The organism is Xanthobacter aminoxidans, from assembly GCF_023571765.1.
GTDB lineage: Bacteria > Pseudomonadota > Alphaproteobacteria > Rhizobiales > Xanthobacteraceae > Xanthobacter > Xanthobacter aminoxidans.
The window spans coordinates 56,742-112,796 of the sequence record NZ_JAMJXC010000002.1; the positions used below are offsets into that span (position 1 = coordinate 56,742).

Below are 56,055 nucleotides of genomic sequence, written 5' to 3' on the forward strand. Positions count from 1 at the left end.
GACTGCATTGCGCTGCATGACGCCCTGGCCGGAAGAGATGGGAGCACAACCACCGGCGCGCCGGCAAGCGCCAGCACCTTTTGTCGACTCCCGCTCGGGAAGAGGCTTCCTACCAAGGGCACGTTTCGTGCAGTGTACCACACTGCACCACGCTCGATACGGGCTTTTCCCGTGAGGCAGGAACACAGAAAAACAGCATCAAAAAAGGATCAACCCAATGTTTGGACTGTCTGCCCCGACCCTCCTTGCATCAATTATAGGCTGTATGCTGACTGTATTACCGGCGCATGCAGCGGATGTGATCCGTGTCCGGCTGGACTGGACGCCTTGGGGCAACCATGCCCCCTTCCACCTTGCCGCGAAGAAGGGCCTGTTCGCCGCCAATGGGCTCGACGTGGAGCTGGTGGATGGCAACGGCTCCGTGTCCACCGTGCAGATCGTCGGTAATGGCGAGTACGACGTGGGCCATGCCTCGCTCGCGCCCATGGCCATTGCACGCGCCAAGGGATTGCCGGTGAAGGCCATTGCCGGCTTCGTGCGTCAGAACGACATCGGCCTGCTCGTTCCGAAAGACAGCGGCATCAACGGTCCGGCCGACCTGAAGGGCAAGAAGCTCGCCTTCACCGCGGGCTCGCTGGAGGCACCCTTCATCGATCGCTTCCTGGCGGCGGGCGGCCTGAAGCGCTCGGACGTCGAGCTGATTGCGGTGGACGCATCCGCAAAGGGCGGCACCTACATGGCCGGGCGCTCGGACGGGGTCTTCTCCACCGTGCCGTTCATCCTACCGGTGGTGAACGCCCAGCGCCCATCCAACACAATCAACTTCACGACCTACGGTCTGACCTTCCCCAGCTTCGGCCTGTTCGCAACGGAGAAGAGCATCGCGGCCAAGACCGACGCGCTGCGCCGCTTCTCCAGCATCGTTGCCGGCATGTGGACCTACATCATGAACGGGCACGAGGACGAGGCCGTCGCGGCGATCATGGAAGCGCGACCGAACGCCAAGCTCAATCCGGCCATCCTGCGCCAGCAGATCGACGTGCTGAAGGGCTTCGTCTCCACCCCGGCCACCCAGGACAAGCCCATGGGCATCATGGCCGAGGCCGATTGGACGAAGGCGTTGGACGTGCTGGCGGAAGGCGGGCTGGTGCCTGCAGGTCAGGCTGCTCCGAGCTATTTCACCAACGACCTGATCGATACTTCCCTGTCCAGCCGTATCGCATCCGGGAAATAGGACGCATCTCCCGCGGCCGGTCGCCCGGCTGCGGGAAACCTCAGATGGAAAGCCCCGCTGCAGGACAGGCGGGCGGGGGCATCTCGGCCGCAAGGCCCGCAGCGGCCGAAAGCAGCGCCATGTCGGCGTTCCACCGTCCCACCAGTTGCACGGCGAGCGGACCGCCATTTTCCGCAAGCCCGATCGGAACGGCGAGCGCGGGGTGGCCGGAAAGGTCGAACAGGGACAGGGCCGAAGTCCATTCCGCCCGCAGCGGACCGACCGCCTCGCCGTCGATCACCAGCGGCTCGGAGAGGTCGAAGTCCGCAGCGACCAGCGGTGCGGAGAGGCAGGGGGTGAGGATGAAGTCGTACTGCGCGAACTTCGCCTGAACGCCCCGGAACAACTGGGCGCGGGCCACCTGCGCCCGCATCAGGTCGAGCGCACTGAAGCCCCGCGCGGCCTCGATTCCAGCCCGCAGCGCCGGCGACAGCCGCGCGAAATCCTCTGCGGAGGTCGAGGCGAAACGCAGCGCCCAGTTGGTCTGCTGCAGGGTGCTCCAGATCGGATCGGGCGCGACGAGGGCGTAGTCCTCCTCGACCACCACTGCGCCGAGCCGCTCCAGTGCGCGCGCAGCCGCCCGGGTCGCCGCCTCGACCTCGCGTGAGACGCGGGCGTTGCCCGTGCGCATCCACAGGAGCACGCGGGCACCCTCCAGACCTGCCGCAGCCGGCGCGAGCGAGGGTGCCCGCAGGCTCCAGGGGTCGGCTGGTAACGGGCCGGCGATCACGGGCAGCGTCGCCGCGATATCTGCCACGCTGCGGGCGATCAGCCCGAGATGGATGAAGCTGCCGAAGGCATCGGGCACCCGCTCGTGCGGCACGAGGCCGAGGGTGGGCTTGAAGCCATAGGTCCCCGTCGCGGCGGCAGGCAGGCGGCTAGAACAGCCGGCGTCGGTGGCGAGCGACACCGGTGTCACTCCCAGCGCGACGCTCGCTCCGGCACCGGAGGAGGACCCGCCGCAGGTGAGGTCCGGCGCGAAGGGATTGAGCGTCAGGCCCGTAGGGGGCGACGACCCGAGCGGCGAATGGGCGAATTCCGTCGTCGTCGTCTTGCCGATGATGATGGCGCCCGCCGCCCTGAGCCGCGCCACGGCAGCGATATCCGAAGCCGCTGGCTGAGCCTCGGCGAACAGAAGCGACCCCCAGCGTGTCGGCAGGCCGGCACAGTCCAGGATGTCCTTGACCGTGACGGGCACACCGGTGAGCGGCCCCGGCGTCTTTCCGGCGGCGATGCCGGCGTCAATGTCTGCCGCCGCAGGGCGGGCCCCCGCGCCATCGAGGGTGGCGAAGCAGTTGAAGCCGGCCTGTGCCGCCTCCGCACGTGCCAGCGCCCCTTCAACCGTTTCCATCACCCGCTGCGTACCGGCAGAATGGGCGGCAGCAAGGCGCGCGACCGCGCTCTCTCCCATGTGACGTTCCATGCTCACACCGGGATGCACAAGGCGTTGTCGATGAGCAGGCTGTCATAGATGCAGATGCGCGAGGCGAGCTTGAGTCCCCCCTCCTCCCGCACGAAGCGGTCGATATAGCGACCCACCTGATGGATGGTGGCGTCCGGCCGGTCGAACAGCACCTGGAACACCACATAGTTCGCGGTTGCGTCGATGCTGCCATCCACCGCCTCGGCGACCTTCAGATTGCCCACCATGTGCCGCAGATAGCGCGGCGCGAACATGGCGGTCTTCTCCAGCGCGAAGGCGCGGTCGCGAATCATGCCGCGGTTCTCGCAATAGATGAGGCCTACGGGGAGCTTCCGGTCGTAGTTCTCGCGGGAGATGATGTTGTAGAAGCCGTTGACGGTGAACATCTCGGCCCAGTCCGCGAGGCGCTGCTCGTCGAGGGCGGAGGCATAGGCCTCGTTGAAGGCCTCCACCTCTGCCTTCAGCAGCAGCGCATCGATGAGATCGTCACGGGAAGGCGCGTTGGCGCTTGAAGGATTCAGCATGTTCGCGCCTCCTCAGGCGATGCCCATGGCGTCGCGCCAGTGGCGGTACATGGCACGGATGGCCGCTTCCGAAATGAGCGTATCGGCGGTACCCGCCTCGGTGCCGGGATCGAGCTTCACCAGATGCTCGCCACCCGGCACGCCCAGCATGCCGTCCTGCACGAACTTGATGGCCTCGTTGTCCTCCAGCCCCAGGAAGCCGGCCGGCCCCATGAGGTTGCCCTGGCGCAGGCGATGGCGGGTCATCTCCTCGTCGTCACCCTCGAAGCCGAACATGGTCCATTTCATGATGAATTCGTTCGGACCGGTCGGCACGATGTGACGGATGCCTAGCGTGTTCATCTCCCGCTGCACGATGAGGTTCGGCCAGATGGTCGCCATGGTGACGGACCAGGGGCTGTCGAACTCGTCGATGAAGTCCATGAAGCGCGGCTCCTCAAGGGTCATGCCCTCCTTGTAGGCGCGCATTTCCTTCTTCTTGTCGGCGTCGATGTGGGTGGTGTCCGATTTGGCGGAAGCCATCACCCCGTGCCGGCCCGAAGGGTCCGCCAACATCAGCGACTTGTTGCCCGCGACCAGCAGGCCGAACGTGACCAGGAAGGTGTGCAGCAGGGTTGCGTGATAGGGGTCCTTGAGGTTCTCGTGATAGAGCTTCCAGTTGCCCGGCAGGCTATGGCGATAATGGCCGAGCAGCTTGGGCTTGCGGCCGTCAAAGGTGGCCTCGAACTCCCGCAGCACCTCAGGTCCGAGATACTCGGGGAAGCTCTCCATGCCGTCGGCATAGGAGGCGAAGACGACGCCGCGATGCGTGGTGACGTTGAGTTGCTTCAGGCCATGGTCGGCCGGCTTGAAGTCCTTCGGCATGCCGCCCTTGCCGTCCACCCCACGGCGGAAGGGCACGCCCACGAGGTTGCCCTTCAAATCGTAGGACCACTGGTGATAGGGGCAGACGAACTCCTTGGCATTGCCCGACAAATCCCGGCAGAACTCGGCCGCGCGATGGGCGCAGCGGTTCTCGAAGACGTGGATCGTGCCGTCTTCCGCGCGGGCCACCACCACGGGGGTCGGGCCGACATTGGAGCGGATGAAGTCGCCGGGATTCTCGATCTCGCATTCCAGCGCGACGAAATTCCAGGTGCGGCCGTGGAAGATGCGCTCAACCTCGCGCTGGTACACGGTTTCGTCGGTGTAGACCCAGTCGGGGATGATGGACAGGCCTTCCTGCGGCCACACATATTTCTTGGCGAACTGGACGTCGGGGCTCGCGCTCATGTCGTCCTCCTCGGGATCGATTGGCGTGGGATTGGTTTCTTGGGGTGCAAGAAGACGCGCGCCGTGGGCGGCAAGGTCGAAGGGGGTGTCGGATACCAGTTCCGCGCGGGCGGCGCGGATGGCGGCGGCATCGGAGAAGGCGATCACGGCCGTGACGCGGCCGTCGGCGAGGGTGCGGTAGACGGCGCCGGCCGCACCATCGGTGCCAGTCAAGGCCACTTCATTTCCAGTTCCGGGCACGCCCAGCATCTGGATGTTGAGGCCGAACTGGTCGGTCCAGAACCACGGCGCCTTCTCAGTGCGCGCGGCGGTGTCGCCGGCGATGCTGCGGCCGGCGGCGGCGCCTTGCTCCTCGGCATTCCGCCAGCTCTCCAGCCGGCCGCGCCGGCCGTCGAGGGGCACATGGTGGAGCGCGCAATCGCCCGCCGCCCAGATGCCGTCGACGCTGGTGCGCCCGAACGCATCCACCACGATCCCGCCCGCGACCTCGCAGCCGGCAAGGGCCGCAAGCGCGGTCTCCGGCACGAGGCCCACACCCACCAGCACGGTGTCGGCAAAGATCTCGCCAGTTGTCGTCGCGAGCGCCAGAGCCCCGTCCCGCGCAGTGATGGCTTCCACCGCAACATCGCGTCGGACCTCGACGCCATGGGCTTCGGCAAGCCGACGGAAGGCCGCGCCGAGGGCGGGCGGCAGGAGGCGCGACATCAGCTCGCCCTCGCGCTCCAGCAGCACGACCTTGAGGCCGCGCGCCCGGGCGGCAGAGGCGAGTTCCAATCCGATGAAGCCGCCGCCCACCACCGCGACCGTGCGCGCGGACGCCAGGGACGCCGCGATGGCCTCCGCATCCTCAAGGGTGCGCAGGTGGTGAACACCCGGCAGATCATCGCCGGGAATACCGAGGCGCCGGGCCGTTCCGCCAGTGGCGATGAGTAGGGCGCCATAGGGAATTTGCGCGTTATCCGAGAGGGTTGCGACCCGCGCCTCCGCATCGACAGCTGTGACGCGTACGCCCGGATGGAAGGTCACGCCCAGCGCCGCCACGTCGGCGGGCGGCAGGCGACAGGCGGACGCGCGATCGAAGGCGTCGCCAAGCGCTTCCTTGGAGAGCGGAGGCCGCTCATAGGGCAGATGCGGCTCGGCGCCGACGAGGTGGATGGGAGCCGAAAAACCGGCCGCCCGTGCTGCGCGGATGGCGGCGGCGGCGGCCTGTCCGGCCCCGGCGATGACCAGGGGCAGGGAGCTTCCGCCCGTGTTTTCAGCTACTTGAACCTCTTCCAGCGGTCCGGCATCAGAAGGGCTCTCGCTGGCGCTATCGAGGTCCACGAACACCGCGCCGCCCTCCACCTTGGCGGCATAGGTGGCGAGGTCCTGGGTGAGAGGGGCGCACAGGGCGCGGCCGGTGCGGATGTCGAAGACGCCCTGGTGGAGGGGGCATTCGATGGTGCCGTCCTCCACATAGCCGTCCTTCAGGAAGGCCAGCGCGTGGGTGCAGATACCATGGGTGGCGTGAACCTCATTTCCCATACGAAACAAGGCGATAGGGACACCATCCACCTCGACGCCGGTGACGCCGCCGTCGCGCAGCGCGTCGAGTTCCGCCACCTTTCTGAAACCCATCGCGTCCTCCCACCGTTTCCGGCGATTTTAATCAGTATACTTTGCATTTTCGGGCGACAAGACACCCGGCATTCGCACATTCCACATCAGTTCAGGTGGCGTTCCACCCAGGTTTTCACCCGTTCACACCACGTTGCCAGTACCACTTTGAAAATGCCGGTTGCCGAGAGTCCCGTCGCAGCGGTCGGCGCCTCCCCCTTCAGGGCGGCGGCGAGATTGGCCGCAAACACCCCCGTCAGGTGTGAGACGAGATTTTGCACGAGCGCCCCCCGTGAAAACTGGGCGAGGGGGCCGGAGATGCGGTAGCGCAGCGCGAGGTCGATGGCGCTGCCCGTGCCGGCCGGCTTCAGGGCGAAGGTGATCTCGCCATGGGCTCTTGAGCCGGAGCCACCGTCCCGGCCGGAGCCGTTGACGAGGCCGGTCCGGGCGGCGTCGTCGAAGGTCACGGTGGCGTCGCCGCCGAAGGCCGCCTTGATGGGGCCGAAGGTGACGACCATGCGGCCCTCCAGCCGCTCCCCGTCGAAGGCCGTGACCTCGGCACCGGGCAGGCAGCGGGCGATGAGGTGGATGTCCTTCAGCGCCGGCCAGACGACCTCCGGCGCGGCATCCACCGTGAGGCTCTGGCGGATCTCGCTGCCGCCCGCGCCCACCACCGCCGGCGCCGACGCGGCCTTCACAGCGGAAGCCGCAGCAGCCACCGGCGCGGGCGCGGCAGCAGCCGCGATGCCGGCCGCCTCCGCCTGTGCGCACGGCGCCTTTCCGGCCGAGACGGCGCAGACGGCGTTCACGATGCCCACATAGCCGGTGCAGCGGCAGAGGTTGCCGCTCAGTTCCTCACGCACCGTGCGCTCGGAACTCTCCCCCAGGCGGCTCACGATGTCGCGGGAGGAGATGAGCATGCCCGGCGTGCAGAAGCCGCACTGGAGCGCATGATGGACGGAGAAGGCCTCGCGCAGCTCGCCCATCAGCGCATCGCCATCGAAGCCCTCGATGGTGCGGATGTCCGCCCCGTCGCAGGCGGCGGCGGAGGCGATGCAGGAGCGCTGCGGCTTGCCGTCGATGAGCACGGTGCAGGCGCCGCACACCCCCTGCTCGCAGCCGAGATGCGTGCCGGTGAGGTTCAGTTCCTCGCGCAGGAAATCGGCGAGATGGGTGCGCGGCTCTACCTGTCGGGAGAGGCGCTGGCCGTTGACGGTGAGGGTGATGGCGTTCATGCGAGCCCCGCATCGCTGAAGGCGCGGTCCACGGCCACCTGATGGAGCGCGCGGAACGCCTCCGGATGGCCCGCCAGCGCGGCCTCGATTTCTTCGTGAGCGGCGGCGCGTGCCCCCGCCATGTCCCCGGCCTTCAGCCGCTCCCCAGCCCCGGCCAGAACCAGCGGCGGGGCCTCCACGGCGCCCGCCACCACGCGGGCAAGACCGCGTCCGGCATCCACCACCACGGCGCCGATGGCCTGGGCGAATTCGCCGGTCTTGCGGCACACCTTGTGGTAGCCCGTCTTCGCCCCGGCGGAGAGCACCGGCACGCGCACGGCGGTGATGATCTCGTCCGCCCCCAGCGTGGTCGTGTAGGCCGCCAGCATGAAGTCGGCCATGGCGCAGGCCCGGGTGCCGGAGCGGCCACGAATGAGCAGCGTCGCGTCCAGCACGGTCATGGTGCTGATCCAGTCCGCCGCCGGGTCCGCATGGGCGATGCTTCCGCCGATGGTGCCGCGATTGCGCACGGCGCGATAGGCGATGCCGTGGGCGACGCGGCGCATGAGACCGCCGGTGACATCCGGCACCACGCCGTCCTCGATCTCCGCATGGGTCCAGCCGGCGCCGATGTCGAGATGGGCCGCGCTGCCTTCCAGCGTGCGCAACTCGCCGACGCGCCGCAGGTCTACCAGAGCGGCGGGGCGGGCAAGGCGCAGGTTCAGCATCGGCCCCAGCGAGCAGCCGCCGGATACGGGCTTTGCGCCCTCCCCCGCCAGCACGGAAAGCACCTGATCGAGGGAGGTCGCGAGGGTCAGGTCGAAGGCTGCGGGCTTCATGCGGCGCTCCGTCCGTTATTGGCGCGACGCGCCTCGGAGAGGGCCGCGAGCACACGCTCCGGTGTCGCGGGAATCTCGCACAGGGTGGCGCCAATATCCTTCAGCGCATCATTGATGGCGTTCACGATGGCCCCCGCCGGGGCGATGGCGCCGCCCTCTCCTACTCCCTTGATGCCGTGGGCGGAAAAGGGCGAGAGCGTTTCCGTGTGGGCGATGCGCACCTTGGGCAGCTCGGTGGGGCCGGGCAGCAGATAATCCACGAGGGTGGAGGCGAGCGGCTGGCCCTCGGAATCGTAGGTGCTTTCCTCGAACAGCGCGGTGCCGACGCCCTGGGCAACGCCGCCATAGGCCTGCCCCTCGACGATCATGGGGTTCACCATGCGCCCGCAATCCTCCACCACCACATAGTCGAGGATTTCCGTCGCGCCGGTCTTCACGTCCACCGCCACGAGGGCGGCGTGGGTGGCGTAGGAGAAGAGGCCCGTGTCCACGTCCGGCTTGTAGCCTTCGGTCACTTCGAGGCCGCCCGTGTCCACGCCGTCGGGCAGCACCTCGGGGGTCCGATACCAGGCGCGGGCGATCTCGGCGAAGGAGATGGAGCCGGTCGGACCGTGGATGGCGCCGCCCTCGAACCGCACCTGATCGGCCGCGCATTGCATGAGATGGGCGGCCAGCGCCTTCACCTTTTCCGCCAGCTTCTGCGCCGCCTTGGACACGGCCCCGCCGGCCATCACCATGCCGCGCGAGGCATAGGCACCGGTCGAGAACGGCGTGGTGGCGGTGTCGCCCAGCGTGACGCGGATCTGCGCGATGGGCAGCGTGAGGATTTCGCTCGCCACCTGCGCCAGCGTCGTCTCCAGCCCCTGGCCGATGGTGTGGATGCCGGCCTTCACGTCGGCGCTGCCGTCCGGGTTGAGGCGGATGGTGGCCTGCTCGTAGCCGGGCACCAGAGGCGTGCCCCAGGAGGCAAACACCTTGGTGCCGTGGGCGGACTGCTCCGTATAGGTGGAGAAGCCGACGCCGATGCGCCGGCCGTCCATCTCGCCCATCTTCTGCCGGGCGCGGATGGCGTCGAAGCCGATCATCTCGCGGGCAGTGGCGAGCGAAGCGGGATAGTCGCCGCTGTCGTAGAATTTCTTGGTGATGTTGAGGTACGGCATGGCCGCGGCGGGCACGAGATTTTCCGCCCGCACGTCCACCGCCTCACGGCCTACGGCGGCAGCGACCGCATCGATGGTCAGCTCCATGGCGAAGCACACGCCCGGCCGCGCCACGCCGCGATAGGGCGCGAAGGGCGGCTTGTTGGTGGCCACCGAATAGGTCTTGCAGCGATAGTGGGGCCAGATGTACGGCCCCGGCAGATTGCCGCCGGCCTGCGCCGCCTCAAGGCACGCGGTGAAGGGCCAGACCGAATAGGCGCCCACATTCACCGCCACTTCCGCGTCGAGGGCAAGCAGCTTGCCGCGCGCGTCCGCATAGGCGGTGATGACATATTCATGCTCGCGGGCATTGGCGCCGGCGGTGAGATGCTCGCGCCGGTCCTCGATCCAGCGGAAGGGACGCTTCAGCGTCATCGCCAGCCACGCCACCAGCACTTCCTCGGGCTGGAGCAGGCACTTGTAGCCGAAGCCGCCGCCCACATCCGGCGGGGCGATGCGGATCTGCGCCTCCGGCAGGCCGAGCGTCTCGGCGAGGCCGGCGCGGATCATGTGCGGCACCTGGGTGGAGGTGTTCACCACCAGCGTGTCGTTCTGGAAATCCCACCACGCCACCAGCCCCTTGCCCTCCATGGGGTGCATGCACTGGCGGCCGGTGCGGAAGCGCTTCTCCACCTTCACAGCGGCGGTGCGGGCGACCTCCTCGATGCCGCCGGAATCGAAGCTGGTTTCGAGGAAGAGGTTGTCGCCCCACGCCTCGTGCAGCAGAGCGGCGCCGGGTGCGCGGCCGCTGTCGCAATCGACGATGGCAGGCAGCTCCTCATAGTCGAAGAGCGTGGCCTCGCAGAGGTCCTCCGCCTCCGCGCGGGTGGGCGCATAGGCCATGGCGACGATGTCGCCGACAAAGCGCACCTTGTCCCGCGCCAGCGGCGGGTGGGCGGAGAGCTTGTAGCCGGGGATGGTGGAGCGGGTGATGATGTCGGCGACATCAGCGCAATCCGCCGAGGTGAACACCTCCCCCTCATGCCCCTGCGGCTTGGTGACTGCGAGGATGCGCGCATGGGCCACCGGACTGCGCAGGAAGGCCACGTCGCTCATGCCGGGCATGCGGATGTCGCCGGCGAAGCGGCCGCGGCCCATCAGGTGGCGCGCATCCTCCTTGCGGCGGACACGGGCGCCGATGCCTTCGCCGCTGACGGCGGGATGGGCTTCGTGATCCCGAGTCTGTTGGTCGATCGACATGGCATCCCCTCAATCTTGGGCTGGCGGGGCGGCAGAGGCCGCCGCCCCGCATCGTTCAAATCGCGAGGCTTCCGCTCACGGCCACTTGGGCGCGGAGAAGCGGAAGGTGTCGAGGCGGAAGTCTGCCACGCGCATCCAGGAATTGGACTCGTTCAGGAAGGTCTTCCACGGCTCGTAGATCTTCTTGAAATCGGGGTTCGACGCGGCGAGTTCCGCGAAGGTCTCCAGCGTCGCCTTGTAGACGGCCTCCATCACCGGCTGCGGGAAGGCGCGCAGCTCGACGCCGGCGGCCAGCAGGCGACGCAGCGCCTCCGGGTTCTTGGTGTCGTAGTTCGCGAGCATCATCAGGTTCTGCTCGGTGGCGGCGGTCTCGAAGGCGGCCTTGAAGCCGGGCGGCAGCGCGTCCCAGGCGTCCTTGTTGGTCAGCGTGGTGATCTGGGCGCTGCCCTCCCACCAGCCGGGCGTGTAGTAATACTTCGCCACCTTGTTGAAGCCGAGCTTCTCGTCGTCATAAGGGCCGATCCACTCGGCGGCGTCGATGGTGCCGCGCTCCAGCGAGGGATAGATGTCGCCCGGCGCGATCTGCTGCGGCACCGCGCCGAGCTTGCTCAGGATGCGGCCGCCGAGGCCGGCGATGCGCATCTTCAGGCCCTGAAGATCCTCGACGGTTTTGATCTCCTTGCGATACCAGCCGCCCATCTGCACGCCGGTATTGCCACAGGGGAAGGAGACCATGTTCTCCTTGCCGAACAGCTCCTGGATCAGCGCCTTGCCGCCGCCGTAGTAATACCAGGCATTCTGCTGGCGGGCATTGGTGCCGAAGGCGATGCCGCCGTCGAAGGCATAGGCCGGATTCTTGCCGGTGAAGAAGGAGGTGAGGGTGTGGGAGCACTCCACCGTCTTGTTCTTGGTGGCGTCGAACACCTGCGTCGCGCCGACGATCTCGCCGCCGGCAAACGGCATCACCTCGAACTTGCCCTCGGTCAGCTCGCCGATGCGCTGGCACATGGCCACCGCCGAGCCGTAGATGGTGTCGAGGCTCTTCGGCCAGCTGGTCGCCATGCGCCACTTCACCGTGGGCTGGCTCTGGGCGATGGCCGGCGCGGCCACCAGGGTGGCGGCGGAGCCGGCGGCGATGTTCGTCAGGAAAGTCCGTCTTTTCATTGTCATTCCCCTTATTTTTGACTGGTCGGCGTCTGTCGGCAAACGGGGGTCAGAGCCCGGCGCCGGGCTTCGGCAAATCGTCGAGGCCGGGCATGGCGGGCAGACCGAGGCCGCTCGCGGGGGCATCGAGGCTGTCGAGCTGGCGCTGGGCGGCGGCGGGGTCGGAGGCGGGCGCCGAGGACTTGTAGTGCATCACCATTCCGGGGAAGGCGGCGATGAGGGCCACCATCACCATCTGGATCACCACGAAGGGAATGGCGCCCCAATAGATCTGCGCGGACGTCACAGGCTCCATGCGCTTGCCGGTGAGACGGTCGAGATAGGCCGTCTTCGGCGCCACCGAGCGCAGATAGAAGAGGGCGAAGCCGAAGGGCGGGTGCATGAAGGAGGTCTGCATGTTCACCCCCAGCATCACGCCCAGCCAGATGAGGTCGATGCCGAGCTTGTCCGCCGCCGGCGCCAGGAGCGGCACCACGATGAACGCCAGCTCGAAGAAATCGAGAAAGAAGGCGAGCAGGAAGATCAGCAGGTTGATGAACAGCAGGAAGCCGATCTGCCCGCCCGGCAGGCCGGTGAGCAGATGCTCCACCCACACATGCCCGTTGATGCCGTAGAAGGTCAGCGAGAACACCCGCGCGCCCACCACGATGAAGATGGCGAAGGCGGAGAGCTTGGCCGTCGTCTGCGTCGCCTGGGTCAGGATGGAGAGGGAGAAGCGCGCCGGGTTCTTCTCCAGCCGGCGCTTCAGCGCCGCGAGCACCATGGCGCCCACCGCGCCCATGGCGCCGCCCTCCGTGGGCGTCGCGACGCCGAGGAAGATGGTGCCGAGCACCAGGAAGATGAGCAGCAGCGGCGGCACCATCACGAAGGTGACGCGCTCCGCCATGCGCGAGACCAAAGGCATGCCCGTGAAGCGCTCCACGCCGCCGGCGATGAAGGCATAGAGCGCGCCGGCGGCGATGATGTCCGCCATGAGGCCGACCGTGGGATGCCCGCTCTCGCGCAGCAGCACATAGGCTCCGGCGAAGGCCGCCGTGAGGACGGCGGAGAGCACGAGCCGCCGCGCGCCGAGGAAGCGGTTAAGCAGCGCGGAGACGAGGGCCACCACCACCGCCGTGCAGATGGCGAGGATCGCGTAGTCCGCCCCCGCCTTGATGCCGGTGTCGCGCATCACCACCGTGGCGACGGCGGCGGAATAGGCGACCAGCACGCCGAGCTGCCACACCCCGCGCGCGCCGGACGGCTCGCAGCAGGTGAGCGCCTCCCGCGGCAGGCCGGGCGCTGATTTCGGCGACACGATCGTCACCACGAAGACGAACAACGCGTAGAGGCCGGAGAGGATGAGGCCGGGCAGGAAGGCGCCTTCGTACATGTCGCCCACGGAGCGGCCGAGCTGGTCGGCCATCACGATCAGGACCAGCGAAGGCGGGATGATCTGCGCCAGCGTGCCGGAGGCGGCGATGACGCCGGCGGCAAGGCGCCGGTCGTAGCCGTAGCGCAGCATGATGGGCAAGGAGATGAGGCCCATGGAGATGACCGAGGCGGCCACCACGCCGGTGGTCGCGGCGAGCAGCGCGCCGACGAAGATCACCGCATAGGCAAGGCCCCCGCGCACCGTGCCGAACAATTGGCCGATGGTCTCCAGCAGGTCTTCCGCCATGCCGGAGCGTTCCAGCACCAGCCCCATGAAGGTGAAGAAGGGGATGGCCAGCAGCACCTCGTTGGCCATGGTGCCGAACACCCGCTCCGGCAGCGCCTGAAGAAGCGGCCAGGACAAAGTAATCGCGTCCGGCGCGTAGGGCGAAAGCTCCACGGCGATGAAAAAGAACAGCAACCCGTTGGCGGCCAGCGCGAAGGCGACGGGATAGCCCAGCAGCATGAACACGACGAGGGTCGCGAACATGATGGGGGCGAGGTTGTGGGCGATGAACTCGATCATCGGGCGAGACCTTCAGCGAAGCGGGCGTCAGTGCGGGGCGACGAGCAAAGAGGCGCCCTCATGGCCGCATGCCCCCTTCCGAGATCCGCGGGTCCACCTTGGCGAGTTCATGGAGGATGCGCTCCGCCTCGGCCTCATGCAGGTCTGCCCCGGCGGCCTCGGCAAGGTCGCCGCGCATGATGGCGATGCGCTTGATGAGCTCGCTCACCCCTTGCAGCAGCAGCAGCGCGAAGCCCACGAGGATGAGCGCCTTGGCCGGCCACAGGATGAGCCCGCCCGCATTGGTGGAGGTCTCGCCGGACTTCAGCGAGTCGAACACGAACGGCACCGAGAGCCACACCATCAGCGTCGAAAACACCATCAGGAACAGGACGATGCAGGCGATCTCGATGATGTTGGTCACGCGCCGGCTCAGCCGGGAGGCCACGATGTCGATGCGGATGTGCTCGTTGAGCTGGAGCGTCCACGGCGCGCAGAGCATGAAGACCGCGCCGAACAGGTACCATTGCAGTTCCAGCCAGGCGTTGGACGACACGCCGAACATCTTGCGGACCACCGCATTGGCGGCCGAAACGAGGATGGCGACGAAGATGGCCCAGCAGGCCACGCGGCCAACGAAAACATTGAGCGCGTCGATGGAACGCGAGATCGACAATAGAGCTTTCATGCCTCTACTCCCGGGGCAGGGGGACGTGAGTGGCGCGTAACTTTAGAACTCGAAAAAGAACTATTCTAAACTAGGCGGCATCCGCCTGATATTTGGGGTGCGTGGACTCGAAGCAATCGAGGGCCATGCAGTTCTCGTAAATGCCCATCACCAGCGGATAGGGCGTCACGTCGCAATTGAAGCGCTGGGCGTTGAACACCTGCGGCACCAGGCAGATGTCCGCCATGCCGGGCGCATCCCCCAGCACGAACCTGCCGCCGAGGCCCCGCGTCGCAAGCGTCGCCTCGAGGCTCTGAAAGCCTTCGGCGATCCAGTGGGCATACCAGGCATTGCGCGCGGCCTCGTCATGGCCGAGGCGATCGAGATGCTTGAGCACCCGCACATTGTTCAGCGGGTGGATGTCGCAGCAGATGGCCTGGCTGAAGGCACGCACATAGGCCCGCTCGATGGGGTCCTTCGGCAAAAGCGCCGGCTCGGGCCGCGTCTCCTCCAGATATTCCATGATGGCGAGCGACTGGGTGAGCACCAGCGCGCCATCCACGAGGGCGGGGACAAGGCCTTGCGGATTGAGGCGCACGAAGGCATCAGCCTTGTGCTCCATCTTCGGCAGGCTGATGGCACGCGGCGTCGCGGAGAGCCCCTTGAAGGCCAGCGCGATGCGCACCCTGTAGGAGGCGGACGACCGGAAGAAACCGTAGAGTTCCATTTGCGCACTCTGGAAGTTTTGTTTTTTCTTCACACGCAAGGAACGGCGACGGCGCGAAGCCATCGCCGGAGATGGGCGGCGCAGAGCCGCCCGGAAACGTCAGCCGCCAGAAGCTGTCAGCCGGCAGCCTTGGCGAGGATCTCGTCGGGCGTCGAAGACACGACCTTGGCGTAGCGCGGCACGAACTTGCCGCCGACGATATGGCGGATGAAGGAGGGCTTGATCTCCTCGGCCAGGATCTTGCGGATCTTGGCGTGCTCCTCGATGTCCTTCCACTCGGCGATCAGATAGAAGCGCAGTGGATTTTCTTCATCGCGAAGCAGAACGCCGTCCTTCACCTGCGCCCACGACTTGTGCATGGGATTTCCATCCGAATAGTCGAAGTCCTCGAACTCGCGGATGAACTCCTCCTCCACGCCGGGATTGATGGTGAAGTCGTAGATGTGGAGGTAGTTGCCCTTGGTGGCGAGCGGCTCCTGAGCCATTCCTGTCTCCCTATCGTTCCCTGGAGACGACGCACCCGATCGCAACACGACCTGACGGCGCTTGCTCCTGTGGCGCCCGCCTGCGGCGGACTCCATTAATAGGAGTACACTGATTATTTCGGCCGTCAATGCGCCACGTCAGAATTCCTGCAAAATGGCGCTGATGTGAGCTTATTGCCGGGAAATCGCGCAGATTGCTGCCACTTTGGTGGTCGAAGGAAATCCATAAATGAGGTGATACTGATTAATTCCGCCCATTTCGATGGTGCAGCGCAGCGCGCAGCAAAGCCGCGCCGGGACGGCCGGATCTGCGCGCAGCACCTTCGCGGGGGCGGATGGAATGAGCGGCAGTGCGGCGTTGCGGAATGCCCCCGATGGCCGCGGCGGCCGCGCGCAGGGCCTCAGACGGCCTGCGCCGCCGGCTTCTCCTCGAGCGCGGGAAGCTCGATGGTGAAGACCGCGCCGCCCTCCCCGTTCTCGACGGAGAGCGCGCCGCCATGGTCGCGGATGATGCCGAAGCTCACGGACAGGCCGAGCCCCGTGCCCTTGCCGGGCGGCTTGGTGGTGAAGAAGGGCTGGAAGATGCGCTCCCGCACCTCGTCGGGGATGCCGCCGCCATTGTCTTCCACGCGGATGCGCAGCACGCGGCCCGTCTTGCCGGGCTCGGAACCGACGCTGAGCTGGATGAGGCCGGGGAAGTCCTCGCCGGTGCGGGTGCGACGCTCGACGATGGCGTCGCGGGCATTCTGGATCAGGTTGATGATGACCTGTTCCAGCTGGTCCTGCCGGCACAGCACCTGCGGGATGTCCGACCCCTGCGCGGTCCGGACCTCGACATTGTCGAGGCGCAGATGCGCCCCCACCACCTGCAGCGCGCCCTCCACCGCATCGAGCGGCCCGGAGGGCTGGAGGTGCTCGTCGCTCTTGCGGCCGAAGATGCGCATGTGGTCGATGATCCGGCTCATCCGCGTCGTCTGCTGCACGATGCGGTCGAGCTTGGAGACGAGGTGCTCGGGCGGCAGCCCCATCTTCATGCCGGTAAGCGCGTTGGACGCGGCAAGGCGGATGACGCCGAGGGGCTGGTTGATCTCGTGGGCAAGCCCGGTCGCCACCTCGCCCAGCGAGGCGAGCTTGGACATCTGGTAGAGCTTGTTCTCCTCCATCCGCCGCTGGGTCTGGTCGACCGCGACGACCACCACCTCCTGGCCACCGGAACCGCCCCTGTCCATGCCCTGCAGGGGTGCGACGACGATCTCCGCCTCCAGGTCGGTCCCGCCATCGGAGAGGTGCTCGGTGATGTGGCGGGGTTCCTTGATGTCGTCGACGAGGTTGCGGAAGCGTCGGCTGCCCAGATAGTTGTGCATGAGGCATCCGAGCGCGCCGTCGGGCGGCGAGCCGATCTCGGTGGCGCCGTCCGGCGTGACATGCATCACCGAGACACCGGGCACCCGGCTGATGGCATCGAGCACGTTGGCTTCGCGCAGGCGGGCGAGCGCCTGCACCTCCTGCGCCTCCAGCCGCTTCTGCAGGTTGAGGTAGCTGCCGCCCACCGCGACCATCACCAGGAGGGCAATGGACAGGCCGGCCGCCGTGCTCCAGATCGCCGCCTTGAAGTCCGCGGTCTGGCCGCGGACAAAATCGGTTGAATAGGCGACGGAGACGAGGATCGGATATTTGCCGGATCGCACGGTGTAGCCAACCCGCTCCACGCCGTCGATGGTGCTCGCCTGGTGATAGGTTCCGCCACCATTCTGCATGGCGGCGATGAAGGCTGCGGATTTGGAGATGTCGTCGCCGAAGCTGGTCTTGCTGGTGGCACGGGCGCGGGCGATGCCGTCGGTGCCCATCAGGGCAATCAGCTCGCCCTCCTCGGTGCGCAGCTGCTTGTAGAAGTCGATGAAGTCGCTGATGGCATAGGAGGCGACCACCACGCCGGCGAACTCACCTTGGGCGTCGCTCAGCGGCCGGGTGAGCTGGATGGTCCATTTCTTGGAGACGCGGCCGAGCACCGGCTTGCTGATGAAGAGCTGCCCCTTCGCCGGGTCCTTGCCCATGTGCACGCGGATATGCTCGCGATCGGAGAGATCCACCTTCTCCGGCCCGGGCGGCGCAAGGCTGGTCGCGACCATAATCCCGTTCTTATCCGTGACGGCGAGCTGGACCAGCGAGGCCGGGACGTTGAAATCCTTCAGCTGCTCGTAGATCTGGTAGGGTGAGGCGCTACTGTCGTGGCCGCTGGCGAAGTTCTGCAGCAGGGCGTCGATGGGCTCCACCGCCTGCTCGAAGCTGCGCATCAGCAGTGTCGCCATGCGGTGCGCCGAGATCTCCGCCTTCTCCATCTCGGCCTGGCTGTGCAGCTGGAACAGCACCAGCGCCGCGACGAGCGGAATGACGCCGACGAGGAAGACGAGCCCTCCCAGCATCAGCGTGACGCGGTTGAAGCCCCGGCCGTCCGGGCGCGAGGGGGCGTCAGGTGCGGGCATCGGCGACACCTCCAAGCTCGACCAGGGCCTCGCACAGGGCATCAAAGGCCAGCGGCTTCGGGAAGCAGCGCAGCACGCCGACCTCCCGGGCCCGCGCCATGTCGGCCTCGGCGGCATGGCCCGTCATCATCAGAAAGTGCAGATCACGGGTGGGGAATCGCCCGAGCATCGTTTCCACCAGGGCGACGCCGTCCATGTCCGGCATCCGCATGTCGGTGAGCACCACGCGGATATCGGGATCGCGGGCGAGCACGTCGAGAGCATCCACGCCGCGCCCCACGGAGCAGGTCGACAGGCCGCGAAAGCCAAGAGCCTCGACCAGTTCGTCGAGATATTCCGGTTCGTCATCGACAATGAGAACGTGATTCATCTGCCGTCGGACCTATTCGGACGGTATCAATTGGCGGCTATCGGTGCTGCGCCGCACTCCACGCTTGGCCTGACTTTTCGTCAAGGCCAACTCATTCCGTTTTGGAGCGAAATCCGGATCAGTTGCCGCCTTGCAATGTGACAACCGGAGTGAAATATAAAAGACAAGAGCGGAACGCCTTGGGCAATCTAAAAGATTCGGGCGCCGTGAAAAGAGGTGCTCCATGTCGGCGGAACGCGATCCGGTCAATCATCGTGCCGGACGCGCAAATCTTCGGCGGATCCTCATCCTCGACGATGACGACGCTTTCCGGGAAGACTTAGCAGAATACCTCACGTTCGCCGGACACCAAGTGGATCATACCTCCCAACCGGAGACTTTGACCCCGGCCCGCATGTGCCAGACCGACATTCTCCTGCTCGACTTGAACATGCCGGGAATCGACGGCGTGGACGTGCTGCGCAATCTCTGTCGCTGCGTGCTGAGCCCTCAAGTGGTCCTCATCAGCGGAAGTGACGTAGATGTGATTGCGGCCGCCGCGGAGGCCGGGCGCATGAGCAACATCCGCGTCCTTGGCACGCTGCACAAGCCGTTCGATCCCGAAGACCTGCTGGCTCTCATCGGTGGCGATGCGGCCCAGGAGTTCGATCGCGGCGCCCCCGGCGGCGCGCCGTCCGAGGCGCAGGTGATTGCCTCGGTGGAAGCTTCTCTCGCCGCCGACACCGTGCCTGTGAAGTTCCAGCCCAAGTGCCACCCGGACCACCGCACCTTCGCGGGAGCCGAGGCGCTGCTCGGCGACGCGTGGCCCGGCCTCGGCCGGATCTCGCCGTCTGCCGTGATCGCGGCCGCATCAGTCAATCCCGATCTGATGCGGCGGCTCACGCTTCGCGTGGTCGAGACCGCCGCGCGGGGGGCCGCGGCGTGGCAGGCGGCCGGCCTTCGCGGCCCCGTCAGCATCAACATGCCGCTCGACGTACTCACCGAGCGCCAAGCGTCCAATCTGCTCGCCACCACGGTCCGCAATGCCGGCCTCACCCCCGCGGACGTCATCCTGGAACTGACGGAAGACGCGCTTTACGGCTCCTCCAGCGATGCGCTGATGGCACTCGCCCAGATGCGCATGGCGGGATTTGGCATCGCCCTGGACGACGTGGGGCAGCGGCAGAGCGGCCTGCTCCAGCTGGCCCGCCTGCCCATCACCGAGCTGAAGGTCGACCGCGCGCTGATCGTGCAGTCCCGCGGCACCGAGAAGTCGCGCAGCATCCTTGAGGCGCTGATCCAGCTCGGCCATCGCCTCGGCCTCAAGGTGGTAGCCGAAGGCATTGAGACCGAAGAGGATTTGTCACGGGTCAAGGCGATGGGGGCCGATCTGGTCCAAGGTTTTCTGATATCGCGCAAACTTGCCCTTGCCGAACTGATTGCGATGTTCAAGGAATGGAACAAACCGGACGCCACAACCGGGGACGTCAAGGTCGAGGAAGCCAAACGCGAGGACGCCAAGCCAGATAATGCGCAATGACAGCCCCAAGCATGGCCCAGGCGAAATGGCCGAGCCGCAGGTGCTTCTGGTCGATGACGATCCCGACGTGCTGGAAGAACTGCACGACGGCCTCTCGATGCTCGGCATTCCCTCGCTCACCGCGACCACAGCCGTGGAAGCGCTGGACCTCGTGCAGCGCAACGATCCCCTGAAGGTGATCGTCACCGACCTGCAGATGCCGCGCATCGACGGCATCGAGCTGCTGCAGAAGCTCTCGGTGCGGCGCCGCAAGCATCCCATGGCCGCCATCGTCATCACCGGCCATGCCTCCCTCGACCGCGCCGTGGGCGCGCTGCGCCTCCAGGCGGTGGACTTCCTCCAGAAGCCCCTCGCCGCCGAGGAGGTGGCCCATGCCATCCAGCGCGCGCTGGCCATCGTCGAGGACGAGGCGCTGACGGCGAACGGCGAGGACGATCCACCCGCCACCATCGCCCGGCCGAACTACATGAAGGCGCTCGTCGCCGCCCGCGCCGACCGCGACGCCATCTTTCAGGCCGGCCTGTTCTCCGATCCCGCGTGGGAGATGATGCTCGACCTCGCGGTGGCGGAGGCCAGCGCCCGCCCCATCTCCGTCACCAGCCTGTGCATCGCCTCCGGCGCGCCCACCACCACGGCGCTGCGCCGCATCGACGATCTGGAGACGGCGGAGCTGGTGAAGCGCGTGCCGGACGCCCGCGACCGGCGGCGCATCCTGGTGGTGCTGACAGAGCAGGGCCGCGGCCGCATGGAGGCCTTCGTGCGGCGCCAGGCCGACCGCTTCGGCATCAAGCTCGACTGAACCAAATTCCGCAAATGAAAAGGGCCGGTGTCTCCCGACACCGGCCCTTGTTCTTGTGCGGCGCGGATCAGGCGGCGCGCAGGGTGGAGACGAAGCTCGTCACCTCGCGCTGGAGATCCTGCGACTGCTCGGAGAGGGCCGAGGACAGGCTCATGAGCTGGGTCGCGGCGGAGCCGGTCATGCCGGCGGCCTGGCCGACGCCGGACATGTTGTTCGTCACCTGGGTGGCACCCTGGGCTGCCCGGTGGGTGTTGGCGGCGATCTCGCTGGTGGCGGCCCGCTGCTCCTCCACCGCGCCGGCGATGATGGCGGTCAGATCACGCACGTTGTTGATGGTGGTCACGATGCTCTGGATCGAGGTCACCGTGGCCGAGGTCGCGTGCTGGATCTCGCCGATCTTCATGGAGATTTCGTCGGTGGCCTTCGCCGTCTGGGCGGCGAGCTCCTTCACCTCGGAGGCGACCACCGCGAAGCCGCGGCCCGCATCGCCCGCCCGCGCCGCCTCGATGGTGGCGTTGAGGGCGAGGAGGTTGGTCTGCTCGGCGATCTCCTTGATGAGGTTCAGCACCTGCCCGATGGACTGGGCCGCCTCGGAGAGCTGGCGGATGTTGTCGTTGGTGCGCTCGGCCTCCTCGGCCGCCGAGCGGGCGATGACCGCCGAGTTCGAAACCTGGTCGCTCATCTCGCGGATGGAGGCGGACAGCTCCTCGGCGGAGGCGGCGACCGTCTGCACGTTGTCGGATGCCCCCTCGGCGGCGATCGTCACCGACTGCGCCTGGCGGGACGTTTCCTCCGCCGTGGCCGAGAGATTGCGGGCGGCGTCCGCCACCTCGCCGGACGAGCCGGAGAAGCGCTCGGCGAGGGCACCCATGCGGCTCTGGAAGGAATTGGCGATGGAGACACGCTCGGCGACGAGCTGCTGCGCCATCTCCTCTTCCTTGCGCTTCTGCTCGGCGCGCAGGTTCTCGGTCTCGACGAGGCCGTCGCGGAACACCTCGAGGGTGCGGGCGATGTCGCCGATCTCGTTCTTGGTCTCGCGGTTCGGCACATCGGTCTCGAGGGCGCCGCCGGCGATCTTGCCCATGGCGTCGGTGACGCGGTTGAGCGGGCGGGTGATGCCGATGACGATGAAGGCGACGGCGGCAAGGCCGAGCACGATCTGGACGCCGATGGACACAAGCAGGACGAAGCGCGCCTCGTTGTAATCCGCAACAGAAGAGGCAGCGGCCGCCTCGGCGGACCGGTCGTTGAGTTCAACGTTCTTGTCGAGGCCGGTGACGACCGAATCGAACAAGACAAGGGTCTTGCTCGCCAGTTCGACAGCCTCTTCCACCATGCCGGACTGGTGCTTGCCGAGGAATTCCGCCTGGGCCTGCGTGTAGTCAGCCCAGTGCACCATCACCGAGTTCCAGAGATTGCGCTCTTCCTGGCTGGAAATGAGCTTCTCATAGTCCGACATCGCCTTGCCGTTCTCGGCGAGGAGACGTGTCATGCGCGACTGAAGGGCCGCGCTTTCCTTGGGGTCCGTCACAAGGAGGATGCGCATGGCCGCGACGCGAACCCGGGTCATCGTATACTTGACCTCGCCCACGGCGCGCACGCTCGGGAGCCAGTTGGTGGTGATTTCCGTCGTATTGTCGTTGAGGTGGCTGAGCTTGGTGAGGGCCAGAACCCCCTGTCCGGCCGCCAGAGCGACCAGGACAAGATAGAGGCCGATCAATGTACTCTTGACGGTCAGACGCATTTTTGTCTCCCCATTTTCGGGTTGTCTCGAACTTGTCTCGGATTTGAAAGACAAAGATCCGTCCCGTCCTAGCCAATCAAGCTGGGTTGTAGCTTGCAATTCTGCGGGACTCTTTCGCCCGCTCAGCCGACGTACTGGTAGCCGAGATAGCGGCGGGCATCGATGACGTCGCGGCCGAGCTTCAGGCGCAGCTTCTTGCGCAGCTTGCTCATGTGGCCCTCGACCACGCTCTCGTCCACGTCTTCGTTGAAGATGCCGTAGATGGTGTTGAAGATCTGGGTCTTGGTGACCCGGCGCTTCGAATTCTTCACGAGATATTCGAGGATGTGCCGCTCGCGGCGCGGCAGGGCCAGGGGCTCTCCGTCCACTTCCGGGTCGCGGCCATCGAAGAACACGCGCAGGCGCTCGTCGAGCGGCATCTGGATGTCGCCCGAGCGCACCCGCCGCCACACCGCATCCGCGCGGGCCACGATCTCGCGCACATGGACGGGCTTGCGCACCACGTCGTCGATGCCGGCGGTGAAGAGTTCCAGCGTCTGGGTGAGGGACTTCACATCCTCCAGCGCGATGATGGGCGCCTTGCTGTGCGAGCGGATGAGGTCGGGATAGGTGATCCGCGCCTCGGACTCCCCGATCAGGAAGCTTTCGACCGCGCCGAGATCCTGGTCCGAGGTGGTCTCGATCCAGTCCCGGAACTCGTTACCCGAGAAGCTCTGCGAAGAAAAACCTTCGCGAGAGAACGCCGACACATAACTTTCCGCAACAGACGCACGCTCATCAACGACCACGTACATGATACCCTCCATCATGTCACAGCATTTCCGCGCGATCGGCGTCGATGTCTTACTGACTTATTGACGATCCGAACGACACAAAACCCCTATGACGCGGCGGTGGAGCGAGCAATCTGAAGAGAAACGGGTTTGGGAGCGAATTCATTGCCAAATCGGAGTGGCCGCGGGATCACCGGCCCCGGAAACGCCGAAGCCGGCGGCGGATGCTGGATCCGCGGCGCCGGCTTCGGATTGATCGACCCCTCTTGCTCCGGATTGCCTCCGATCCGGAATGATCCCTCAGCCGCCCGGCGCAAGCTCCGGGCCGCGGGGGCTGGCCCCTGCTACCGCCGGGCGGCGACGATGGTCGCCGGCGCGCGGGTGTGGACGTAGGTGCCGCGATGGTCCGGCAGCGGGCGGAAGGCATCGCAGATGCCGATGGCCGTCTCCGCCCCGCCGAGCTGGAGGAAGCCGTCGGGCGCGAGCTGGCGCGACATGCGCGCGAGGATGTCGGCCTTGGTGGGCACGTCGAAATAGATCAGCACGTTCCGGCACATGATGAGATCGAACGTGCCGAGCCCGCCGAAGGGATCGAGCAGGTTGAACTTGCGATACTCGATCATGGCTTTCAGCTGCGGAACGACCTCCCACCAGTCCCCCGACTTCACGAAATACTTGAGCAATTGCTGCACCGAGAGCCCGCGCTGCACCTCGAACTGGTTGTAGCGCCCGGCCCGCGCCCGCTCCAGAACCTCGCTCGAGATGTCCGTGCCGATGATCTGCACCCGCCGCCCGCCTGTGAGTTCCGGCTTCTCGGCCAGCATCATGGCGATGGAATAGGGTTCCTGCCCCGTCGAGGCGGCGGCGCACCAGATGCGCAGCGTGTGCGTCTTCAGCCGCGCCGCGCACAGCGCCGGCAGGAGCGAGCGGGCCATGTCCTCGAACGGCACCTTGTCGCGGAAGAACAAGGACTCGTTCGTGGTCATCGCCTCCACCACCGCTTCCGCGATGATGGGGGCCTCGTTGCTCTTCAGGATCTCCGCCAGCCGCGCGAAATCGGGAATCGCGAAGCGGTTGAGCAGGGGAATGAGGCGGCTTTCCAGGAGATAATGCTTGTCGTCGGTGAGGATGAGCCCCGATCTCTCTTTCAGGAACCGGGCGAAGAAGTCGTAGTCCGCGGGGCGGATCATCCGCGCCTCCTGGCAAGCATGGCGATGACCTTGGGACCGATGGCCTGGAGGGGGAGCACCTCGCTGGCGTTGCCTGCGCTGGCGGTGGCGCCGGGCATGCCCCACACCACGCTTGTCTCCTCGTCCTGCACGATGACGCTGCCACCCGCATCGGCGATGATGCCGGCCCCGCGCGCCCCGTCGCTGCCCATGCCGGTGAGCACGAGGGCCAACGCGTTGCGGCGGTAGATCTGCGCCACGGTGTCGAACATGGGGTCCACCGCCGGCTTGCAGAAATTCACCGCCGGCCCGTCGGACAGGCGGATGACGGTGCGCGCCCCGTCGCGCTCCAGCAGCATGTGCTTGCCGCCGGGGGCGATATAGATGCGTCCGGCGCACAGCGCCTCGCCATCCTGCCCCTCCGCCGCCTGCCGCCCCGCGGCGCGGGTGACGTGCTCGGCGAGGAGCGCGGTGAAGGTCGGCGGCATGTGCTGGGTGATGACCACCGGGATGCGGTCGATATAGGGCCCGAGCACTGCGAACAGGCGGGTCAGCGCCTGCGGCCCCCCGGTGGAGCTGCCCACGGCGATGAGCGAGACGTCGGACACGGAATAGGGTCGCAAGCGGATTGGCCCCCTCGGCTGGCTGGGCAATGCCGCCGCCTGCGGCTGCGTGGAGGGCGGCGGGAGGGCGGGCGCACGGCCGGCCTCCCGCAGCACCTTCAGGCCGAGGCTGCGCACCTTCTCCATCAGCTCGCGCTTGAAGTCGTCGGTGGCAAACGTGCCCTTGGTGGCGTCGGGCTTCGGCAGATAGTCCGCGGCGCCCAGCGTGAGCGCCTTGAGGCTGACCTCGGCGCCACGGCGGGAGAGCGCCGAGGCCACGATGACGGTGGTGTTTCGCCTTTGCCGCAGGATCAACGGCAGGGCGGTGAGCCCGTCCATCTCCGGCATCTCAAGGTCGAGGATGACCACGTCGGGCTGCACCCGGTCGAGATCGGCCAGCGCCGCCTTCCCGTTGGAGAAGGTGCCGACAAGCTCGAAGGCGGGGTCTTCCGACAGCCAGCGCGAGACGATGCCGCGCACGAACACGCTGTCGTCCACCACCATCACGCGGATTCGGGCATCCGCGCCCGGCGCGGACGCGGCGGGGGCTGAGGATTGGGGCATCAGTCCACCCTGTCCAGGAGACCGACGGCCTCGAGCTTCTCGCGCAGGATTTCGGAATCGAAGGGCTTCATGATGTATTCGTCGGCCCCCAGTGAGACAGCGCGGGCGATATGCTCCATGTCGTTCTTGGCGGTGCAGAAGATGACCTTCGGCGTGCGCCCGGCCTCGCTCGACCTGAGCTGTTCGAGCACGGCGAGGCCGTCCGTCACCGGCATGGACCAGTCGAGCAGGATGGCGTCCGGCATGGCGCGGGCGCACATCTCCAGCGCCGGGGCGCCGTCTGCCGCCTCCTCCACGCAGAAGCCGAGATCTTCCAGGATGCCGCGGGCAACCTTGCGGACGACGCTGGAGTCGTCCACCACGAGACAGGTCTTCATTCAAAGCTCCGCGCGTTTGCCGGCATCCTGGCGGGCGACGGCCGAGCCGGCCCGATCGAGCACCAGGTCCACGTTGAGGATCAGCATCAGGTCGCCTGAGAGGCGATGGACGCCGGCGGCCACCTGCGCCCAGCGCGGGTCGAGGTTGGCCGGGTTGGCTTCGCGGCGGGCCGCATCGAGGGAAAGCACCTCGCCCACCTCGTCGATGATGAGGCCGAAGGCCTCGCCGTGGTGCTCGATGCCCACCGCCATGGGCGCGCCCTCCGCGTCCGGCAGCGACAGCAGGCGCCGCATGGCCACCATGGTGACAATGCGTCCCCGCAGGTTCAGCACGCCGGCGATTTCGCCGGGGGCGAGCGGCACGCGGGTGATGGATTCCGGCACGAACACCTCGTGCACGAGCGCGATGGGCAGGCCGAACAGCTGCGGCCCGATGCGCACCGTCACGTACTGGACCACATCGTGCGCGGCGGCTTCGGCCGTATCCTTCGTGAGTGGCGTGTGGGCGTTCATGCGGCAATTCCCTGTCGGCCGGTGAATTCCTTCAGCGCGGCGATGAGGCCGGAGCGGTCGAACTTGGCGACGCAGTCGGTGAAGCCGACAGCGCGGCCCCGCTCCAGCGCATCGCGGTCCTGCGCGGTGGCGAGCGCGATGATCGGCACCTCGCGGATGCGCGGGTCGCCACGCACCGCGGCGGCGAGGGCGAAGCCGTCCATGTCCGGCAGGTCCACGTCGCTGACGATGGCGTCGAAGCCGTCCTCCGTGCCGAGCCGCGCCAGCGCCTCACCACCGGAGGCACAGGCCGTGACCTCGTAGCCGTTGCCATTGAGCATGGGCGCCAAGAGGTCGCGGTGGAACGGGCTCTCGTCCACCAGGAGCAGGCGCGGCCGCTCGGACGAACGGACCAGGTGGCGGAAGCGCTCGCCGAAGGCCACCTGCACGTAGAAGGCGACGTCGAGGATCTCGGTGGCCTGGCCCGACAACACCGCCGCGCCGAGCACCTCCGGCATGTTGGAGGGCGACAGCTCCAGGTCGAGCTCGGCCTCCACGATGTCGACGATCTCGTCCACCACGAGGCCCATGACGCGCCCGCCATCGGCGAACACCAGCATGGGCTGGGTGCCGGCGGCCACGCGCTGGACCTCCTCGTTGGCGTAGAGCACCGGGATCAGCGCGCCGCGATACTGCAGCACCGGGTAGCCGTTGACGCGCTCGATGCGCGCCACCTCCAGTTCCTCGATGCGGGTGACGAGGCCGAGCGGCACCGCCTTGAGATCGCGCGAGCCGGCGCGGAACAGCAGCAGGGACGAGCGCTTCTGGCTGGCGCGCGCCTGCCGGCCGGCGCCGTGATGGCTGGTCTCCTCCGCGGCGCCGCCGCGCGCCGCCGCGTGCTGGGCGAGGCCCGCGGGATCGAGGATCATGATGACCCGCCCGTCGCCGAGGATGGTGCTGCCGGAGACCATGGGCAGCTGGCGCAGGGCCGAGGCCATGGGCTTCACCACGATTTCCTCGGTGTGGGACACCGCCTCCACCACCACGCCGAACGTCTGGTGGCCCACCTTCATCACCACGATGAGCGCCCGTTCCCACAGCGCCTCGTCGCGCCCGTCGCGCTCCGGCGACAGGCCGAGCAGGGCGCCGAGGCTGACGATGGGCAGGAGGCGATCGCGCAGGCCGAGCACCGGCGAGTTGTTCAGCCAGGTTATCTCGTGGTCCGACCCCGCCTGCACCCGCACCAGTTCCTCCACCGCGCTCTGCGGCAGGGCGAAGCGCTCGCCAGCGGCACGCACGATGAGGGCGGGGACGATGGCGAGCGTCAGCGGGATCTTGATGACGAAGGTGGAGCCCTCGCCCTGCCGCGAGCGCACATCGACGGTGCCGCCGATGGATTCGAGGTTGGAGCGCACCACATCCATGCCGACGCCCCGGCCGGAGACGTTTGTCACCTTCTGCGCAGTGGAAAGACCGGCGTGGAAAATGAAGCGGAACACCTGGGAGTCCGGCATCTTCGCCAGCTCGGCCTCGGTGGCGAGGCCATTCTCCAGCGCCTTCTGCTTGATGCGCGCGACGTCGAGGCCGCGGCCATCGTCGGAAATCTCGACGATGACATGGCCGCCCTCGTGATAGGCGGAGAGGCGGATGAGGCCGCGCTCGGACTTGCCCGCGGCGCGGCGCTGTTCGGGCATCTCCAGGCCGTGGTCAGCGGAGTTGCGGACCATGTGGGTGAGGGGGTCCTTGATCTGGTCCAGCACCTGCCGGTCCAGCTCGGTGTCGGCCCCCACCTGCTCCAGCTCGATCTGCTTGCCCAGCTCCTGCGCGAGGTCACGCACGATGCGCGGCAGCTTCTGCCAGGCGTTGCCGATGGGCTGCATGCGCGTGCGCATCACCGCCTCCTGCAGCTCGCCCGTGACGTTGGACAGGCGCTGCAGGGAGACCTTGTATTCCGGCTCGTCGTGGCGACGGGCGATCTCCATCAGCTGGTTGCGGGTCAGCACCAGCTCGGAGACCATGGTCATCAGCTGTTCCAGCACCCCCACGTGGACGCGGATGGACTGGGCGGCGACGCCATGGGCCTCGCCCGCCTGAGCCGCGCCGTGGGCGGCCTCCACGTCGGCCTTGGGCATGGCCGGCGCCGGCTTGGGCGGGGCGGCCTTGGCGGCAGGCGGGGCGGCGGGCGGGGGCGTGATGGGGTCCACCTTGGTCTCGCGGAAGATGCGATCCAGCTCGTCCAGCGGCAGTTCGCCGGGCAGCAGCGGGCGTTCCAGCGTCGGCGCCGGCTGGGGCGGTGGCGCCGGTGGCGGAGTTGCGGGGGCGTCCACGGCCACCGCCATGGCTTCGAGGAGCGAGATGAGGTCGCGGTCCTCGCCCTCGGGCTCGGAGCCCTCGGTCTCCTCCACGTGCTGGAGCAGGAGCTTGATGCGATCGATGGTGGACAGTACCAGCCCCACCGCATCGGTGGTCACGGGCCGGCCCTCGCGGAAGCGGTCCATCAGCGTCTCGGCGGCGTGCGCGAGGGAAGCGAGGCGCGGCAGGCCGATGAAGCCGCAGGTGCCCTTGATGGTGTGCACCAGGCGGAAGATGTTGTTGAGAATCTGCGCGTTGTTCGGGTCCTGCTCGAACTTCACGAGCTCCACGTCGGCGACGTCGAGGCTCTCGCTGGTCTCGGTCAGGAACTCGCGCAAGAGATCATCCATGATCCTGGCTCCGGGGCGATGCGGCGGGGCCGCGGCTGAGGTGGGAAAGGGCGAGGGGGAAGGCACGCATGATCAGTGCCCGCCCTTCGGCTTGGCGTCGCCCTCGCCGTGGCCGCCGGACTTGCCGGCTGGCTTCTCGCCCGAGGAGCTCGCGACATTGACGCCGACGCCGGTGCGCATATCGGTCTTGTCGATATAGTTGAGGGAATCCACGAGCACCTCGCGGACGACCTCGCCGTTGAGATACGTATTCGTGCTCGTCTTGATGCGGCCGAGCATCTCGGGAAGATTGTACTTGGTGATCTTGCCGCTCTCGATGCGGCCGTTGACATAGATCTCGCTGAAGGCGGCGTTCACCGCGAACACGGTGGGCTCCATGGGCAGCTTGCGCAGCTCGGCCGCGTCGGCGGTGATGACGAACTTCGCCAGCACGTAGCCCTGCAGCTTGCCGTCCACGATCATGGGCACGGTGATCGCGGGCAGGCGGCGATATTCGAGGCCGGCGAGATAGGGCTCCTCGCTCTTGCGCGGCGCGCCGGCCGCATACCAAGCGGCGGCATAGCTGGAGCCGAGCCCCACAAGGCAGGCCCACACGCCGATGATGACGAAGCGGATCATGCCCCCGCCCCCGCTCGCGCGGACTGCGCGGACTGCGCCGAATAGGTGCCGTCCGACTCCGCCTCGGCCAGCGCCCGGTCGAGGATGGCGCCCACCTCGCGCGCGGCGGCGATGCGCAGGGCGATGACATACTGATTGCGGTCGAGCTTCGCCTTCAGCCGCGCGAGCCGCCCGGCTGTGGCGGCGTCCAATTGGTCCGGAAGACCACGGGCGACCCGGCTCAGTTCCAGCAAGGCGCGGCTCTTGCGCCGGTTGATCTCAACGAGATCGAGGGTGCCGCGCTCCTCGAACGCCGCATTCTCCATGTCGATTGTCTCTTCCAGCCGGTCGAGGGCGCTGATGAGGGCGACGACCGCCGGCGGGCGGGCGAAATTCAGCTCGCTGTCGAAGCTCATGCGGCCCCTCCCTTCGCCCTGGCGAAGACGGCGGAGGATTGGCCGAGGCGCGCGGCGAGGCCGATGCCGCCGGCGCGGGCGGCCTCCTCGCCCACCTTCTGGGTGAGCAGCGATTTCCAGGTATCTCCGGCCGTGCCGGCGCCGAACATGGAGGATTTCGAGGAGGCGCCCTTGGTGGGCATCATGGTGTCGAGGAACTGGGAGAGCACCATGGCCTCGAACTTCTGGAGCGATGCGGCATCCGGCGTTCCAGCCAGCGGCGCGGCCCCGGTGGCGCCGCCCGCGTGGTGGGGGCCAAGGGCATGGGCGTTCTTCAGCCCCGTGAGGCTGGCGCCGGAGAAGGCGACGCCGGGTGGGATCAGCGCCGCAGCGGCGGCGGCCGCATCCTTGTCGCCTCGGGCCGCCAGTTTTTCAGTCCGCGCAACCGCTTTCGCCTCGGCCACCGTGTCCAGCTCGGTGCGGAACGCGCCGTCGGGCGCGGGGGTCAGCGCCTGAAGCTTGCCCATCACCTGCCGCGCGCGGGCGGCATCGGCGGCCTGCATCACGTCGAAGACGAGGTCGGTCGGCGGTGAGATGCCCATGGTGCGGCTTCCATCGAGAACGGTTCGGACGCCACCCTGCCCCGCCATGCTTATGCGAGGCTTGCACGCCCGCTGGAGATGAGGCTCGCCTCGGCGATGGCGTCGGTGGCCGCGCGCTCATCCTCTGCGCGGGCGAGGCGGCCGGTCCGATCGGCATGGCGCTCGGCGCGCTTCAGGGTGAAGCTCTCGGCCTTCACCTGATCGGCGGCCGTTGCCTCGGCGGCATGGGCCTGCTGGCGGGCGAGCGCGACGCGCTCCAGCCGGCGCGCCACGTTCTCCAGCATCAGCGGGGCGAAGCGGCCATCGTCGAGGGCGGCCATGAGGTCCGCCGTCTCGCCATCGAGCCTCACCCTCTCGCGCACCGCCTCCCCATGGCGGGTCTCGGCGGCGCGCTTCAACTGGCGCTGGACGGCAACGAGGCGCTCGGCCTTCCTGTGGCGCTCCTTCTCCATGCTCAGCCCGCCTTCAGCCATTGGGAGAAGGCGACGAGGAAGGCCGAGAGCAGCGGCTCCACGCTCACATAGAGCAGCAGCAGCCCGCCGGCGGTTACGAAGGGCGTCGCCACGAAATAGACCGGGATCTGCGGCGTGAACTTGTTGATGAGCCCCACGGCGAAATTCACCATCACCGAATAGAGGATGAACGGCCCGCAGAGCCGCACGGCCACCAGAAACACCGCCGACATCTGGTCCACGAGGTCCACCAGCGCCGGCCGCACGGCGAGAAGGCTGCCCGGCGGCACGCGGGCGAAGCTGTCCACTAGCCCCTTCACCAGCTCCAGATGCAGGTCGGCGACGAAGATGAGGGCCGTGGCGGAGAAGACGATGAGCGTGGCGAGGATGGGCAGTTGCTCGTCCTCCTCCACCGACGCGCCGGGCATGGGAGAGACGCCCACCGCCTGGGCGATGAAGCTGGTGGCGAACTGCAGCGCCGTCACATAGAGCCGGGCCAAGAGGCCGATGAGGAGGCCGGTGAGAAGCTCCCCGGCGATCATGAACACGAAATCGCCGGAGCCCGCCGTCCGCACCTTCGGCGCCACCTGATCCAGCACCAGCGGCAGGAAGGCGAAGGACAGGGCGAGGGCCAGGAACACCCTGACGCGCATGGGAATGTGCCGGCCGCCGATGCCCGGCATCAGCATCAGCGCGCCGCCCACCCGGCAGAAGACGAGGAAGGCGGCGAGCACCGCCTCACGGGCGAGGAGGCTCACGGCGCCGGAGGTCACGAGATCGCGCCCAGCGCCTTGATCTCCACCCCGCGGGCGATCTCCACATGGGAGAGCACGGGCAGCGAGGGGAACATGCGCTCCACGATCATGCGCACATAGGGCCGCGCATCCGGCGCGGTGACGAGCACGAAGGGCGCGCCCGCCTTCATGCGCTCGCGCACCGCGGTGGCCGCCTCGGTGCCGAACTGCTCCACGAGGCGCGGGTCGATGTCGAACTCGATCACCTCGCCCTTGGCGTCGCGCTTGAGGCTCTGGTGGAAGGCGAGGTCCCAGCGGCTGCCGAGGCGCAGCACGTTCAGCACGCCGCCCTCGGCGAGATCACCGCAGATCTGCTGCGCCATGCGCATGCGCACATGCTCCGCCACCTGCTCGGAGCGGCGGGCATGGGGCACGATCTCGGCCACGGCCTCGAGGATGAGATGCAGGTTGCGGATGGAGACGCGCTCCGCCAGCAGGAGCTTCAGCACCGCCTGCAGGCCCGAATAGGAAATCTGCGCCGGGCAGATGTCCTCCACGAGGCGCTTGTATTCGGGATCGAGCCGGTCGATCAGCGACCGCATGCTCTTGTAGGAGAGAAGCTGCGGCAAATTATTGGCGATGGCCTCGGAGAGGTGGGTGAGGATGACGGTGAGGTTGTCCACCGGCGCGAAGCCCTCGCGCTTCACCTCGGTGGCGTAGGCCTCGGGAATCCACATGGCCTTCATGCCGAAGGCCGGCTCGCGCGCCTCGTCGCCGGGCACGTCCGGCGGCGGCCCGTCGCCCACCACGACCAGCAGTTCGCCGATGCGCATCTCCTGCGCCGCCAGCACCGTGCCGTGCATCTTGATCTGGTAGCCCTTGGGCGGCGCGGCGAGGCTCTCCGTCATGCGGATGTCCGGCACCACGAAACCATAGCGGAGGGCGAACTTGCGCCGCATCTTGCCGAGCCGATTGCCGAGTTCCGAGGGCGTGCGCAGCACCTGCGTCGCCAGCTGCTTGCCCACGCACACCTCGATCTCGGCGGTCTTCAGTTGCTCCTTCACGGACTCGCGCGCCTCGCGGTCCGCCTGCTGCTTCGCCTCGGCGTCGCGCGCGGCGGCGTCCGCCTTCTGTTTCGCGAGCTGACGCGGCACCGACCAGCCGACGAAGGCCATCATGCCACCGATGAGCGCGAAGGGCAGGAACGGTAGGCCGGGCACAAGCGCCAGGGCGAAGAGCAGCCCGGCGGCCACGAACAGCGCGCGGGGATAGGCGCCGAGCTGGCCCAGCACCGCCTTTTCCGCCCGCCCCCTTGTGCCGCCCTTGGAGACGAGGAGGCCGGCGGAGAGGGAGACGATGAGCGCGGGGATCTGCGAGACGAGGCCGTCGCCCACGGACAGGCGGGTGAAGATGTCCGCCGCGTCGCCGATGGGCATCTTGTGCCGGGTGACGCCGATGATGATGCCGCCGAAGATGTTCACCGCGATGGTGATGAGGCTCGCCACCGCCTCGCCGCGCACGAACTTGGAGGCGCCGTCCATGGAACCGAAGAAGGCGCTTTCCTCCTCCAGCTCGGCGCGGCGGCGCTGGGCCTGCTTGTCATCGATGAGGCCGGCGTTCAGGTCCGCGTCGATGGCCATCTGCTTGCCGGGGATGGCGTCCAGCGTGAAACGCGCGCCGACCTCGGCGATGCGGGTGGCGCCCTTGGTGATGACGAGGAAATTCACCGTCACCAGGATCAGGAACACCACGATGCCGATGACGAAATCGCCGCTCATGACGAGCTGCGAAAAGCCGTGGATGATGTGGCCCGCGGCGTTCACGCCGTCCGAGCCGTGGGCGAGGATGAGGCGCGTCGTCGCCACCCCGAGGCCGAGGCGCAGCAGCGTCGCGATGAGGAGGACAGTGGGAAAGGCGGAGAATTCGAGCGGCTTGTCGATCCACAGCGCCACCATCAGGATCAGCACCGACAGCGCGATGGAGAGCGCGAGGCCGATATCGATGAGCGCCGGCGGAATGGGCAGGAAGAGGATGGCGAGGATCGCCACCATGCCCATGGCGAAGCCGATGTCGCGGCGCGAGCCCTGCGCCGGATCGCGCACCGTGATGTCGGACATGGATCAGGCTCCCCCGCAGACGTTGGCTCAGAAGCCGCTCGATATGCGGCCGTAGATTTCCTCGGTGAAGGCCATGATCTGGGCGCCCATGAAGGAGCCCGTCACCGCCGCCACCACCAGCACCGCGACGATCTTCGGCACGAAGGTGAGGGTGACTTCCTGGATCTGCGTCAGCGCCTGGAACAGCGCGACGAGAATGCCGATGAGCATGGCCGCGGCGACCGCCGGGCCGGCGGCGACGAGGATGGTCCAGATGGCTGAATGGACGATGCCGAGCGCATCCGCCTCGTTCATCGTCAGCTCACCGTCACGCCGGGGCCGATGAGCAGGCTCTTGCCGTTGGAGAGCTGCGCCAGAGGCCCGTCGCTGGTGATTTCCACCGAGGAGACCTTGCCGCTGATGCTGCCGTCTGCGGAGGTCACGGTGTGGCCCAGCGCGAGGTTGGCCGACTGCAAGGCGCTGGCAGCCAAAAGGGATTCCAGCTTCGCATTGCTCGCCACCTGCTGCTCCACCTGGGAGAAGGAGGCGAGCTGGGACATGTAGGCGGTGGAATCCATGGGCTGGGTCGGGTCCTGGTTCTGCAACTGCGCCACCAGGAGCTGGAGGAAGGCGTTGTAATCGATGCTGTTCGCCTTGCCGGCCGAGGCCGTCTTGCTCGTTGCGGCGCCGCCGGCTGCGGACGCGACGCTCTGGACCTGGGTCATGCTGCGATCTCCTTCTCGCACCCTTCTCGCCCGCGAGGATTGCGCGAGGCCGACCTTGCGGGCGGCCTTGCCGGCAACCGCGCGGAACGCGTCAGGCGACTTTCGGCGGCACGGCGCAGTTCAGGATCGCCTCCTCCAGCGGGAACATGCCCCTGAGCGCCTTCAGCGCCTCGAACGTGCGCCCCTCGCCGACGAGGCGGCCCGCGTCGTCGAGGTTCATCAGGATCGCGGGCTTGGTGAAGGTGGTCATCAGCGACGCCAGCTGACGGAAGAACAGCCCGCGTGCGGCATCGGCATTCGCCGGGTCCACCAGCAGCGACTGCGCCACGAAATAGAGCTGGCGCAGCGGCGTGGTGGTGTCTTCCGGCTGCATCACGTGGCTCTCCAGCAGGAAGGTCGCGTCGTTGAGCAGTTCCAGCGTCACCTTGCGGTCCACCTGGAAGACGGCGCCGTTGAGAAACAGCTTTTCGCCGGCCTTGAGGGAGATGTGCATGGACTTCATCATTTCAGGCCATCCCGGATCGCGCGATTGACGTCGATGAGCATGGGAATGTCGCCGCCCGTGCCGGAGATCAGGCGGTCGCACTCCTGGATCACCCACAGGCCGAGGGAGGCGAGCGTCCCGCGCAGCTCGCGCGGCAGCTCGTTGTTGGCATCGGCAAGATCGCTGATGAAGAAGCCCCAGAGCTTCTGCAGATAGGCGACCGCCGCCAGCACCTCGCGCGAGCCGGGCTCCGCCTTGGCCGCGAGGGTGAGCAGATTCACCGCTTGGTCGAGGGCGAGGCGCTCACGCTCGCGGTTGAGCGTCGCGGACTCGTCAAGTATTTCCGCGTAGGAGAATCGGTACATCACGCACCCTCATGTCAGATGTAGTTCAGGATGCTCAGCTGCATCACCTTTGACGTGGTCGCGTAGGACATCTGCAACTGCGTCGTCAGGGTGTCGAGGCGGGTCTTCGCCTCGGCGGGGTCGACCCCTTCGAGGACGTTGATCCTCCGGTCGACGAGATCGGACACCTTGGCCAGCGCCTCGTCCGCCGCGTCCACCCGGGACTTGGACACCCCGAGCTGCGCGGACAGCGCAACGACGCCGCTCACGCCCGCGCCGGCAACAGTGACGGCCTTGTCCAGTACCACCTTGCGGGTCGCTTCCGAGAGGGAGGCTGTGCCAAGCTCCGACACCATGGTGAATGCCATGGCAAGGTTGCGCATGGCTGTCGTGTTGGCGGTGGTGGTGACGGGAACGCGCGCGGTGTCGGAGATCTGGCTGGTCAGCGCCTCGTCGGACGCGCCGGACCAGTTCGCGCCCCACGCGGGATCGGCGAACAGGTCCTTGAAGGCGCCGTCGAGGAAGGACGACATGTCGGCGGCGGAGATATCCGCCACCTGCGGGTCCGCCTGCGGGTTCGCGGGATCAAGCCCGAACGCGCCGGCGAACGCCGCATTCACCACCGCCTTGGGGCCGGTCGCGTAATCGGCCATGGGCTTTTCGGCGCTGTTGATGCCGGCGAACAGGTAGCGCTGCCCGTCCGTGGCGTTCAAATGCGCGGTGAAGGCATCGAGCGCCGATTTCGCCTGATCCGCGAGGATGGCGCCGGAGGCGTTGCCCGCCTGCCCGGCGAGGATGTCCTTCAGGAACTGGTTGGCGTCGTCCGAGATCTGCGAGAGCGCCACCTGGCTGTGGCCGAGCAGGCTCGAAGCCAGCGCATTGCCCTGCTTCTGCGACAGGATCGCGCCGCGCGCCAGATGCAGCGCCACGCTCTCCCCCGTCGCGATGCCCAGCGTCAGGCCCACGTCCGCCTGCCGGCCGGTGGCGATTTCGGTGGTGGCCTTCGAGATGTCCGATTGCAGCTTCGGCAGCGCCGCGCGGGACGGGGAGGTCCAGGCGAGGGTGGAGATGTAGGTGCTGCGCATGGCTTAGCCGATCATCTGGAAGAGGCTGTCGTAGAGCTGGTTCACCACGCCCATCAGCTTGGACGTGGCCTGATAGCCGCGCTCCAGTTCGAGCTGGCTGGCATATTCGTCGTCGAGGTTCACGCCGGTGGCGGCGGAAAGCGCGTTGGAGGCCTGCGCCAGCACCGTCTTCTGGGAATCGAGCCGGGTGTCCGCCGCCTTGCGGGCGCCTTCCAGCCAACTCACCGAGGCAGTGCCGAAGGAGACGAGGCTCTGGTTGTCGGAGAGTTGCGCCGCACCGTCATAGGAGCGGGGCGCGTCGAGCGCGGCGGACAGCGCCTTCAGCCGGCCGGCGAAGCTCGCCGCGCCTGAGGTGTTGGCGGCGAAGGGCGCGCCGTTCATGCCGCCGTCGCGCAGCAGGCGGATGTCGCCGCCCTGCCCTACGTCCACGGCCGCGTTCACCGCGAGCGTTCCGGCGAGGCCGGGCGAAAGACCGCCGGGCACCGTGGCGCTGCCCGCGGCGGGCACGAACAGGCCGGCGCGCGTGTTGCCCGCGCCGTCGGTCTCCTTGAACGCGTCGGTGAGGCCGCGCGCCAGTTCGTCCAGCTGGGTCTGGTAGGTGCTCGCGGCGTCGTCGCGCAACTGGGTGAGACCGGCGATGCGGCCGGTGCGCACCGGCATGGTGGCGTCGCGCCCCGTCACCGACACGCCGTCCACGAACACGCTGCCGCCCTGCGTGTTCGCATCGAGCGTGTGGGCGGGGGTGAAGCCCACCGTGCGGGCGGTGGTCTCGAACAGGGTCGCGCCGCCCTCGGTGTAGATGACGATGTCGTTATTGGCCCGCGTCACCGTGGAGATGCCGATCTCCTCGGAAAGTCTGGCGAGGATGGAATCGCGGCGGTCCAGCGCATCGGTCATGTCGGCGCCGGCGGCGCTGCCCTTCACGATGGCGCTGTTCTCCGCCTCGAACTGGTGGAGCAGGTCGTTGACGGTCCCGACCGACGTGGCAATCGCCGCATCCGCATCCGTGCGCACCTGCTGCACCGTGTCCGTGGCGGTGTTGAGGGAGGAGGCGAGGTCCTGCGCGGCGGTCACGGCCGCCTGGGCGAGGGTCATGTCGTCCGGCGTGTCGGCGGCGCGCGCGAGCGCATCCTTCAGCGTGCCGAGGCGGGCGACGGGGGAGGTCGGGTCCTGCGGGTCGCCTACGGTCTGGGCGAGGCGGCCGAGGCCATCGGCGAGGGCCTGCTGCGCGGCGCTGTCCGAGGTCGCGCCCAGCATCCGCTCGAACAGGGCGCTGCCCGTGGCGCGGGTGATGGAGACCACCCGCACCGAGCCGTCCGCCGCCGTGGTGGTGACGGCGATCTTGCGCGAGGCGGAAGCCTCGCCCGCCCCCGCCACGTTGCGGCTGGACAAGGCGATCTTCGCCGAATTGGCGGCGAGCGAGGACTGCGCCGTGTTGAAGGCGAGGGAGAGGCTCATGATGCACCCGTGCGCGGCGCGGCGGCGTCAGGTCAGCGCTTCAGGTTCATCAGCACGTCGAGCAGCTCGGTGCCGGTCTGGAACACCTTGGAATTGGCGGTGTAGTCGCGCTGCGCCACGATCATGCGGGTGAGTTCGGAGGCCATGTCCACGTTGGACTGCTCGGTGGCGCCGGAGAGCAGCGAACCGACGCCGCCCTCGTTGGGAAAGCCGATCTGGATGGCGCCGGAATCCAGCGTGGTGCTGTAGGCGTTGCCCGTCAAAGGCTCCAGCCGATCCGGGCTCTGCACGGTGCCCAGCGGAATGCGGTAGATGGCGGATTTCCGGCCGTTGGCATCGGTGGCGTAGACGGTGCCGTCCTTGGCGATGGAGAAGTCGGAGATGGGGCTCGGCGCATTGCCGTTCACGCTGGCGGTGAAGGGCGTGTAGGGCGCCGCGAGCTGGGACATGCCGGCGAGATCGAGCGTCAGCGTCGCCCCGTTCGGCACGGCAAGCGAGATGCTGCCGCCGGAGGTGAGCTTGCCGCTGGCGTCGAAGGTCAGCGTCTGGGTGGAAAGCGGGCCGGACGCATAGGGGAAGGTGCCGTTGGCGGGGGCGGCGGCCTGGTCGTAGACCGCAAGCTCCCACACGCCCGGATTCTCGGCGGTCTTGGTCATGTAGAGATCGAGCGTCACCGCATTGCCGAGGTTGTCGTAGGCGACCAGCGAGGACTTGTCGGTGAAGCTCGCGCCCGCAACGTTGGCGCCGGCGGTGGGGGCGGTGGCGACCGCCGCATTGGACGGCAGGTTCGCCGCGAACGTGCCCTCGGTGGAGGGCGTCGCCGCCAGCTTGGTGTTCTGGAGGTTGATGGGCACGAGGCCGGCCGTGCCGTTCAGCACCACGTTGGGATCACCCGCGGAGACATCGTAGCCCATCAGGGTGAGGCCGGCGCTGTTCACGAGGTTGCCGGTGCTGGCATCCACCTGGAACGAGCCCGCGCGGGTCAGCTGGGTCTGGCCGGACGGGTCGTTGACGAGGAAGAAGCCCGAGCCCTGCACCGCGAGATCGGTGGAGGACGAGGTGTAGTTCAGCGCGCCCTGCTGGCTGATGGCGTAGCGCACGTCCGTATTGACCGAGCCGGACTGATATTCCGTGCCGCCGGTCTCCAGCAGCAGCGAGGAGAATTGGGTGTCGGCGCGCTTGTAGCCCGCGGTACCGGCATTGGCGATGTTGTCGGAGACCGTGCCGAGCAGGTTGGATTGCGCGGTCATCCCCGACACGCTGGTGCGCAGCATTCCGTAAAGGCTCATGGCTCGGTCCTCGTCGCGGTCTGAAAGGGCGCGCCCGCCGGAAGGAGGAGCCTGCGCCAGTGTCATCGCCGCATCTGAGGGCGGATGGCTTGCGCGGGGCTGGACTCAGCTCTTCAGCGCGGCCGCGAGATCGGAAAAGGCGGCAAGGCTCGGCGGATCGCCGGGGTCCTGCCGCAGGGCGTCGTAGATGCGCGGCACGATGGCCACGGCCTGATCCAGCTCGCCGTCGGCGCCGGGCTGGTAGCCGCCCATCAGGCGCAGGTCGCGCGTGTCCTCGAAGCGGGCGATCATGGCCTTCAGCCGCCGCACCAGATCGCGCTCCGGCTCGCTCCACACCTCGCCGGCCAGCCGCGAGATCGAGCCGAGCAGATTGATGGCGGGAAAGCGCCCCTGGTCCGCGATGGCGCGGTCGAGCACGATGTGGCCGTCCAGCGTGCCGCGGATGGCATCCGCCACGGGATCGTTGTGGTCGTCGCCATCCACCAGCACGGAGAAGATGCCGGTGATGGCCCCCTCCCCCTCCATCCCCGGCCCGGCCCGCTCCAGCAGCTTCGGCAGCGTCGAGAAGACGCTGGGCGCATAGCCCCGCGCCACCGCCGGCTCCCCCGCCGCCAGCGCCACGTCGCGCGCGGCATGGGCGTAGCGGGTGACGGAATCGACGATGAGCAGCACGCTCTCCCCGGCATCGCGGAAATATTCCGCCACCGCCAGCGCCGCCTGCGGCGCGAGCCGGCGCATCATGGGGCTCTGATCGGACGTGGAGACGATGACCACCGCCCGGTCACGGCTGGCGGCGAGCGGGCCTTCCAGAAACTCCCGTACCTCGCGCCCGCGCTCCCCCACCAGCGCCACCACCACGGTATCGAAACCGGCCGAGCGCGCGAACATGGAGAGCAGCGTGGACTTGCCCACGCCCGAGCCGGCGAAGATGCCGATGCGCTGGCCCTCGCATATGGGGGTGAAGATATCCACCGCGCGCACCCCGGTGACGAGCGGCCGATGCACACGCCCGCGCGCCATGGCGGGCGGCGGCTCGGCATCAAGCGGCATCCGGCACGGGCCATGGGCCAGCGGCTCGGACCGGTCCAGCGGGCGACCCAGCGCATCGATGACGCGCCCCTTCCAGGAACGATCCGGACGGAGCGCGAGGGGGCCGATGCGGAAGGCCGGCGTGCCGATGCCCACCGACACCCGCTCGTCGAACGGCTTCACCACCGCGCCCGCCGGATCGATGCGCACCACCTCGCCGATGCTGGTGCCTGACGCCTGCTCGAAGCCCACGCGCTCGCCGAGCGTGACGAAGCTGGAGAGGCCGGAGACCCGCACATGGGTCGGCGCCACCTCCCGCACGATGCCGCCGACGCGGACGATGGGATTTTCCTCGAGGCCACTTTCTACGGCGTGGCGCAGGCGCTGGAGCGCGTTGACCGGGGGCGCGCTCATCCCGGACCAAGCTCGCGAATGGTCTGCGAGGTGGAATCTTCGGTCTGCGACACGGCGGAGGCGGCCATCTCGAAGGCGCGCTGGAGGGCGATGAGGCGCGTCATCTCGGTGACGGCATCCACGTTCGCGCCTTCCACGAAGCCCTGCCGCACCACGTTGCGGGTGTAGTCCTGCACCAGCGCGGCGGACTTGTCCGGCACCACCAGCGCACCGTCGCGGCGCGCAAGCTTCGCGTCCTCCGGGATCAGGAACAGGCCGACACGGCCGATGGGGCGGCGGTTCTGGGAAATGGAGCCGTCGGTGCCGATGCGCACGGTGCCGCCGGTGGGATCGATGACCACCGGCGCGCCGGAGGCATCGAGGATGGGCCGGCCGGAGAGCGTGCGCAATTCGCCCTCCGGGCTCATGCTCATCCGCCCATCGCGGGTATAGGCGGTGGTCGCGCCGTCGCGCACCGCGAACCAGCCCTTGCCCTCCACCGCGATGTCCAGCGGATTGCCGGTGGGGTTGATCGGCCCCGACTTGCGCGAGGTGTAGGTCTCGCCGGTGGAGGTGAAGGACACGCCCTGCCCCCCGGCCCTGGAGACCATCTCCTCGAACCGCACCTCTTCCGCCCGGTAGCCGGCGGTGTTGAGATTGGCCACGTTGTTGGCGATGGTGGTCAGGCGCTTGTCGGCGGCCAGCTGCGCCGAGAGCGAGACGTAGAGACCTGAGCCCATCTCAGCCTCCGTATTTCAGGTTGAGGATAGAAAAGGAGGCCGCGCTCGACGTGCGGACAGAGAAAAGATCGAGCACCGGGGCGGCATCCACGCCCTGCGCCACGTCCCACTTGGCGCTGAAGCGGCGCAGCAGCGCATCGAGCTTCGCCGGCTCCTTCAGGTCCGCGATGTTGAGCTGCGCCTTCACCGCCTTGGCCTGCTTCTCGATGGGGGCGGCCGCCATGGCGTCGGGAAAGTCGTAGATGGTCTTCACCACCTTCCAGAGCGCGGGATCGGCCAGCAGGCCGTAGACGGATTTCACGGCGGGGGCCTGGCGCTGGAAATAGAGCGCGAGCTGCACGCCCTCGTTGCTGGCGCCCTGGTCCGCCTCCAGCGCCTGGCGCACGTAGCGGTCCACCACCTTCTGCCCCGCCTCGGGCGATTGGGTGGCGGCGGCGCCGAGGCCCTTGAAATCGAACACCTTGGCGAAGGCCTTGAAGCGATCGTCGTTGAGCTTGTTGGCGAAGCTCTTGGGATCGGTCACGCCCTCCTTCAGCACCTTGCGCATGTAGCCCTTGGCATAGGCCATGTCCTCGAGGCCGAACGCCTTCATGGCATAGGTGAAGAGCCGGGTATCCTTCAGAAAGCCGTCGATGCTCGTCACCTTGCCGATGTGCTTGAGGTAGTAGCCCGATTCGAGCGCCACCGGCTTCTCGGCCGCCTTGGTCGACAAGGAGCGCGTCATGTCGCGCGCCAGCAGGCGGTAGGTGAGGAGCGTGCTTTCCATGGGAGCATCCGCGGGGAACAGGGCGCGCGCGGCGGGAGGCCGGCGGCCGGCCTATTCCGCATGCCCTGCCTTGCGTGAGCCTTGCGGGCTTAAGGCGCTCAATATGTGAGGATTTTCGGGATCAGCCCAGCGCGGACCGGAAGACGTCATCTCTGACACCCCCCGGTCCGGCCACCCCGTGCCGGTCAGGGCTAGGCACGGGATATCGAAGGCTTCGCAACGGCCGAACATGCAACCAGAAAGGCCGGCGAGCCAAGACGCGAGTTGTGTAGCATGCACAACCCAAAGAGGGCAGAACAATCCATTCCATTTTGGCGGTGATTATGGAGTGAACGCGGGTCATTGCAAGGATCGACAGAGCACAGCCTCGCACAATCCTCGCCCCCTACCACCGGACACTGGACAGAACGGGGGAAGCCGTGGCCGTCATCATCGGAATCATTTTGGGGTTGGCCGCTACCTTTGGTGGCTTCATGGCCATGGGCGGACACCCAGAGGTGGTGTGGCAGCCGTTCGAGTTCCTCATCATCGGCGGCATCGCCTTTTCCACCTTCATCATCGCCAACCCCTTCTCGGTCATAAAGGACACGGGCTCCGGCATCATGCAGGCGGCCATGGGGACCGGGCCGAAGCGCAAGGATTTCCTCGCCCTCCTCAGCCTCCTCTACGCGCTGATGCGCGACATGCGCCAGAAGCCGCGCAACGAGATCGAAGCGCATATCGACGACCCGGCAAGCTCCGCGCTGTTCGGCCATTTCCCAAGCCTGCTCAAGGACAAGGAACTGACCCAGTACATCTGCGACTACGCCCGCCTCATCCTCATCGGCAACGCCAAGTCGCACGAGATCGAGGCGCTGATGGAGCAGGAGATCTCCACCATCAAGAAGCACAAGACCAAGGCCGCCGGCGCCCTCAGCACGGTGGCGGAAGCGCTGCCCGCGCTCGGCATCTGCGCCGCGGTGCTCGGCATCGTGAAGGCCATGGGCGCCATCGACCAGTCGCCGGAAATCCTCGGCCACTATATCGGCTCGGCGCTCATCGGCACCTTCGTCGGCATCTACTCGTCCTACGCCATCATCTCGCCCCTCGCCGCCAAGGTGAAGAGCACGCGCGAGAAGCAATGCCAGCCCTTCATCATCACCAAGCAGGCGCTCATCGCCTTCATGAACGGCGCGCTGCCGCCCATCGCGCTGGAGCACGGCCGCAAGACCATTTCCGCCGGCGAACGCCCCACCATCGACGAGGTGGAGAGCGAGGCCATCCAGGCCGCGCCGTCTGCCAACGGCACCGTGCAGCAGGCGGCCTGAGCCATGAACGCCAAATCCGCCGCCAAATCCGCCTCCAAGCACCACGACATCCGCGACATGCTTTTGGATGCCGCCGGCCTCTCGCTGGACCGGCTGCCCATGCTGCACGTGCTGTTCGACCGCATGGCCACCTTCTGCGCCGACGGGCTCCGGCAGGTGGCGGCCTCGCAGGCCTATTACTCGCTCTCCAGCGTGGAGAGCGGGCGCATCGGCGACGTGCTGGAAGCCTATGAGGGCATGGCTATTGCCGGCATCTTCAATGCCCCCTCGTGGGACAGCCAGCTCATCGTCGGCTTCGACCGCGATTTCATCTTCACCATGATCGAGGTGCTGTTCGGCGCCGACGGGTCCGAGCCGCCGGTGGAGGACGAGCGCTCCTTCTCCAACATCGAGGGCCGCGTGGCGCAGTTGCTGTTCGAGCAGATGACGAAGGCGCTGAAATCCGCCTTCGCCCTCGTCAGCGACACCAGCTTCCAGTTCGAGCGGCAGGAAACCCGCATGGACTTCGCCGTGATCGGCCGGCGCAACAATCTGGCGGTCACAGCGAAATTCCTGCTCCAGGCGCTGAACCGGGGCGGCGAGATGTTCGTCACCATCCCGCAATCGGCCCTCACGCCGCTGCGCCGCGCGCTCGCCAGCACCAGCCAGGCGGAGACCGGCGGGCGGGACCCGAAATGGGCGCAGAAGATCCGCGACGAGGTGAACCGCACCGAGGTCGAGTTGCGTGCCGTGCTGGACGAGCACGAGGTGACGCTCGGCGACATCGCCGCCCTCAAGGTGGGCCAGATCCTCAAGCTCGACGCCACCCCCGCCAGCCGGGTGAAGCTGGAGAGCGCCGCCCAGCCGCTCTTCTGGTGTCATCTCGGCCAGTCGGACGGCGGCTACGTGGTGCGCCTCGATGAGCAGATCAACCAGCATCAGGACTTCATCGATGACATCCTTCCCCGCTGATCTCATCCTGCTCGCGGCGCTGGTCGTGACCACCGCTTCCGTCGCCCTGCTCAACCGCCGGCTCAAGGCGGTGGACCGGCTGAACGCCGACTACGGCAAGGCGCTGGCGGAGGCCTCCGCCGCCCTCGTCTGCGCCCGCGACGCCCTCGACACCTTCGGCCGCGACGGGCGCGAGGTGCTGGTGCTGCTCGCCGGCCGCATCGACACCGCCCACGAGCTGATCGCCGAGATCGACGCGCGGAAATCCCCTGCGTCCCTGGCCCCTGAACTCAGCGACCGCTGACCGCCCTCTGGAATCCGGATCAAAGCCATGCCCGCTCCCGACATCGAAACCATGACCCCCTCCAGCGCGCTGGACGAAGCGCTGCTCGCCAAGGCCGGCGAGACGCTCGGCTCCGGCGCGGGGCTCGAGACCGTGAAGCGCATCCCCGTGCTGCTGCAGGTGGTGCTCGGCTCGGCCTCCATGCCGGTGTCGAGCCTCCTGAAGCTCAATCGCGGCACCGTCGTGCCCCTCGACCACCGGGTAGGCGAGCCGGTGGACGTGGTGGTGAACGGCCGCGTCATCGCCCGCGGCGAGGTGATGGTGGTGGAGGACGACAATTCCCGCTTCGGCGTCTCCCTGACCGAGATCGTCGGCCCCAACGACGCCGACGCCGGCTGAGGCGGCCATGGCGGCTGCGAGCGCGGCGAAGCCGCGTCCCCTCCAGGGCATAGACCGCGTGGCGGCCCTGCTGATGGCCATGGGCACGCCCGCGGCCAACCGCGTGATGAAGCATTTCGAGGCGGACGAAATCCGCCTCATCACCCGCTCCATCGCGTCGCTGAAGCCGGTCAGCACGGCCCAGATCGAAAGCCTCGTCGAGGACTTCGCCAGCAATTTCGCCGGCGGGGCGAACCTCGTCGGCACCGTCGCCGACGTGGAGCGGCTGCTGCAGGGCGTTCTGCCGCCCGAGCAGATCGCCGACATCATGAACGACATCATGGGTGCGGCGAACCAGTCCATCTGGGACCGCATCTCCACGGTCAACGAGAACGTGCTCGCCACCTACGTCGCCAAGGAGCACCCGCAGACCGCGGCGCTGATGCTCTCCAAGGTGAAGCCCGCCTGCGCCGCCAAGGTGCTGAGCTTCATCCCGGAGGACAAGCGCAACGGCATCATGCGGCGGATGCTCACCTTCAAGCCCATCGTGGACGCCACCATGCAGGTCATCGAGCGCACGGTGCACGAGGACTTCATGATGAACTTCTCGCGCAATGCCGGTGCCGACCCGCACGCGCGCATGGCCGACATCATCAACAAGATGGACCGCGACGCCATGGAGACGGTGCTCGCGAGCCTCGCCTCGACGCGCCCGAAATCGGCGGAAATCCTGAAGGGCCTGCTCTTCACCTTCGACGACATCGTGAAGCTGACGCCGCGCGCCCGCACCGCGCTGTTCGACCAGGTGCCCACCGACAAACTGGTGCTGGCGCTGAAGGGCACCGATCCCGAATTCCGCGAGATCATCCTCCAGTCCCTTGGCGCCCGCGTGCGCCGCATGGTGGAGCAGGAGATGGCCGGCAGCGAGCCGGCCCCGGCCAAGGACGTGATGGAGGCCCGCCGCACCGTCACCGACCTCGCCCTCGACATGGCGGGGCGCGGCGAGATCGAGATTTCCTCCGGCACGGAGGAAGATGCCTATGTGCGCTGAGCGCCATGCCCTTCTGACCCCGCCGCTGCGGGGGCGCCATGTCTGAGGAACAGGACAAGGAGAGCAAGACAGAAGAGGCGAGCGAGAAGAAGATTTCCGACGCCGTGGAGAAGGGCAACGTGCCGTTCTCGCGGGAGGCGACGCTGTTCGCCTCGCTCCTCGGCATCCTCGCCATCCTCGCCTTCTTCGTCGCGTCCCCGGTGCGGCTGCTGACCGCCGACCTCTCCCGCCTCATCGACGATCCCGCTGGCTTTCCCATCGCCACCGGCAACGATGCGGTGTCCATCCTGTGGGGGGCGCTGGCGGGGGCCGGGCGCTTCCTGATGCCCATGGTGATCGTGCTGATGCTCGCCGGCCTCGTCGCCTCGGGCTTCCAGAACGTGCCGTCTCTGGTGACCGAGCGCATCCGTCCGCAATGGTCGCGGGTGTCTCCGTCAGCCGGCTTCAAGCGCATCTTCGGGGCGCAGGGTCACATCGAGTTCGGGAAGGCGCTGTTCAAGCTCTTCGCCATCGGCGTCGTCGCGGCCCTCGTGCTCTATGCGCAGGAACATGAGGTGGTGAATGCCATGTTCACCGATCCGCTGCGCCTGCCGGCCGTGCTCCTCGCCCTTGCCATGCGGCTCGTCGCCACCGTGTGCGTCGTCACCATCGGGCTGGTGGCCGCCGACATCGTGTGGTCGCGGGTGAGCTGGAAGACCAACCTGCGCATGACGAAGCAGGAGGTGAAGGACGAGTTCAAGCAGGCCGAGGGCGATCCCATGGTGAAGGCGCGCATCCGCGCCGTCGCCCGCGAGCGCGCCCGCCAGCGCATGATGAACGCCGTGCCCAAGGCCACCGTCGTCATCGCCAACCCGACCCACTACGCCGTCGCCCTGCAATACGACCGGCAGACCGGCGGCGCACCGCTGGTGGTGGCCAAGGGGGTGGACCTCATCGCCCTCAAGATCCGCGAGATCGCGGAGCGCCACGGCGTGCCGGTGATCGAGGACCGTCCGCTCGCCCGCGCCCTGTTCGCGGCGGTGGAGGTGGACCAGTGGATTCCGCAGGACTTCTACCGGCCGGTGGCGAAGATCCTGCACTACATCTATGCGAGGCCGGGCCATGGCGCGAAATGAGTTCCTCCGCCTGCAGCGTCTCGCCGCCCGGCCGAAGATGGAGCGGCTCGCCTGCGAGCGCGTTCTGGCCGGCGCGCTGCGCGAGGTGATGACCGAATTGTTCTTCACCAATGCCGGCCTGCTCATGGCCTATATCCATGCCGGACAGACCAACATCATCGACGACATCGTCGCCTCCTGCGCCGAGCGCTCCCTGAAGCCGGGCGCGCTGCGCTATGGCGGGCAGGCCATGATCCAGGCCGACTGGGGCGTCGCCCCCACCGTCGCCATGGACATGGAGCTCGGCTGTGCCGACTGCTCGCTCTACTTCCGCATCATCTTCGATGCGGGCACCGTGGGCGTGGAGATGGACAGCATCCTCTACCACGGCGATGAGCCCGCGCCCGATGCCCTCCTCGAACACCTCACGGCGACGCTGGAGGGCGTGCGGCTGAGTGCGTGAGAGGGCGGCCAGCCTCGGGCAAGGTTCGCGCGCTAGGAAACGGTCATCCCTCGCCCCTTCCGAAGGCGCGCGAACCATCCGGGGAATGTGCCATGGAGCCCCTGTTCCTGTTCAATCTCGCCTCGCGGCACGCCCAGTGGGCCACGGTGCGGCAGACGGCCATCGCGGGGAACATCGCGAACGCCAACACCCCCGGCTACAAGGCGGTGGACGCCGAGCCCTTCGCCGCCATCCTCGACCGCACGCGCCTCGCCGTCGCCCGCACCTCGGGCAGCCACATGGACGTGGCGGCGGGCGGCATCGGCGCCGCCAAGGTCGCACCGCGCGACGGCTGGGATACGTCCCATTCCGGCAACAGCGTGAGCCTTGAGCAGGAGATGCTGAAGGCCGACGAGGTGAACCGCGCCTATTCGCTCAACACCTCCATCGTCCGCTCCTTCCACCGCATGATCCTCGCGAGCGTGAAGTCATGATCGGCGATCCCTTCAAGACCATCACCGGCATCGCCTCGAGCGGCCTCGCGGCGCAGACCCAGCGCATGCGCATCGTCGCCGAGAACATTGCCAACGCGCGCTCCACCGGCACGACGCCGGGCGCCGATCCCTATCGCCGCAAGACGGTGGAGTTCATCCAGGAGCCGGACCGCGCCCTCGGCGCATCGCGGGTGAAAGTGAAGGCGACGAGCGTGGACCGCAGCGCCTTTTCCGTGGAGTTCGACCCCGGCAACCCCGCCGCCGACGCCGAAGGGCGGGTGAAGGTGCCGAACGTCAATCCGCTCGCCGAAATGGCGGATCTGAGGGAGGCCGGCCGCAGCTACCAGGCCAACCTCCAGATGATCAAGCAGGCGCGCTCCATGGTCGCCATGACCATCGATCTGTTGAGGACGCCGTGATGATCGATGCCGTTTCCCTCAATGTGCTGAGCCGCACCACCGCCACGAGCGCCACCACCTCCGCCCGCGCCACCGAGGCGGCGAGCGCGACCCAGAGCGCGGGCAGCATCTCCGACTTCTCCACCATGCTCGCCCGCATGTCGTCGGACGCAGTGGATCAGGTGAAGACGGCGGAGGTGAGCGCCATCTCCGGCATCCACGGAAAGGTCTCCGTGCAGCAGGTGGTGGAGGCGGTGATGTCGGCCGAGCAGACGCTCCAGACCGCCATTGCGGTGCGCGACAAGGTGGTCGCCGCCTATCAGGAAATCAGCCGTATGGCCATCTGAGGAGAGTGACATGAGAGCCTTGGCCATCGCCGCGACCGGCATGTCGGCCCAGCAGACCAATGTGGAGGTGATCGCGAACAACATCGCGAACATCAACACCACCGGCTTCAAGCGCGCCCGCGCTGAGTTCACGGACCTGCTCTATCAGGCCGAGCGCGCCCAGGGCGTGCCCAATCAGGACGGCGCCGAGCCGGTGCCGGAGGGCGCCCTCGTCGGCCTCGGCGTGCGCACCATCGGCATCCGCAACCTGCATCTGCAAGGCCCGCTGGCGCAGACCGGGAACCCGCTCGACCTCGCGCTCAACGGGCGCGGCTGGTTCCAGATCACCAGCCCCTCGGGCGACACGCTCTATACCCGCGCCGGCTCGTTCAACAAGGGCCCGACCGGCCAGCTCGTGACCGCCGACGGCTATGCGCTGAACCCCGCGCTGACCCTGCCGCAGGATGCCAGCAGCATCGTCATCAACGAGAGCGGACAGGTCTATGCGCAGATCGCCAACCAGACGTCCCCAACGCTGGTGGGCCAGCTCACCCTTGCCACCTTCGCCAACGATTCCGGCCTCGAGCCGCTGGGCGACAATCTCTATCGCGAGACCTCCGCCTCCGGCCAGCCGGTGACGGGCGTGGCCGGCACCACCGGCTTCGGCGCCGTGGTGCAGGGATATCTGGAAGGCTCCAACGTGGACCCCATCAAGGAGATCACCCAGCTCATCCAGGCGCAGCGGGCCTATGAGATGAACTCCAAGGTGATCCAGGCCGCCGACGACATGGCCGGCGTGGTTTCCAAGGGCATCCGGTGAACGGGGTTGCGGAGATGACTCATCCGCAGCGGCGGGCCGCCCGTAGGAGGGCGTGGTTGCGGGCCGGCATCGCTGCCGGCATTTCGACCATGCTCTGCGCCGTGGCCGCCCCTGCGACGGCGCAGAGCATTTCCTCCCTCGCCCAGCAGGCCGCCGCCGGCCGCGAGGAGGTCGAGCCGCCGCGCGCCGCGCCCGTACGCCCGCCGGCTGAGGCCGTACCGATGGCGCGCATTCCGGTCGCCGCCGTCACCCTCTATCCCGGCGATGTCATCTCCGCCGGCATGCTCGCCCAGCGCGAGGTGTCCGACGCCGTGCTCGACCGCGGCGGCATCGCGCTCCAGTCCTCCGCCGTGGTGGGCAAGTCGGCCCGGCGGGTCATCGCCGCCGGCCAGCCGGTGCCGCTCAATGCGCTGGTGGATGTGACCCTCGTCACCAAGGGCGTCGCCACCCGCATCCAGCTGAAGGACGGCGGGCTCGCCATCTCCGGATACGGCATGCCGCTCGATTCCGGGGCGGCCGGCGCCACCATCCGGCTCAAGAACATGGATTCCGGCCAGATCATCGTCGGCGAGGTTGCCGGCGACGGCACGGTCTGGGTGAGGACGCGATGATCCGCCTCGCGCTCGCGGCGCTCGCCGCGCTCCTTGCCGCCCTCCTGGCGTTCGCCGGCCCCGCCGCCGCGCAGGCGACGACGCGGATCAAGGACATCTCCTCCATTCAGGGCGTGCGCGACAACCAGCTTGTCGGCTACGGCCTCATCATCGGCCTTCAGGGCACCGGCGACACGCTGCGCAACTCGCCCTTCACCGAGCAGGCCATGCAATCCATGCTCGACCGCATGGGCATCAACGTGCAGGGCCTGTCGCTGCGCGCCAAGAACGTGGCGGCCGTGGCCGTCACCGCGAACCTGCCCGCCTTCGCCGGCCTCGGCACGCGGATCGACGTGACCATCGCTTCGCTCGGTGATGCGACGTCCCTGCGCGGCGGCACGCTGCTCGTCACCCCGCTCAACGGCGCGGACGGCGTGACCTATGCGGTGGCACAGGGCCAGATCGTGTCCGGCATCCAGATCACCGGGCAGGCGGAAACGCTGAGCCAGGGCGTGCCCACCGCCGGGCGCATCGCCAATGGCGCGCTGGTGGAGCGGCAGATCCCCGGCCAGCTGTCCGAGCTTCCGGAAATCCTCATCGACCTCACCAATCCCGATTTCCGCACCGCCGCTTTGATGGCCGACGTGATCAACGCCTATACCCACGCCCGCTACGGCAAGCGCCTCGCCCGCGAGCGCGATCTGCGCACGGTGGTGGTGCAGCGCCCGCCCCATTCCGGCACCGCCCGCTTCATCGCCGAGATCGGCGAGCTGCGCATCACGCCTGACACGCCGGCCAAGGTGGTGGTGGACCAGCGCACGGGCACGGTGGTCATCGGCCGCAACGTGCAGGTCTCCACCTTCGCCGTCACTCAGGGCAATCTCACCGTGCAGGTGACGGAGACGCCCGAGGTGTCGCAGCCCGAGCCCTACACCTTCGGTGAAACGGTGGTGGTGCCGCGCACCAACATTCAGGCGGACGAGAGTGGCGGCCCCATCGGCATCGTCCGCGGCACCAATCTCCAGCAATTGGTGAACGGCCTCAACCGCTTCGGGCTGAAGCCCTCGGACATCATCTCCATCCTCCAGGCGGTGAAGACCTCCGGCGCGCTGCAGGCCGAGCTGGTGTTCCAGTGACCAGCGGCGCTGGCCGCCATCTCCCGCAAGCGTCGCGCAAGTCTCTCCCCCTAGACCTCGACCATCCAAGGCGCCCGTGCCCCCGCCCGGCGCCGCCCCTCGGGGAAGAGGAGGAGGTTCCATGTCCGTCTCGACGGTCCTCATCGACGCCGCCATCATCTATGCGATCGTCTCGGTCTCGTGCTCGCTGCTCGTGGGCGTTGCCGCGCTCCGGCGCGTGACCTGCACGCGACTTCGCATCCTCGTCGTCTCAGCCCGCCGCCGCAGGGCCGCCCGGGCCAGGAGCAGCACCGCGCTGGCGCTCGCCGCGCTCTGCGGCACCGTCCTGATGCTCCCGGCTGAGGGCCGCGCCGAACCCGCCCCCGCGCCCGATGCCGCCGCCGGCGAGAATGCGGCGCTCTACTGCCGCAACATCGCCGATGCCGCCGCCGACGCCCGCTTCACCCGCCAGCAGGCCGCGCTCACCGCCATGGAGAAGGAGATCGAGGCCCGCCTCGCCCAGCTCGAGGCCAAGCGTGCCGAATACCAGGAGTGGCTGGCGCGCCGCGAGGCGTTCCTGAAGAAGGCCGACGACAGCCTCATCGCGGTCGTCTCCCAGATGCGCCCGGACGCCGCCGCCGCCCAGCTCGCGGCCATGAACGAGGACATGGCGGCCGCCGTGCTGGCGCGGCTCTCGCCCCGCGTCGCCAGCGCCATCCTCAACGAGAGCGAGCCGGCCCGCGCGGCGCGCCTCACCTCCACCATGGTGGGCATGGCCCGCCGCGCGCAGGACGCGCGGCCGGATGCCCCCCGCACCGCCGGGCGGCCGGGCTGATGCGCGCCATGTTCCATTCCCCGCAGATCGCCCTCGCGGCGCTCGCCTGCCTCGCTCTCGCCGGCTGCAAGAGCACCTATGACAACCTCGCCACCGGGCCGACGCTGACGCCCGTGGGCTACGGCCTCGACACCGCCAAGCGCGACCCGCTGCCGATGACCTTCCAGCAGCCGCAGAAGACCACCTTCCGCTCCACCTGGGACCTCAACCGCTCCCAGAGCATGTATCGCGACCTGCGCGCGGCCAAGGTGGGCGACGTGATCCGCGTGGCCATCGCCATCGACGACAAGGCGCAGTTCGACAACGCCACCGACCGCTCGCGGGAATCGAAAAGCAATCTCGGCTTCGACGCGGCGCTGACCCTCTCCGGCTTCGGCAAGGGCGCCAACGCGGGGGCGGGCTCCGGCAATCTCGACATCAACGGCGACACCAAGACCAAGGGCAAGGGCAACATCGACCGCTCCGAGAAGCTGCGCCTCTCCGTGGCGGTGGTGGTGACGGAGATCCTGCCCGACGGCAATTTCGTCATCCGCGGCTCGCAGGAGATCCTCGTCAATTACGAGGTGCGCGAACTGACCATCGCCGGCATCGTCAACCCGCTGGACGTGTCGTCGACCAACATCATTCCCTACGACAAGATCGCCGAGGCCCGCATCTCCTATGGCGGACGCGGCCGGCTCACGGATGTGCAGCAGCCCGCCTGGGGCCAGCGCATCTATGATGTCGTGACGCCCTGGTGACGTGATGGCCACCGCAGCCCCCGCCAAAGCCCTCGGCCCGAACGGAGCGCCGGAGAAGAAGCCCGGCCTCCTCGTGCCCCTCCTCATCGTCACGCTGCTGGCGCTCGCCGCCGGGGCGGGGCTCGGGCTCCAGCTCGCCGGCACGGTGGAGCAGGCGGTGACGAAGAAGGTCGCCGCCGAGCCGGAGAAGAAGCCGGCGCCGCCGCTGCGCCATTCCGGCGATCTGGTGCTGAAGGATCTCAAACCGGTGGTGGTGAACCTGTCCGCACCCTCCTCCACCTTCATCCGGATCGAGACGGCCATCGTGTTCAAGAACGGCGCGCTGGTGAACCCGGACGTGACCGCCGCCGAGCTGCGCGAGGACATCATGGCCTACATGCGCACCCTGGCGCTCAGCCAGCTCGAAGGCCCGAGCGCGCTCCAGCACCTGCGCGAGGACCTCAACGAGCGCGCCCGCGCCCGCTCCGACGGCAAGGTGGACGAACTGATCCTCTCCACGCTGGTGGTGCAGTGAGGGCGCCCGCGCGCCTGTCGGCGCTGATGTGCGCGCTCGTCGCCGGCCTGCTCCTGTCCGCCGCGCCGGCCCTTGCGCAGGGCGCCGCGCAGTTGCCGTCGCTGGAGCAGCTTCTGCCCGAGAGCGGCGGCAGCACGGCGGGGCGGCTCATCCAGATGGTGGCTCTGCTCACGGTGCTGTCCGTGGCGCCGGGGCTGCTCATCATGGTCACGAGCTTCACCCGCTTCGTGATCGCCTTCTCCTTCCTGCGCTCGGGCCTCGGCCTGCCCTCCACGCCGGCCAACCTCGTGCTGGTCTCGCTCTCCCTGTTCATGACCTTCTACGTGATGGGGCCGACCTTCGACCGCGCCTGGCAGGACGGGGTGAAGCCCCTCACCGAGAACCGCATGGGCGAGGAAGAGGCGCTGCAACGCATCGCCGACCCGTTCCGGGACTTCATGCTCACCCATGTGCGCGGCAAGGACCTGAAGCTGTTCGCCGACATCGCCTCCCGCGACAAGCCTGCGGAGGAGGCCGCGAATGCCCCGGCAGCGCCGGAGAAGGCAAGCGAAGAGAAAGTGCCCATGCGGGTGCTCATCCCCGCCTTCATGATCTCGGAGCTGCGGCGCGGGTTCGAGATCGGCTTTCTCATCGTCCTGCCGTTCCTCATCATCGACATGATCGTCGCGACGCTCGTCATGTCCATGGGTATGATGATGATGCCGCCGGCGGTCATCTCCCTGCCGTTCAAGATCCTGTTCTTCATCCTCATCGACGGCTGGAACCTGCTGGTCGGCGGGCTGATCCGCTCGTTTTTCTGAGGGCATCAGCCAGCGCAAGCCTCGCGCAAGCTTGCGCGTTTAACGTTTCTCCCATGGCAGGTTGACCGGCTCCGCAAGGGCCGGGTGCTGGACCCCTAGAGCGAAGAGAACGCGTCATCCGATCTGATTGCGGTGCAATCAGATCGGCGCGTGCTCTGCGGGCCGGCCACCAAAGGCATGATGCCGCCCTGCCATGCCGGTGCGAGCCCGGCATGTCCCCCTTCATTCCAAGTCACAGAGGGACATTCCCATGACCAGCCTGATCACCAACAACTCCGCCATGGTCGCCCTGCAGACCCTGCGGACGATCAATTCCAACCTCGACACCACCAACGCCCACGTCTCCACCGGCAAGCGGATCAACTCCGCCAACGACGGCGCGGCCTACTGGTCCATCGCCACCACCCTGACCTCCGACAACGGGGCGCTGGGCGCGGTGAAGGATGCCATGAGCCTCGACAAGAACTCGGTGGATGCGGCCTCCAGCGGCGTCAACGCGGTGGTCGCCTCGCTGGCGAAGATCAAGAACAACCTGACGGCCGCCCTCTCGCCGAACGTCGACCGGGCCAAGCTGCAGACGGAAATCTCGTCCTACGTCAGCGAGATCAAGACCACCGCCGACAACACCGTGATGAACGGCAGCAACTGGCTGTCGGTGGATACCAGCGCCTCGGGCTTCAACGGCACCAAGAACCTGCTGTCGTCCTTCTCGCGGACCGGCTCGACCGTGACGGTGGGCTCCACCGCCATCGATACCGGCACGTTCACCGTCTATGACGCCTCCACCGCCGGCACCTCCACCGGCACGTCCACCACCCTCGACAAGGCCGTCACGGCCGTGGCGACGGCGGCGAACGTCACCGGCGGCGCCACCGTGACCGTGGACACGACCGCGGGCAGCCTCAAGGGCTTCATGGACACCAAGTACGTCATCGGCGGCACCGCCACGGCCGGCACGGAGTCCATCACGGACTTCGACGTGTCCAGCCTCGGCAACACCGACGCCGATCTCGCGAAGATCCAGGCCTATGTGAAGGTCGTGGACGCCACCATGCAGCAGCTGCAGAACGGCGCCACCACGCTCGGCACCACCTCGACCCGGCTCGACTCGCAGCAGACCTTCGCCCAGAGCCTGATCGACCTCAACACCTCGTCCATCGGCACCCTCGTGGATGCCAACATGGAAGAGGAATCGACCAAGCTGAAGGCCCTGCAGACGCAGCAGCAGCTCGCGGTGCAGTCCCTGTCCATCGCGAACAGCTCTTCGCAGAACGTGATGACCCTGTTCCGCTGATCGCGTCCGCCGCCGCGCCTCCGGGCGCGGCGGTCCGCGCGCCGGCGCCGCTCCCTCCCGCGGCTCTCCGGCGCGCCCTGAGTTTCTGCGTCCCCCCGACGCCCCCCTCGGCCACCTCCGCCCCCGGAGCGTGGCCATTTTTTTGTCTTTTCCCCTCTCCCCTCGCGGGAGAGGGTGGATCGCGGCAAAGCCGCGAGACGGGTGAGGGGGCTGGCGCAGCACGAGCGAACGCCCGGATGGCGCCCGGCCTCACCCCTCACCCCCGGCCCCTCTCCCGCAAGGGGAGAGGGGAGACGCAGAGCCCCCGCAACGCCCATGCAAGTTTGACCGTCGAGATTGCCGCCCGAGGCACATGAGCGC

At 67.8% G+C, this 56,055-nt stretch carries 57 protein-coding genes; 21 read left to right on the plus strand and 36 right to left on the minus strand.

The genetic code is table 11. The features are described from left to right. The first annotated feature begins 298 nt into the window (after positions 1-298). A complete protein-coding gene (locus tag EJ105_RS02995) occupies positions 299-1,234 on the plus strand; it encodes an ABC transporter substrate-binding protein (RefSeq protein ID WP_250165246.1) in 936 nt (311 codons plus the stop codon). Between the two features lie 40 nt (positions 1,235-1,274). On the opposite strand, the gene EJ105_RS03000 is transcribed toward EJ105_RS02995, so the two are convergent. From EJ105_RS03000 to EJ105_RS03060, 13 genes are all read right to left on the minus strand, one after another. Then, on the minus strand, positions 1,275-2,696 hold the full coding sequence (locus tag EJ105_RS03000; protein ID WP_431192956.1) for an amidase: 1,422 nt from the start codon (positions 2,694-2,696) through the stop codon (positions 1,275-1,277). Between the two features lie 2 nt (positions 2,697-2,698). Then, positions 2,699-3,220 (minus strand): aromatic-ring-hydroxylating dioxygenase subunit beta, encoded by a 522-nt coding sequence (locus EJ105_RS03005; protein ID WP_250165248.1) that lies wholly within the window; start codon positions 3,218-3,220, stop codon positions 2,699-2,701. Between the two features lie 12 nt (positions 3,221-3,232). Next, the gene (locus EJ105_RS03010; protein WP_250165249.1) at positions 3,233-6,109 is read right to left on the minus strand and encodes an FAD-dependent oxidoreductase; all 2,877 of its coding nucleotides are present in this window, start codon (positions 6,107-6,109) and stop codon (positions 3,233-3,235) included. Positions 6,110-6,195: 86 nt separating this feature from the next. Beyond that, positions 6,196-7,323 carry a 2Fe-2S iron-sulfur cluster-binding protein gene (locus EJ105_RS03015; RefSeq protein ID WP_250165250.1) on the minus strand — a complete coding sequence of 376 codons (1,128 nt, stop codon included), beginning with the start codon at positions 7,321-7,323 and terminating at the stop codon, positions 6,196-6,198. Continuing rightward, positions 7,320-8,141: an FAD binding domain-containing protein gene (locus EJ105_RS03020; protein ID WP_250165251.1), complete on the minus strand. Its 822-nt coding sequence runs from the start codon at positions 8,139-8,141 to the stop codon at positions 7,320-7,322. Before EJ105_RS03020 ends, EJ105_RS03015 begins: the two co-directional genes overlap by 4 nt. Beyond that, positions 8,138-10,540, minus strand: a complete 2,403-nt coding sequence (locus EJ105_RS03025) for a xanthine dehydrogenase family protein molybdopterin-binding subunit (RefSeq protein WP_250165252.1) — start codon at positions 10,538-10,540, stop codon at positions 8,138-8,140. Before EJ105_RS03025 ends, EJ105_RS03020 begins: the two co-directional genes overlap by 4 nt. A 75-nt stretch (positions 10,541-10,615) precedes the next feature. Continuing rightward, positions 10,616-11,704 carry a TRAP transporter substrate-binding protein gene (locus EJ105_RS03030; RefSeq protein ID WP_250165253.1) on the minus strand — a complete coding sequence of 363 codons (1,089 nt, stop codon included), beginning with the start codon at positions 11,702-11,704 and terminating at the stop codon, positions 10,616-10,618. A 49-nt stretch (positions 11,705-11,753) separates the two neighbouring features. Then, entirely contained in the window at positions 11,754-13,643 is a 1,890-nt protein-coding gene (locus tag EJ105_RS03035; RefSeq protein ID WP_250165254.1) for a TRAP transporter large permease, read from the minus strand. Between the two features lie 58 nt (positions 13,644-13,701). Continuing rightward, positions 13,702-14,310: a TRAP transporter small permease subunit gene (locus EJ105_RS03040; protein WP_250165255.1), complete on the minus strand. Its 609-nt coding sequence runs from the start codon at positions 14,308-14,310 to the stop codon at positions 13,702-13,704. Positions 14,311-14,380: 70 nt separating this feature from the next. Then, positions 14,381-15,016: a maleylacetoacetate isomerase gene (gene maiA, locus EJ105_RS03045; protein WP_029555990.1), complete on the minus strand. Its 636-nt coding sequence runs from the start codon at positions 15,014-15,016 to the stop codon at positions 14,381-14,383. A 116-nt stretch (positions 15,017-15,132) separates the two neighbouring features. Next, on the minus strand, positions 15,133-15,501 hold the full coding sequence (locus EJ105_RS03050) for a hypothetical protein (protein ID WP_024276908.1): 369 nt from the start codon (positions 15,499-15,501) through the stop codon (positions 15,133-15,135). A gap of 401 nt (positions 15,502-15,902) precedes the next feature. Beyond that, the gene (locus EJ105_RS03055; RefSeq protein WP_250165256.1) at positions 15,903-17,984 is read right to left on the minus strand and encodes an ATP-binding protein; all 2,082 of its coding nucleotides are present in this window, start codon (positions 17,982-17,984) and stop codon (positions 15,903-15,905) included. Beyond that, on the minus strand, positions 17,971-18,354 hold the full coding sequence (locus tag EJ105_RS03060) for a response regulator (RefSeq protein ID WP_250165257.1): 384 nt from the start codon (positions 18,352-18,354) through the stop codon (positions 17,971-17,973). Before EJ105_RS03060 ends, EJ105_RS03055 begins: the two co-directional genes overlap by 14 nt. Positions 18,355-18,577: 223 nt before the next feature. Here EJ105_RS03060 and EJ105_RS03065 point away from each other — a divergent pair, with 223 nt between their 5' ends. Next, the gene (locus EJ105_RS03065; RefSeq protein WP_250165258.1) at positions 18,578-19,873 is read left to right on the plus strand and encodes an EAL domain-containing response regulator; all 1,296 of its coding nucleotides are present in this window, start codon (positions 18,578-18,580) and stop codon (positions 19,871-19,873) included. A gap of 25 nt (positions 19,874-19,898) precedes the next feature. Next, complete coding sequence (locus EJ105_RS03070; protein ID WP_250165259.1) at positions 19,899-20,672, plus strand: response regulator; 774 nt, start codon at positions 19,899-19,901, stop codon at positions 20,670-20,672. Between the two features lie 67 nt (positions 20,673-20,739). Here the strand turns inward: EJ105_RS03070 and EJ105_RS03075 are convergent, their stop codons facing one another. The 23 genes from EJ105_RS03075 to EJ105_RS03185 form a co-directional block, all read right to left on the minus strand. Beyond that, positions 20,740-22,416, minus strand: a complete 1,677-nt coding sequence (locus tag EJ105_RS03075) for a methyl-accepting chemotaxis protein (protein WP_250165260.1) — start codon at positions 22,414-22,416, stop codon at positions 20,740-20,742. Between the two features lie 122 nt (positions 22,417-22,538). Next, positions 22,539-23,210 carry a response regulator transcription factor gene (locus EJ105_RS03080; RefSeq protein ID WP_024276902.1) on the minus strand — a complete coding sequence of 224 codons (672 nt, stop codon included), beginning with the start codon at positions 23,208-23,210 and terminating at the stop codon, positions 22,539-22,541. Positions 23,211-23,533: 323 nt separating this feature from the next. Further along, positions 23,534-24,379 (minus strand): CheR family methyltransferase, encoded by an 846-nt coding sequence (locus EJ105_RS03085; protein WP_038192745.1) that lies wholly within the window; start codon positions 24,377-24,379, stop codon positions 23,534-23,536. Then, a complete protein-coding gene (locus tag EJ105_RS03090) occupies positions 24,376-25,524 on the minus strand; it encodes a protein-glutamate methylesterase/protein-glutamine glutaminase (protein WP_250165261.1) in 1,149 nt (382 codons plus the stop codon). Before EJ105_RS03090 ends, EJ105_RS03085 begins: the two co-directional genes overlap by 4 nt. After that, positions 25,524-25,901 (minus strand): response regulator, encoded by a 378-nt coding sequence (locus EJ105_RS03095; RefSeq protein ID WP_250165262.1) that lies wholly within the window; start codon positions 25,899-25,901, stop codon positions 25,524-25,526. The genes EJ105_RS03090 and EJ105_RS03095 overlap by 1 nt, the downstream gene beginning before the upstream one ends. Next, positions 25,902-26,414 (minus strand): chemotaxis protein CheW, encoded by a 513-nt coding sequence (locus EJ105_RS03100; protein ID WP_024276898.1) that lies wholly within the window; start codon positions 26,412-26,414, stop codon positions 25,902-25,904. After that, complete coding sequence (locus EJ105_RS03105; RefSeq protein WP_250165263.1) at positions 26,411-29,095, minus strand: hybrid sensor histidine kinase/response regulator; 2,685 nt, start codon at positions 29,093-29,095, stop codon at positions 26,411-26,413. Before EJ105_RS03105 ends, EJ105_RS03100 begins: the two co-directional genes overlap by 4 nt. Before the next feature lie 72 nt (positions 29,096-29,167). Then, positions 29,168-29,713 (minus strand): hypothetical protein, encoded by a 546-nt coding sequence (locus EJ105_RS03110; RefSeq protein WP_250165264.1) that lies wholly within the window; start codon positions 29,711-29,713, stop codon positions 29,168-29,170. Further along, complete coding sequence (locus EJ105_RS03115; RefSeq protein WP_250165265.1) at positions 29,710-30,108, minus strand: hypothetical protein; 399 nt, start codon at positions 30,106-30,108, stop codon at positions 29,710-29,712. Before EJ105_RS03115 ends, EJ105_RS03110 begins: the two co-directional genes overlap by 4 nt. Further along, a complete protein-coding gene (locus EJ105_RS03120) occupies positions 30,105-30,689 on the minus strand; it encodes a rod-binding protein (RefSeq protein WP_250165266.1) in 585 nt (194 codons plus the stop codon). The genes EJ105_RS03115 and EJ105_RS03120 overlap by 4 nt, the downstream gene beginning before the upstream one ends. Positions 30,690-30,739: 50 nt before the next feature. Next, positions 30,740-31,141, minus strand: a complete 402-nt coding sequence (locus EJ105_RS03125; RefSeq protein WP_250165267.1) for a hypothetical protein — start codon at positions 31,139-31,141, stop codon at positions 30,740-30,742. 2 nt (positions 31,142-31,143) lie between these two features. After that, positions 31,144-31,914: a flagellar biosynthetic protein FliR gene (gene fliR / locus EJ105_RS03130; RefSeq protein ID WP_250165268.1), complete on the minus strand. Its 771-nt coding sequence runs from the start codon at positions 31,912-31,914 to the stop codon at positions 31,144-31,146. Further along, positions 31,911-33,992, minus strand: coding sequence for a flagellar biosynthesis protein FlhA (flhA, locus tag EJ105_RS03135; RefSeq protein WP_250165269.1), 2,082 nt, complete (start codon positions 33,990-33,992; stop codon positions 31,911-31,913). Before flhA ends, fliR begins: the two co-directional genes overlap by 4 nt. A gap of 27 nt (positions 33,993-34,019) precedes the next feature. Further along, the gene (fliQ, locus tag EJ105_RS03140) at positions 34,020-34,286 is read right to left on the minus strand and encodes a flagellar biosynthesis protein FliQ (protein WP_024276890.1); all 267 of its coding nucleotides are present in this window, start codon (positions 34,284-34,286) and stop codon (positions 34,020-34,022) included. Between the two features lie 2 nt (positions 34,287-34,288). Further along, on the minus strand, positions 34,289-34,696 hold the full coding sequence (gene flgD / locus EJ105_RS03145; protein WP_250165270.1) for a flagellar hook assembly protein FlgD: 408 nt from the start codon (positions 34,694-34,696) through the stop codon (positions 34,289-34,291). 91 nt (positions 34,697-34,787) lie between these two features. Next, a complete protein-coding gene (flbT, locus tag EJ105_RS03150) occupies positions 34,788-35,201 on the minus strand; it encodes a flagellar biosynthesis repressor FlbT (RefSeq protein ID WP_029556008.1) in 414 nt (137 codons plus the stop codon). Next, positions 35,198-35,545, minus strand: coding sequence for a flagellar biosynthesis regulator FlaF (gene flaF / locus EJ105_RS03155; protein WP_029556009.1), 348 nt, complete (start codon positions 35,543-35,545; stop codon positions 35,198-35,200). Before flaF ends, flbT begins: the two co-directional genes overlap by 4 nt. Before the next feature lie 14 nt (positions 35,546-35,559). Then, positions 35,560-36,609 (minus strand): flagellar hook-associated family protein, encoded by a 1,050-nt coding sequence (locus tag EJ105_RS03160; RefSeq protein WP_250165271.1) that lies wholly within the window; start codon positions 36,607-36,609, stop codon positions 35,560-35,562. A 3-nt stretch (positions 36,610-36,612) separates the two neighbouring features. Beyond that, positions 36,613-38,067, minus strand: coding sequence for a flagellar hook-associated protein FlgK (gene flgK, locus EJ105_RS03165; protein ID WP_250165272.1), 1,455 nt, complete (start codon positions 38,065-38,067; stop codon positions 36,613-36,615). 32 nt (positions 38,068-38,099) lie between these two features. Next, entirely contained in the window at positions 38,100-39,356 is a 1,257-nt protein-coding gene (locus EJ105_RS03170) for a flagellar hook protein FlgE (protein WP_250165273.1), read from the minus strand. 105 nt (positions 39,357-39,461) lie between these two features. Continuing rightward, the gene (gene fliI / locus EJ105_RS03175) at positions 39,462-40,799 is read right to left on the minus strand and encodes a flagellar protein export ATPase FliI (protein ID WP_250165274.1); all 1,338 of its coding nucleotides are present in this window, start codon (positions 40,797-40,799) and stop codon (positions 39,462-39,464) included. After that, entirely contained in the window at positions 40,796-41,518 is a 723-nt protein-coding gene (flgF, locus tag EJ105_RS03180; protein WP_250165275.1) for a flagellar basal-body rod protein FlgF, read from the minus strand. Before flgF ends, fliI begins: the two co-directional genes overlap by 4 nt. A 1-nt stretch (position 41,519) precedes the next feature. Further along, a complete protein-coding gene (locus tag EJ105_RS03185) occupies positions 41,520-42,284 on the minus strand; it encodes a DUF1217 domain-containing protein (RefSeq protein WP_029556015.1) in 765 nt (254 codons plus the stop codon). 419 nt (positions 42,285-42,703) lie between these two features. Here EJ105_RS03185 and motA point away from each other — a divergent pair, with 419 nt between their 5' ends. The 18 genes from motA (at position 42,704) to EJ105_RS03275 (ending at position 55,695) form a co-directional block, all read left to right on the plus strand. Next, positions 42,704-43,591: a flagellar motor stator protein MotA gene (gene motA, locus EJ105_RS03190; RefSeq protein WP_024276880.1), complete on the plus strand. Its 888-nt coding sequence runs from the start codon at positions 42,704-42,706 to the stop codon at positions 43,589-43,591. Positions 43,592-43,594: 3 nt separating this feature from the next. Further along, positions 43,595-44,542 carry a flagellar motor switch protein FliM gene (locus EJ105_RS03195; protein WP_024276879.1) on the plus strand — a complete coding sequence of 316 codons (948 nt, stop codon included), beginning with the start codon at positions 43,595-43,597 and terminating at the stop codon, positions 44,540-44,542. Next, positions 44,523-44,825 (plus strand): hypothetical protein, encoded by a 303-nt coding sequence (locus EJ105_RS03200; protein WP_250165276.1) that lies wholly within the window; start codon positions 44,523-44,525, stop codon positions 44,823-44,825. Before EJ105_RS03195 ends, EJ105_RS03200 begins: the two co-directional genes overlap by 20 nt. A gap of 51 nt (positions 44,826-44,876) precedes the next feature. Next, positions 44,877-45,203: a flagellar motor switch protein FliN gene (gene fliN / locus EJ105_RS03205; protein ID WP_051679381.1), complete on the plus strand. Its 327-nt coding sequence runs from the start codon at positions 44,877-44,879 to the stop codon at positions 45,201-45,203. A gap of 7 nt (positions 45,204-45,210) precedes the next feature. Continuing rightward, a complete protein-coding gene (locus EJ105_RS03210) occupies positions 45,211-46,233 on the plus strand; it encodes a flagellar motor switch protein FliG (protein ID WP_029556018.1) in 1,023 nt (340 codons plus the stop codon). 38 nt (positions 46,234-46,271) lie between these two features. Then, entirely contained in the window at positions 46,272-47,348 is a 1,077-nt protein-coding gene (flhB, locus tag EJ105_RS03215) for a flagellar biosynthesis protein FlhB (protein WP_250165277.1), read from the plus strand. Then, positions 47,335-47,790 (plus strand): hypothetical protein, encoded by a 456-nt coding sequence (locus tag EJ105_RS03220; RefSeq protein ID WP_051678860.1) that lies wholly within the window; start codon positions 47,335-47,337, stop codon positions 47,788-47,790. The genes flhB and EJ105_RS03220 overlap by 14 nt, the downstream gene beginning before the upstream one ends. A gap of 92 nt (positions 47,791-47,882) precedes the next feature. Further along, complete coding sequence (gene flgB / locus EJ105_RS03225; RefSeq protein WP_024276873.1) at positions 47,883-48,263, plus strand: flagellar basal body rod protein FlgB; 381 nt, start codon at positions 47,883-47,885, stop codon at positions 48,261-48,263. Beyond that, positions 48,260-48,682, plus strand: a complete 423-nt coding sequence (gene flgC / locus EJ105_RS03230) for a flagellar basal body rod protein FlgC (protein WP_250165278.1) — start codon at positions 48,260-48,262, stop codon at positions 48,680-48,682. The genes flgB and flgC overlap by 4 nt, the downstream gene beginning before the upstream one ends. Then, positions 48,682-49,008: a flagellar hook-basal body complex protein FliE gene (gene fliE / locus EJ105_RS03235; protein WP_250165279.1), complete on the plus strand. Its 327-nt coding sequence runs from the start codon at positions 48,682-48,684 to the stop codon at positions 49,006-49,008. Before flgC ends, fliE begins: the two co-directional genes overlap by 1 nt. 10 nt (positions 49,009-49,018) lie before the next feature. After that, positions 49,019-49,807, plus strand: coding sequence for a flagellar basal-body rod protein FlgG (flgG, locus tag EJ105_RS03240; protein WP_029556023.1), 789 nt, complete (start codon positions 49,019-49,021; stop codon positions 49,805-49,807). Positions 49,808-49,863: 56 nt separating this feature from the next. Further along, complete coding sequence (flgA, locus tag EJ105_RS03245) at positions 49,864-50,418, plus strand: flagellar basal body P-ring formation chaperone FlgA (protein WP_250165280.1); 555 nt, start codon at positions 49,864-49,866, stop codon at positions 50,416-50,418. Continuing rightward, positions 50,415-51,533: a flagellar basal body P-ring protein FlgI gene (gene flgI, locus EJ105_RS03250; RefSeq protein ID WP_250165281.1), complete on the plus strand. Its 1,119-nt coding sequence runs from the start codon at positions 50,415-50,417 to the stop codon at positions 51,531-51,533. Before flgA ends, flgI begins: the two co-directional genes overlap by 4 nt. A gap of 121 nt (positions 51,534-51,654) precedes the next feature. Continuing rightward, positions 51,655-52,347 carry a MotE family protein gene (locus EJ105_RS03255; protein ID WP_250165282.1) on the plus strand — a complete coding sequence of 231 codons (693 nt, stop codon included), beginning with the start codon at positions 51,655-51,657 and terminating at the stop codon, positions 52,345-52,347. Positions 52,348-52,355: 8 nt separating this feature from the next. Further along, on the plus strand, positions 52,356-53,087 hold the full coding sequence (gene flgH / locus EJ105_RS03260; RefSeq protein WP_250165283.1) for a flagellar basal body L-ring protein FlgH: 732 nt from the start codon (positions 52,356-52,358) through the stop codon (positions 53,085-53,087). Positions 53,088-53,091: 4 nt separating this feature from the next. Then, complete coding sequence (locus tag EJ105_RS03265; RefSeq protein WP_250165284.1) at positions 53,092-53,601, plus strand: flagellar basal body-associated FliL family protein; 510 nt, start codon at positions 53,092-53,094, stop codon at positions 53,599-53,601. A 26-nt stretch (positions 53,602-53,627) separates the two neighbouring features. Then, on the plus strand, positions 53,628-54,401 hold the full coding sequence (gene fliP, locus EJ105_RS03270; protein ID WP_250165549.1) for a flagellar type III secretion system pore protein FliP: 774 nt from the start codon (positions 53,628-53,630) through the stop codon (positions 54,399-54,401). A gap of 250 nt (positions 54,402-54,651) precedes the next feature. Then, entirely contained in the window at positions 54,652-55,695 is a 1,044-nt protein-coding gene (locus tag EJ105_RS03275) for a flagellin N-terminal helical domain-containing protein (RefSeq protein ID WP_250165285.1), read from the plus strand. The last annotated feature ends 360 nt before the right edge of the window (positions 55,696-56,055 follow it).

Coding starts and splice junctions, on each gene's coding strand:
- EJ105_RS03000 (WP_431192956.1), bottom strand. CDS start 2,696: ATGGAACGTCACATGGGAGAGAGCGCGGTCGCGCGCCTTGCTGCCGCC.
- EJ105_RS03005 (WP_250165248.1), bottom strand. CDS start 3,220: ATGCTGAATCCTTCAAGCGCCAACGCGCCTTCCCGTGACGATCTCATC.
- EJ105_RS03010 (WP_250165249.1), bottom strand. CDS start 6,109: ATGGGTTTCAGAAAGGTGGCGGAACTCGACGCGCTGCGCGACGGCGGC.
- EJ105_RS03015 (WP_250165250.1), bottom strand. CDS start 7,323: ATGAACGCCATCACCCTCACCGTCAACGGCCAGCGCCTCTCCCGACAG.
- EJ105_RS03020 (WP_250165251.1), bottom strand. CDS start 8,141: ATGAAGCCCGCAGCCTTCGACCTGACCCTCGCGACCTCCCTCGATCAG.
- EJ105_RS03025 (WP_250165252.1), bottom strand. CDS start 10,540: ATGTCGATCGACCAACAGACTCGGGATCACGAAGCCCATCCCGCCGTC.
- EJ105_RS03030 (WP_250165253.1), bottom strand. CDS start 11,704: ATGAAAAGACGGACTTTCCTGACGAACATCGCCGCCGGCTCCGCCGCC.
- EJ105_RS03035 (WP_250165254.1), bottom strand. CDS start 13,643: ATGATCGAGTTCATCGCCCACAACCTCGCCCCCATCATGTTCGCGACC.
- EJ105_RS03040 (WP_250165255.1), bottom strand. CDS start 14,310: ATGAAAGCTCTATTGTCGATCTCGCGTTCCATCGACGCGCTCAATGTT.
- maiA (WP_029555990.1), bottom strand. CDS start 15,016: ATGGAACTCTACGGTTTCTTCCGGTCGTCCGCCTCCTACAGGGTGCGC.
- EJ105_RS03050 (WP_024276908.1), bottom strand. CDS start 15,501: ATGGCTCAGGAGCCGCTCGCCACCAAGGGCAACTACCTCCACATCTAC.
- EJ105_RS03055 (WP_250165256.1), bottom strand. CDS start 17,984: ATGCCCGCACCTGACGCCCCCTCGCGCCCGGACGGCCGGGGCTTCAAC.
- EJ105_RS03060 (WP_250165257.1), bottom strand. CDS start 18,354: ATGAATCACGTTCTCATTGTCGATGACGAACCGGAATATCTCGACGAA.
- EJ105_RS03065 (WP_250165258.1), top strand. CDS start 18,578: ATGTCGGCGGAACGCGATCCGGTCAATCATCGTGCCGGACGCGCAAAT.
- EJ105_RS03070 (WP_250165259.1), top strand. CDS start 19,899: ATGGCCGAGCCGCAGGTGCTTCTGGTCGATGACGATCCCGACGTGCTG.
- EJ105_RS03075 (WP_250165260.1), bottom strand. CDS start 22,416: ATGCGTCTGACCGTCAAGAGTACATTGATCGGCCTCTATCTTGTCCTG.
- EJ105_RS03080 (WP_024276902.1), bottom strand. CDS start 23,210: ATGTACGTGGTCGTTGATGAGCGTGCGTCTGTTGCGGAAAGTTATGTG.
- EJ105_RS03085 (WP_038192745.1), bottom strand. CDS start 24,379: ATGATCCGCCCCGCGGACTACGACTTCTTCGCCCGGTTCCTGAAAGAG.
- EJ105_RS03090 (WP_250165261.1), bottom strand. CDS start 25,524: ATGCCCCAATCCTCAGCCCCCGCCGCGTCCGCGCCGGGCGCGGATGCC.
- EJ105_RS03095 (WP_250165262.1), bottom strand. CDS start 25,901: ATGAAGACCTGTCTCGTGGTGGACGACTCCAGCGTCGTCCGCAAGGTT.
- EJ105_RS03100 (WP_024276898.1), bottom strand. CDS start 26,414: ATGAACGCCCACACGCCACTCACGAAGGATACGGCCGAAGCCGCCGCG.
- EJ105_RS03105 (WP_250165263.1), bottom strand. CDS start 29,095: ATGGATGATCTCTTGCGCGAGTTCCTGACCGAGACCAGCGAGAGCCTC.
- EJ105_RS03110 (WP_250165264.1), bottom strand. CDS start 29,713: ATGATCCGCTTCGTCATCATCGGCGTGTGGGCCTGCCTTGTGGGGCTC.
- EJ105_RS03115 (WP_250165265.1), bottom strand. CDS start 30,108: ATGAGCTTCGACAGCGAGCTGAATTTCGCCCGCCCGCCGGCGGTCGTC.
- EJ105_RS03120 (WP_250165266.1), bottom strand. CDS start 30,689: ATGGGCATCTCACCGCCGACCGACCTCGTCTTCGACGTGATGCAGGCC.
- EJ105_RS03125 (WP_250165267.1), bottom strand. CDS start 31,141: ATGGAGAAGGAGCGCCACAGGAAGGCCGAGCGCCTCGTTGCCGTCCAG.
- flhA (WP_250165269.1), bottom strand. CDS start 33,992: ATGTCCGACATCACGGTGCGCGATCCGGCGCAGGGCTCGCGCCGCGAC.
- fliQ (WP_024276890.1), bottom strand. CDS start 34,286: ATGAACGAGGCGGATGCGCTCGGCATCGTCCATTCAGCCATCTGGACC.
- flgD (WP_250165270.1), bottom strand. CDS start 34,696: ATGACCCAGGTCCAGAGCGTCGCGTCCGCAGCCGGCGGCGCCGCAACG.
- flbT (WP_029556008.1), bottom strand. CDS start 35,201: ATGATGAAGTCCATGCACATCTCCCTCAAGGCCGGCGAAAAGCTGTTT.
- flaF (WP_029556009.1), bottom strand. CDS start 35,545: ATGTACCGATTCTCCTACGCGGAAATACTTGACGAGTCCGCGACGCTC.
- EJ105_RS03160 (WP_250165271.1), bottom strand. CDS start 36,609: ATGCGCAGCACCTACATCTCCACCCTCGCCTGGACCTCCCCGTCCCGC.
- flgK (WP_250165272.1), bottom strand. CDS start 38,067: ATGAGCCTCTCCCTCGCCTTCAACACGGCGCAGTCCTCGCTCGCCGCC.
- EJ105_RS03170 (WP_250165273.1), bottom strand. CDS start 39,356: ATGAGCCTTTACGGAATGCTGCGCACCAGCGTGTCGGGGATGACCGCG.
- fliI (WP_250165274.1), bottom strand. CDS start 40,799: ATGAGCGCGCCCCCGGTCAACGCGCTCCAGCGCCTGCGCCACGCCGTA.
- flgF (WP_250165275.1), bottom strand. CDS start 41,518: ATGGGCTCAGGTCTCTACGTCTCGCTCTCGGCGCAGCTGGCCGCCGAC.
- EJ105_RS03185 (WP_029556015.1), bottom strand. CDS start 42,284: ATGGAAAGCACGCTCCTCACCTACCGCCTGCTGGCGCGCGACATGACG.
- EJ105_RS03195 (WP_024276879.1), top strand. CDS start 43,595: ATGAACGCCAAATCCGCCGCCAAATCCGCCTCCAAGCACCACGACATC.
- EJ105_RS03200 (WP_250165276.1), top strand. CDS start 44,523: ATGACATCCTTCCCCGCTGATCTCATCCTGCTCGCGGCGCTGGTCGTG.
- fliN (WP_051679381.1), top strand. CDS start 44,877: ATGACCCCCTCCAGCGCGCTGGACGAAGCGCTGCTCGCCAAGGCCGGC.
- EJ105_RS03210 (WP_029556018.1), top strand. CDS start 45,211: ATGGCGGCTGCGAGCGCGGCGAAGCCGCGTCCCCTCCAGGGCATAGAC.
- flhB (WP_250165277.1), top strand. CDS start 46,272: ATGTCTGAGGAACAGGACAAGGAGAGCAAGACAGAAGAGGCGAGCGAG.
- EJ105_RS03220 (WP_051678860.1), top strand. CDS start 47,335: ATGGCGCGAAATGAGTTCCTCCGCCTGCAGCGTCTCGCCGCCCGGCCG.
- flgB (WP_024276873.1), top strand. CDS start 47,883: ATGGAGCCCCTGTTCCTGTTCAATCTCGCCTCGCGGCACGCCCAGTGG.
- flgC (WP_250165278.1), top strand. CDS start 48,260: ATGATCGGCGATCCCTTCAAGACCATCACCGGCATCGCCTCGAGCGGC.
- fliE (WP_250165279.1), top strand. CDS start 48,682: ATGATCGATGCCGTTTCCCTCAATGTGCTGAGCCGCACCACCGCCACG.
- flgG (WP_029556023.1), top strand. CDS start 49,019: ATGAGAGCCTTGGCCATCGCCGCGACCGGCATGTCGGCCCAGCAGACC.
- flgI (WP_250165281.1), top strand. CDS start 50,415: ATGATCCGCCTCGCGCTCGCGGCGCTCGCCGCGCTCCTTGCCGCCCTC.
- EJ105_RS03255 (WP_250165282.1), top strand. CDS start 51,655: ATGTCCGTCTCGACGGTCCTCATCGACGCCGCCATCATCTATGCGATC.
- flgH (WP_250165283.1), top strand. CDS start 52,356: ATGTTCCATTCCCCGCAGATCGCCCTCGCGGCGCTCGCCTGCCTCGCT.
- EJ105_RS03265 (WP_250165284.1), top strand. CDS start 53,092: ATGGCCACCGCAGCCCCCGCCAAAGCCCTCGGCCCGAACGGAGCGCCG.
- fliP (WP_250165549.1), top strand. CDS start 53,628: ATGTGCGCGCTCGTCGCCGGCCTGCTCCTGTCCGCCGCGCCGGCCCTT.
- EJ105_RS03275 (WP_250165285.1), top strand. CDS start 54,652: ATGACCAGCCTGATCACCAACAACTCCGCCATGGTCGCCCTGCAGACC.